Source organism: Providencia sp. JGM181, assembly GCF_018257375.1.
GTDB classification, from domain to species: Bacteria; Pseudomonadota; Gammaproteobacteria; order Enterobacterales; family Enterobacteriaceae; genus Providencia; species Providencia lanzhouensis.
Genome location: NZ_JAERJY010000009.1, coordinates 1 through 40,670 on the forward strand (window position 1 = coordinate 1; position 40,670 = coordinate 40,670).

Annotated in this window: 37 protein-coding genes; 16 read left to right on the plus strand and 21 right to left on the minus strand. The window is 43.2% G+C overall.

The genetic code is table 11. The features are described 5' to 3' along the window. The first annotated feature begins 322 nt into the window (after positions 1-322). Positions 323-1,243, plus strand: a complete 921-nt coding sequence (locus JK188_RS02810; protein ID WP_249215397.1) for a hypothetical protein — start codon at positions 323-325, stop codon at positions 1,241-1,243. Between the two features lie 32 nt (positions 1,244-1,275). On the opposite strand, the gene cobO is transcribed toward JK188_RS02810, so the two are convergent. Together cobO and JK188_RS02820 are read right to left on the minus strand one after the other, a co-directional pair. After that, positions 1,276-1,866, minus strand: coding sequence for a cob(I)yrinic acid a,c-diamide adenosyltransferase (gene cobO, locus JK188_RS02815; protein WP_211885693.1), 591 nt, complete (start codon positions 1,864-1,866; stop codon positions 1,276-1,278). Between the two features lie 23 nt (positions 1,867-1,889). Next, the gene (locus JK188_RS02820; RefSeq protein ID WP_211885684.1) at positions 1,890-2,651 is read right to left on the minus strand and encodes a YciK family oxidoreductase; all 762 of its coding nucleotides are present in this window, start codon (positions 2,649-2,651) and stop codon (positions 1,890-1,892) included. A 178-nt stretch (positions 2,652-2,829) separates the two neighbouring features. Here JK188_RS02820 and sohB point away from each other — a divergent pair, with 178 nt between their 5' ends. Then, positions 2,830-3,876 (plus strand): protease SohB, encoded by a 1,047-nt coding sequence (gene sohB, locus JK188_RS02825; RefSeq protein WP_211885683.1) that lies wholly within the window; start codon positions 2,830-2,832, stop codon positions 3,874-3,876. Positions 3,877-3,971: 95 nt separating this feature from the next. Here the strand turns inward: sohB and JK188_RS02830 are convergent, their stop codons facing one another. Beyond that, complete coding sequence (locus JK188_RS02830; protein WP_036956549.1) at positions 3,972-4,229, minus strand: DUF2498 family protein; 258 nt, start codon at positions 4,227-4,229, stop codon at positions 3,972-3,974. Positions 4,230-4,516: 287 nt separating this feature from the next. On the opposite strand from JK188_RS02830, the gene topA reads away from it, so the two are divergent. From topA to JK188_RS02845, 3 genes are all read left to right on the plus strand, one after another. Then, positions 4,517-7,135 (plus strand): type I DNA topoisomerase, encoded by a 2,619-nt coding sequence (gene topA / locus JK188_RS02835; protein WP_211885682.1) that lies wholly within the window; start codon positions 4,517-4,519, stop codon positions 7,133-7,135. Positions 7,136-7,525: 390 nt separating this feature from the next. After that, positions 7,526-8,059: a superoxide dismutase family protein gene (gene sodC / locus JK188_RS02840; RefSeq protein WP_211885680.1), complete on the plus strand. Its 534-nt coding sequence runs from the start codon at positions 7,526-7,528 to the stop codon at positions 8,057-8,059. A gap of 407 nt (positions 8,060-8,466) precedes the next feature. Beyond that, the gene (locus tag JK188_RS02845) at positions 8,467-8,943 is read left to right on the plus strand and encodes a hypothetical protein (RefSeq protein WP_211885679.1); all 477 of its coding nucleotides are present in this window, start codon (positions 8,467-8,469) and stop codon (positions 8,941-8,943) included. Between the two features lie 183 nt (positions 8,944-9,126). Here the strand turns inward: JK188_RS02845 and JK188_RS02850 are convergent, their stop codons facing one another. Then, positions 9,127-11,160 (minus strand): M13 family metallopeptidase, encoded by a 2,034-nt coding sequence (locus JK188_RS02850; RefSeq protein ID WP_132495995.1) that lies wholly within the window; start codon positions 11,158-11,160, stop codon positions 9,127-9,129. Positions 11,161-11,449: 289 nt separating this feature from the next. On the opposite strand from JK188_RS02850, the gene cysB reads away from it, so the two are divergent. The 3 genes from cysB to JK188_RS02865 all read left to right on the plus strand — a co-directional run bounded on the left by cysB (position 11,450) and on the right by JK188_RS02865 (position 15,825). Continuing rightward, entirely contained in the window at positions 11,450-12,424 is a 975-nt protein-coding gene (gene cysB / locus JK188_RS02855; protein ID WP_036956553.1) for an HTH-type transcriptional regulator CysB, read from the plus strand. 92 nt (positions 12,425-12,516) lie between these two features. After that, entirely contained in the window at positions 12,517-15,189 is a 2,673-nt protein-coding gene (gene acnA / locus JK188_RS02860) for an aconitate hydratase AcnA (protein WP_211885678.1), read from the plus strand. 186 nt (positions 15,190-15,375) lie between these two features. Beyond that, entirely contained in the window at positions 15,376-15,825 is a 450-nt protein-coding gene (locus JK188_RS02865; protein WP_211885677.1) for a hypothetical protein, read from the plus strand. A 93-nt stretch (positions 15,826-15,918) separates the two neighbouring features. Here the strand turns inward: JK188_RS02865 and hemB are convergent, their stop codons facing one another. Together hemB and ribA are read right to left on the minus strand one after the other, a co-directional pair. Beyond that, on the minus strand, positions 15,919-16,896 hold the full coding sequence (gene hemB / locus JK188_RS02870; RefSeq protein WP_132495992.1) for a porphobilinogen synthase: 978 nt from the start codon (positions 16,894-16,896) through the stop codon (positions 15,919-15,921). Positions 16,897-17,143: 247 nt separating this feature from the next. Further along, the gene (ribA, locus tag JK188_RS02875) at positions 17,144-17,740 is read right to left on the minus strand and encodes a GTP cyclohydrolase II (protein WP_036956569.1); all 597 of its coding nucleotides are present in this window, start codon (positions 17,738-17,740) and stop codon (positions 17,144-17,146) included. A 229-nt stretch (positions 17,741-17,969) separates the two neighbouring features. On the opposite strand from ribA, the gene JK188_RS02880 reads away from it, so the two are divergent. The 5 genes from JK188_RS02880 (at position 17,970) to yciH (ending at position 21,437) form a co-directional block, all read left to right on the plus strand. Continuing rightward, complete coding sequence (locus JK188_RS02880; RefSeq protein ID WP_211885676.1) at positions 17,970-18,680, plus strand: phosphatase PAP2 family protein; 711 nt, start codon at positions 17,970-17,972, stop codon at positions 18,678-18,680. A gap of 154 nt (positions 18,681-18,834) precedes the next feature. Continuing rightward, on the plus strand, positions 18,835-19,152 hold the full coding sequence (locus tag JK188_RS02885; RefSeq protein WP_211885673.1) for a LapA family protein: 318 nt from the start codon (positions 18,835-18,837) through the stop codon (positions 19,150-19,152). A 6-nt stretch (positions 19,153-19,158) separates the two neighbouring features. After that, positions 19,159-20,331, plus strand: a complete 1,173-nt coding sequence (lapB, locus tag JK188_RS02890; protein WP_211885672.1) for a lipopolysaccharide assembly protein LapB — start codon at positions 19,159-19,161, stop codon at positions 20,329-20,331. A gap of 45 nt (positions 20,332-20,376) precedes the next feature. Continuing rightward, positions 20,377-21,114, plus strand: a complete 738-nt coding sequence (gene pyrF / locus JK188_RS02895; RefSeq protein ID WP_132495989.1) for an orotidine-5'-phosphate decarboxylase — start codon at positions 20,377-20,379, stop codon at positions 21,112-21,114. Further along, positions 21,111-21,437, plus strand: coding sequence for a stress response translation initiation inhibitor YciH (gene yciH / locus JK188_RS02900; RefSeq protein ID WP_211885671.1), 327 nt, complete (start codon positions 21,111-21,113; stop codon positions 21,435-21,437). Before pyrF ends, yciH begins: the two co-directional genes overlap by 4 nt. An 80-nt stretch (positions 21,438-21,517) precedes the next feature. Here the strand turns inward: yciH and osmB are convergent, their stop codons facing one another. From osmB to JK188_RS02950, 10 genes are all read right to left on the minus strand, one after another. After that, entirely contained in the window at positions 21,518-21,724 is a 207-nt protein-coding gene (gene osmB / locus JK188_RS02905; protein WP_006659769.1) for an osmotically-inducible lipoprotein OsmB, read from the minus strand. Positions 21,725-21,954: 230 nt separating this feature from the next. Continuing rightward, positions 21,955-23,898: an exoribonuclease II gene (locus JK188_RS02910; RefSeq protein ID WP_187129136.1), complete on the minus strand. Its 1,944-nt coding sequence runs from the start codon at positions 23,896-23,898 to the stop codon at positions 21,955-21,957. 121 nt (positions 23,899-24,019) lie between these two features. Next, positions 24,020-24,661, minus strand: a complete 642-nt coding sequence (gene nth, locus JK188_RS02915; protein ID WP_036956562.1) for an endonuclease III — start codon at positions 24,659-24,661, stop codon at positions 24,020-24,022. Positions 24,662-24,680: 19 nt separating this feature from the next. Next, positions 24,681-25,397 (minus strand): electron transport complex subunit E, encoded by a 717-nt coding sequence (locus JK188_RS02920; RefSeq protein WP_211885669.1) that lies wholly within the window; start codon positions 25,395-25,397, stop codon positions 24,681-24,683. After that, positions 25,397-26,026, minus strand: coding sequence for an electron transport complex subunit RsxG (rsxG, locus tag JK188_RS02925; protein ID WP_211885668.1), 630 nt, complete (start codon positions 26,024-26,026; stop codon positions 25,397-25,399). The genes JK188_RS02920 and rsxG overlap by 1 nt, the downstream gene beginning before the upstream one ends. A gap of 9 nt (positions 26,027-26,035) precedes the next feature. Further along, entirely contained in the window at positions 26,036-27,115 is a 1,080-nt protein-coding gene (gene rsxD, locus JK188_RS02930) for an electron transport complex subunit RsxD (RefSeq protein ID WP_211885667.1), read from the minus strand. Between the two features lie 11 nt (positions 27,116-27,126). Next, positions 27,127-29,040 (minus strand): electron transport complex subunit RsxC, encoded by a 1,914-nt coding sequence (gene rsxC / locus JK188_RS02935; protein WP_211888625.1) that lies wholly within the window; start codon positions 29,038-29,040, stop codon positions 27,127-27,129. Continuing rightward, a complete protein-coding gene (rsxB, locus tag JK188_RS02940) occupies positions 29,033-29,635 on the minus strand; it encodes an electron transport complex subunit RsxB (RefSeq protein WP_036952312.1) in 603 nt (200 codons plus the stop codon). The genes rsxC and rsxB overlap by 8 nt, the downstream gene beginning before the upstream one ends. Continuing rightward, complete coding sequence (rsxA, locus tag JK188_RS02945) at positions 29,635-30,216, minus strand: electron transport complex subunit RsxA (protein WP_036952315.1); 582 nt, start codon at positions 30,214-30,216, stop codon at positions 29,635-29,637. The genes rsxB and rsxA overlap by 1 nt, the downstream gene beginning before the upstream one ends. 87 nt (positions 30,217-30,303) lie before the next feature. Next, positions 30,304-30,744 carry a DUF2569 domain-containing protein gene (locus tag JK188_RS02950; protein ID WP_211885655.1) on the minus strand — a complete coding sequence of 147 codons (441 nt, stop codon included), beginning with the start codon at positions 30,742-30,744 and terminating at the stop codon, positions 30,304-30,306. A gap of 129 nt (positions 30,745-30,873) precedes the next feature. On the opposite strand from JK188_RS02950, the gene JK188_RS02955 reads away from it, so the two are divergent. Beyond that, positions 30,874-31,917, plus strand: coding sequence for an oxidoreductase (locus JK188_RS02955; RefSeq protein ID WP_211885653.1), 1,044 nt, complete (start codon positions 30,874-30,876; stop codon positions 31,915-31,917). Between the two features lie 222 nt (positions 31,918-32,139). Then, entirely contained in the window at positions 32,140-33,117 is a 978-nt protein-coding gene (locus JK188_RS02960) for a bile acid:sodium symporter family protein (protein ID WP_211885651.1), read from the plus strand. Between the two features lie 178 nt (positions 33,118-33,295). Here the strand turns inward: JK188_RS02960 and add are convergent, their stop codons facing one another. The 3 genes from add to manA form a co-directional block, all read right to left on the minus strand. Continuing rightward, positions 33,296-34,297, minus strand: a complete 1,002-nt coding sequence (gene add / locus JK188_RS02965; RefSeq protein WP_211885650.1) for an adenosine deaminase — start codon at positions 34,295-34,297, stop codon at positions 33,296-33,298. 149 nt (positions 34,298-34,446) lie between these two features. Further along, the gene (locus JK188_RS02970; protein WP_211885649.1) at positions 34,447-36,087 is read right to left on the minus strand and encodes a YdgA family protein; all 1,641 of its coding nucleotides are present in this window, start codon (positions 36,085-36,087) and stop codon (positions 34,447-34,449) included. Positions 36,088-36,195: 108 nt separating this feature from the next. Next, the gene (manA, locus tag JK188_RS02975) at positions 36,196-37,371 is read right to left on the minus strand and encodes a mannose-6-phosphate isomerase (RefSeq protein WP_211886416.1); all 1,176 of its coding nucleotides are present in this window, start codon (positions 37,369-37,371) and stop codon (positions 36,196-36,198) included. A gap of 178 nt (positions 37,372-37,549) precedes the next feature. Here manA and fumC point away from each other — a divergent pair, with 178 nt between their 5' ends. Continuing rightward, the gene (gene fumC / locus JK188_RS02980) at positions 37,550-38,947 is read left to right on the plus strand and encodes a class II fumarate hydratase (protein ID WP_211885648.1); all 1,398 of its coding nucleotides are present in this window, start codon (positions 37,550-37,552) and stop codon (positions 38,945-38,947) included. A gap of 59 nt (positions 38,948-39,006) precedes the next feature. Here fumC and tus read toward each other — a convergent pair whose 3' ends face one another. Beyond that, positions 39,007-39,912, minus strand: coding sequence for a DNA replication terminus site-binding protein (gene tus, locus JK188_RS02985; RefSeq protein WP_211885647.1), 906 nt, complete (start codon positions 39,910-39,912; stop codon positions 39,007-39,009). A 154-nt stretch (positions 39,913-40,066) separates the two neighbouring features. Beyond that, positions 40,067-40,639 carry a lytic polysaccharide monooxygenase gene (locus tag JK188_RS02990; protein WP_211885646.1) on the minus strand — a complete coding sequence of 191 codons (573 nt, stop codon included), beginning with the start codon at positions 40,637-40,639 and terminating at the stop codon, positions 40,067-40,069. Positions 40,640-40,670 lie beyond the last annotated feature (31 nt).

A 40,670-nucleotide genomic window follows, 5' to 3' on the forward strand; every position in this document is an offset into this window, starting at 1 on the left:
GTTTGGTCATTTCAATAATTCATTCAACTTTGATTTTTCTAAAAATCGATTCATTCTGAATTTTATTTTCGAATAATATGAATAAGCCATCCTAATCTTAAATTATTATTTACTTGGCATCTTTTTTTGACTAGAAAATGATAAAGTTAAAAAAGCTGTGTTATTTCACTTATTACTTTTATTTCTTTGTTATTTTGATATTTAAAACTTAAAATACGCCAATATAGAGTTTATAAGGTATCTGTCACATTATGAGGCTTTTATATTGTACAACTCATCTATCTAAACTATTTTTATCATAATGAAATAATAAAAGGTTTTAATGTTTATGTTATGTGCAAAGTCGGCGAAATATGCAGCACTATTGAGTTTTGGCATAACAAGTTGTGATGTTTATCAACCACATACTTCTGAAAGTGGGCGATTCTTTTTTAGTAATGACTCGTCGGAAAATTATTCTTTCTTTATTGATAATAAGCTGATGGTGATCCCGAAAGCGTCAGTGGGTAGCTTGTATTTAAAGCAAGGCTTACATTCCATGACAACCGAAGAAGGTCAGCACATTTATTTTATGATTTACCCAGGTAATAAAGGAGGGATATTAAATCCCCAAAAGCAACTTTATTATTCTTACAGCTTTGTATACGGTAATAATGGAATTCCTTCTGTTCATAATCAAACAATACAGGAATTAACTATTGGTGATTATCAAGTGAAAGGAAGAGTTGAGAGTAGTGATGATATCATTATTGATAATAACGTATTCAACTGTGATTACCCGATAGGGACACGGATCCCTGAACAGTTAAATTCGCTAACGACTGTCAGCAAAATAAAAACAAAATGTTTTTCTTTTTCAGAACTCATTACGGCGATTTCGTCGGATGATAAACAAATGACGCAACTGGTTGTGCGTCAAAATGAGCCAGTGCAAAACAATACGGTAAGTTTAACATTTGACTATCCAGTCACACTCCCTGCTTTTGAAGATCAGCAAATTCAGCAGTATGCGGTGAAGGTGAATACGCTGATTCAAGCGTATCGAGGATCCGCTGACCCAGAAAAAAAACAGAACTTTTATAATCAATACCATGTAGCCGTATCGAATATGGCGGAGCGCTATAGCCAATGGGAGACAGGGGATAATTGCCTTGAGGAGCGACAAAAATATTTGCAATTCTTATCACAAACTGCCGCCATTTTTAGTGCTGGGGTTTTAAAACTAAATGTAGCACCAAAATAGCCTGTGGCTGCTAACTAGCATGTTGCCAAAGGCTACCAATCAATCCCTTTTTGCGCTTTGATCCCTGCATCAAAGGCATGTTTAACAGGGCGCATTTCTGTCACCGTATCGGCAAACTCCAATAGGTCACGGTGGCACCCTCGACCCGTAATAATGACGGATTGATTTTCAGGACGGCAACTTAATGCATTCATTACTTCAGCAAGAGGAAGATAATGGTAACTGACCATGTAGGTCAGCTCGTCGAGGATCACCAAGTCATATTGAGGGTCTTGCAATAATTCCACTGCATGTTGCCAAGTTTCTAGGCAAGCTTGTGTATCAGTCTGCTTGTTTTGTGTTTCCCAAGTAAACCCGGTGGACATCACATAAAAGGGGACGCCGTGAGGCTCTAAAAGATTGCGTTCGCCATTATCCCAGCCACCTTTAATAAACTGGACAACCGCGACTTTTTTGCCATGACCGACAGCACGACAAGCGGTGCCAAATGCTGCCGTCGTTTTTCCTTTTCCATTGCCAGTAAAGACAATCAGGATCCCGCGCTCCAGCTGGGCTGCTTCAATTCGCTCATCTACTTTTTGCTTTAAACGTTGTTGGCGTTCTTCGTGTCGGTCTTGGCTCATAGCTTGCTCCGTTTCGGTCGAGTTTAAGCTTTAATCGGTTTTAAATTGGGCTGAGCGTCTACGCTGGTTCCTGTTTGCTCGGTGCTATCATCACCCATTAAGTATAGATAAGTCGGCATGATATCGGCAGGTGTTTTTAGGGTCATAGGATCTTCACCGGGTGCCGCACCTGCACGCATAGCGGTACGAGTGCGCCCAGGGTTAATACAGTTAATACGTAATCCAGTGCCTTGATACTCATCGGCTAAGACTTGCATTAAACCTTCAGTCGCAAATTTTGAAACGGCATAAACGCCCCAATTAGCGCGTCCTTGTTTACCGACACTTGAACTGGTGAAAATCAGCGATGCGTGTGGGGCTTTTTCTAATAAAGGAAGTAATGCTTGTGTGAGCATAAAGCCCGCATTGACGTTAACTTGCATGACGTCATGCCAGAGCTGAGTCGGTTGTTCACTGATTGGTGCGATATTTCCTAGCAAACCTGCGCTATGTAATACGCCATCCAAGTAAGGGTGTTGTTTGGCAATATCGTCAGCGATAGCTTGGCAAGTTGCCTCAGTCGCTGTCAGTAAATCAATCACATAGGTTTCTACGGATGCACCGGTAGAATTAATAATTTGTTGTTTAACCGCCTCTAATTTTTGCGAGTTACGGCCTAATAAAATGATGGAGGCGCCAAAGCGTGCATACGTTAATGCTGCTTCTTGACCAATCCCATCAGTAGCACCGGTAATTAAGATAGTTTTACCATTTAAAAGATCTTGTCTAGGCTGATAATGAAGCATAATTTTTCCTATCGTCATGAGTCGCGTTGAGGGTTATCATCGCGTAGATTGCACGGGAGGGCAATTTACCACATTTGTTTCATGTCTGTGGTTATTGATAACAGTTTTTTTACTGGTTGTTTGTGAACAATCATGCGATCATTTTTTTATTAGCGTTAAATATTAGAAGGATCAACTTGTGGAGTATTTCTCTTTGTACGGACTGTTTTTAGCAAAAGTGGTCACCATTGTGGTCGCCATTGCTGTGATTGCAGTATTTGTATTTGGCGTAGGTATGAGACGTCAAGGAAGTAAAGGCGCGTTAAAAATTACTGACTTAGGCGAAAGTTATCGTGAACGCCAACGTCAAATGCAGCAGATCAAAATGAATGATTCTGAGCAAAAAGCGTGGTCAAAGGCATTTAAAAAGCAGGAAAAAGCCAAGTCTAAAAATGAAAAAGCTGGGGCGAAAATGGGGCAAACTGCCGTCAAAAAGCCTTGCTTATATGTCTTAGACTTTAAAGGCAGTATGGATGCTCGTGAAGTTAGCTCTTTACGTGAGGAAATCAGTGCAATTCTTGCAGTTGCAGATCAGCAAGATGAAGTTTTATTACGTTTAGAAAGCCCAGGTGGTTTAGTCCATGGCTATGGCTTAGCAGCTTCTCAGTTGATGCGATTGAAAGAGAAAAATATTCCGCTAACAATTGCAGTTGATAAAGTAGCGGCAAGTGGCGGCTATATGATGGCGTGTATCGCGAATAAAATCGTTGCGGCACCGTTTTCTATTATAGGTTCTATTGGTGTTGTCGCTCAGGTTCCCAATATTCACCGCTTACTGAAAAAGCACGATGTGGATGTGGAGCTGCACACCGCAGGGGAATATAAACGTACACTGACCATGCTTGGCGAAAATACAGAGCAGGGGCGTAAGAAATTTGTTGAAGATCTGAATTCAACTCACGAACTGTTTAAAGATTTTGTTCATCAAAATCGCCCATCCCTTGATATTGCCGCGGTGGCAACGGGTGAGTATTGGTATGGAACACAAGCATTAGAGAAAGGGCTGGTTGACCAAATTGGTGTTAGTGATGATTTGATCATCGATGCAATCGAAACCAAAGAGATTATCAGCATCCGTTTTGTGATGAGCAAGAAAATGGTTGAGCGTTTTACCAGTAGCGCGGCAGAGAGTGCGGATAAGCTCTTATTACGCTGGTGGCAGCGTGGTCAAAAGCCGCTTTTATAAAAAAGCCAATAATGTTCACTGAATATTCATGACACAATATTTAAGTTGGACTACCCTTAAAAATACCGGCGATAAAAGCCGGTATTTTTTTATGTCTATTCTGATTCTTGCAGTCGGTACTTATCAGAAAAGAGGTGCGCCAAATGCTTATACATATTAAAAGCCGCTGGACTTTTTAAGGATGGTATTCCGTTTTCATCAAGGAAGAACTCGCCTTTAAAAACTAAAACACCACGATGTTGCTCGACATTATCCACGAACATGCCATCAAGGTACTCATCGTGGTTTTTGATGATTTCGTTGGCTTTTTCAAGTAGTTCTTGCTTTGAAATAGTTTGAATCTCATTGTTCATAGAATGCCTCTCTTGAAAAAATAATTGGTTGCTTCTAGCATTTTATCAGGTACAGTGTGTGTTTTTCAATGCGGCTAAACTGCATTATGTGGTTAAAATCAGTCAACTAGAGCAATTTGTATGCTTTACAAAATAATGTGACTGATGGATAAAATTCGTTTCGTTACAAATTATTGTGCGAAAAAATATTGATATATTGTGATTCTGTCGCAATATAAAAAAGAGATTCTCATTTTGCGCATTTGAATAGAAAAATGCGCCTTCGTTGATAGTAGGTAAAGGTAAATATGGGTAAAGCTCTTGTTATAGTGGAGTCCCCGGCAAAAGCCAAAACGATCAATAAGTATCTTGGCAGTGGCTACGTTGTAAAAAGCAGCGTTGGCCACATTCGTGATCTGCCGAAAAGCGGCTCTGGTTCACAATCCGGCTCACCAAAGAGTACAGGCTCATCTACCGATAAAGCAAAGACCGACAAAACAAAGAAAGTTAAAAAGGATCCGCAAGAAGCGTTAGTTAAACGCATGGGGATCGACCCTTATCATGGTTGGAAGGCGAATTATCAAATTCTACCGGGTAAGGAAAAAGTGGTTTCTGAATTAAAAGCGTTAGCCGAAGATGCTGACCACGTCTACCTCGCGACGGACCTTGACCGCGAAGGGGAAGCTATTGCGTGGCATTTACGTGAAGTGATCGGTGGTGATGATTCTCGTTTTAGCCGAGTGGTGTTTAACGAAATCACTAAAAATGCAATTACTCAAGCATTTGAAAGCCCGGGCGAATTGAATATCGACCGTGTTAATGCTCAACAAGCTCGTCGCTTTATGGACCGTGTCGTGGGTTATATGGTCTCTCCATTATTATGGAAAAAAGTGGCGCGCGGATTATCTGCTGGACGCGTACAGTCCGTCGCAGTCAGACTTATCGTTGAGCGTGAACGTGAAATTAAAGCGTTTGTTCCTGAAGAGTATTGGGAACTCCATGCGGATCTAGCGGATAAAAACGCCGTTAACTTACGTTTAGAAGTGACTTCCCAAGCAGGAAAAGCTTTTAAACCTGTCAATAAAGTCCAAACGGAAGCTGCGGTTAAATTACTGGAAAATGCACGCTATCAAGTGATTGATCGTGAAGATAAACCAACGTCCAGTAAACCAAGCGCACCGTTTATCACGTCGACACTCCAACAAGCGGCGAGCACTCGCTTAAGCTTTGGTGTGAAGAAAACCATGATGATGGCTCAGCGCTTATATGAAGCGGGTTACATCACTTATATGCGTACGGACTCAACGAACTTGAGCCAAGATGCAGTGAACATGGTTCGTGGTTATATTTCCGATAACTTTGGCGCTCAGTATCTGCCAAAAGATGCCAACGTTTATACCAGTAAAGATAACTCCCAAGAAGCGCACGAAGCTATTCGCCCATCCAGTGTTGATGTACTGCCTGATTCACTGAAAGACATGGAAAACGACGCTAAGCGCCTCTACCAGTTAATTTGGAATCAATTTGTTGCGTGTCAAATGACACCAGCGAAATACGACTCCACCACATTAACGGTGAAAGCGGGAGATTTCGAATTAAAAGCCAAAGGTCGTACGTTACGTTTTGATGGTTGGACAAGAGTCATGCCAGCACTGCGTAAAAATGACGAAGATAAAACATTACCTGCGATTCAAGTGGGTGCTGAATTATCACTGCTGGAATTACTACCAAGCCAGCACTTTACTAAGCCACCAGCGCGTTTTAGTGAAGCTTCTTTGGTTAAAGAATTAGAAAAACGTGGCATTGGTCGCCCATCAACGTATGCGGCAATCATTTCAACGATTCAAGATCGTGGCTACGTAAAAGTGGAAAACCGCCGTTTCTATGCGGAAAAAATGGGTGAAATCGTTACAGACCGTTTAGAGGAAAACTTCAGCGATCTGATGAACTATGACTTCACCGCTCGCATGGAAAACCAGCTGGACCACGTTGCGAATCATGAAGCAGAGTGGAAAGCGGTATTGGATGAATTTTTCTCCGATTTCAGTAAGCAGCTTGATGTTGCAGAAAAAGATCCGGAAGAAGGCGGCATGCGTACAAACCCAATGGTGATCACCTCGATTATCTGTCCTGACTGTGAACGTCATATGGGGATTCGTACTGCATCCACTGGGGTATTCTTAGGCTGCTCGGGCTATGCACTGCCACCAAAAGAGCGCTGCAAGAAAACCATCAATCTGATCCCTGAAGATGAAGTATTAAACATCCTCGAAGGTGACGATGCAGAAACTAACGCCTTAAGAGCGAAACGTCGTTGTCCAAAATGTGGCACAGCGATGGACAGCTATCTGATTGATAATGGTCGTAAATTACATGTGTGTGGTAACAACCCTGCATGTGAAGGCTATGAAATCGAAGAAGGCGAGTTCCGTATCAAAGGTTACGATGGTCCGGTGATTGAGTGTGATAAATGTGGTTCTGAAATGCACCTGAAAATGGGACGTTTTGGTAAGTACATGGGTTGCACCAACGAAGAGTGTAAAAATACCCGTAAGATCTTAAAAAGCGGTGAAATTGCACCACCGAAAGAAGACCCAGTACCACTACCAGAATTACCGTGTGAAAAATCGGATGCTTATTTTGTGTTACGTGATGGCGCAGCTGGCGTATTCCTTGCTGCAAACACTTTCCCGAAATCAAGGGAAACACGTGCGCCATTAGTGGCAGAGCTGCAACGATTTAAAGACAGATTACCGGAAAAACTGGCGTACTTAGCGGAAGCACCGGCACAAGACGAAGAAGGCAACCCAACAGTGGTTCGCTTTAGCCGCAAGACAAAACAGCAATATGTTTCGTCCGAGAAAGATGGCAAGGCGACGGGGTGGAGTGCGTTTTATGTGGATGGTGCCTGGAAAGCCAAAGAATAATTTTTTATTCTTCATACTTTGCACCATAGCGGCGTTGGCTGCACTCGCTAACCCTAGTCACATACTTGTGTATGCTCCTAGGGATTAGCTCGATTGCCGCCTTGCTACAGCACAAATTATTTTGAATAAATCTATTGATTATATTCAGGATGACTCTGGTGCTAACCGCCGCCTGTTCTAACGCGAATTATTTAGAATAACGGTTTGGAATTTTGTAACGAAGTTCAAAGCCGAAACCGCAATCATTATAAAAGAGCCCTTAGGGCTCTTTTTTTTGTTCATAATTGGATAGCTCTCACATAACAAAAGCAGTAATCGCCCATTTTTATTCATTTATTATGCTAACGTTTAGCTTAAGGATAATAATCACGATGAATGACTGGAGGCAGTATGAAGTTCAAATTATGTTTGTTAGCGGCACTATTCACAACTGGCGCAGCGTATGCGGCACAAACTACGGTAGAGCTGAAAGAAGCGACAGCTAAAGGCGAGGGTAAGGCCATTGGTGAAGTGGTGATTTCTGAAACTGAATACGGATTACTCTTCACGCCAAAACTATCTGGTTTGCAAGCGGGTGGCGTGCATGGTTTCCATGTGCATGAAAACCCAAGCTGCGAACCGGGAGAAAAAGACGGTAAAACCGTTCCGGCACTCAAAGCGGGCGGACATTTAGACCCAGCCAAAACAGGGGTTCACAAAGGACCTTATGACAAAACAGGCCATCTCGGAGATTTACCGGGCTTAGTGGTAGATAGCCAAGGTAATGCCACCTACAGCGTGCTAGCGCCAAAATTAAAATCCCTGAAAGATGTTCAAAACCGCGCGCTGATGGTGCATGTGGGTGGGGATAATTATTCCGATCATCCAGAGGCTTTAGGCGGTGGCGGCGCAAGGATGGCTTGCGGCATCATTCCTTCGTCATAATTCGCACCGTAGCTGTGTTGGCTACACTCGCTAACCCTAGTCACATACTTGTGTATGTTCCCCGAGATATCCGCCTTGTTCTAACGCGATTTATTTAGAAGAACGGCAATGTAATAAAAAGGCGCATTTGGCGCCTTCATCAAATATTTACTGCTTATAATCTTAATTCGAATTAAAGATTGTCTGAAAGTTCTAGTTAAATTTTATAAAACAATATATTCATTACTCCCTCCCATGGTACAACTAGGTTGGCTGTAATTATTGAATATGAAATTGACTTAATTAATTGATATTTATAATTTTTTATTGAAACTGATTGGGCGGGTTTATTTTTAATTCAATGATTATATAAGTATCCTTGCAGTATTTAATGATGAGATATTTGGATGGCATGTAGTTGACACAGGATGGTGCACGAAAAATTACAAGGTTTTGATATATACAGGTATATTGATGTTGAATATACTTTTTCCGAAGATACAACTAGACAGGTTACGTTTAGGTTAGTCTTTTATAAAGAAGAGTGTAATCAATTTTTGGTTGATCTTTATGGTGATGGGCTAACTGCGCTCGTTGTTAGCGTGGTAAGTTTTTATAATATTGATGCGGAAGATAACGAAAAATGTGACTCTTTATTCGATAAACCGCCAGATGCAGCGGCTTTGACCATGGTTGAGACTCGTTACTTCTACACAACCCTGATTGACATCATTTTTAAAATAGCTGAAACTGAAAACATAAAAATATTAACTTTTCAGGCTTATAGTGAAGAACTGAAAAAGGTTTATGACAGATTAGTAAAGCGATATAGCAAAGCGATGAACTTAACAACTCATACTAAAGGAGCTTGTTATGTTATACGAATGGAAGATATAAAATTATGAACGTAAATATTGACTATGATGCAATTAAAGCTGAGAAAAATGAAATGATTCAACGTTTTTTGCAGGCTAAAAAGAAAGCGGAACAAGCTGGACAAGTTGTTGCAAAACCTATCTAACCTTCTTCATCGATAAAAAAGCCTCTTACACAGAGGCTTTTCAACGCTATTTTACCGACTTAACCAATCACCAAATCTTAATTCGTTTCTCCGGTGCGAGGTAAAGGGCATTATCCTTATCAACACCGAAGGTGGTGTACCAATCATCGATATTACGGACGACGCCATTAGCGCGGAACTGATTTGGACTGTGTGGATCGGTGAGGATTTTGTTGCGCTCGGATTCTTTATTTGACAACTCTTGCCAGGTTCTGGCCCATGAAATAAAGAAACGCTGTAAGCCAGTCATACCATCAATAATCGGTGGCTCGCCATTTGGGTAGTTCTCTTTAGCAAATTGCTTATAAGCGCTTAGTGCGATATTTAAGCCGCCTAAATCGCCAATATTCTCACCGAGGGTTAACTCGCCATTCACTTTCTGTCCATCGACGGCAAAGCCATTATATTGATCCACCAACTTGGCGGTTTTCTCTTTAAAATGCGCTTTGGCACTGTCGCTCCACCAATTACGTAACTGGCCTGTACCATCATATAAGCTGCCTTGGTCATCAAAACCGTGACCCATTTCATGACCAATTACTGCACCAATCGCACCGTAATTATATGCAGGATCCACATTTGGGTCGAAGAATGGTGCTTGCAAAATAGCCGCAGGGAATACAATTTCATTTTGTACTGGATTGAAATATGCATTGATGGTTTGTGGTGTCATGCCCCATTCCCATTTGCGAACAGGTTGGCCAATTTTGCTCATGGCATCATTATATGACCAGGCTTCCACTTGCTTAAAGTTATCCATCAATGTGTTCGGTTTCAAATTAATGGTACTAAAATCATTCCATTTATCAGGGTAGCCAACTTTGACCGTAAACTGCTCTAGCTTTTTCAGTGCTTCTTGGCGAGTTTGCTCATCCATCCAATCATTATCTTTCAGACGCGCATTAAAGGTACCGCGTACATAACTGACCAAATCTTGTATTTTCTCTTTAGATTGTGGATTGAAATATTTCTCCACATAAATCTGTCCGAGAGGCTCACCTTGCAGTGAATTGACCGTTTGAAGAGCACGCTCTTGACGAGTCCGCTGTTTTTCAACGCCATTGAGTTTTTTCGAGTAAAAATCAAAGCGTGCGTCAGATAAGCTTTTATTTAAATAACTCGCATGGTCGTTCACGTACTGGAACGTTAGGTAATCTTTCAGGACTGAAACCGGGGTCTTGGCAAAAATCTGTGCCGTTTTTTCTACCGCCGTATCGTTCTCAACCACCACTTTCGCCAGTTGCTGATCCGTTAATTTCCAGTGCTGAATAAAGCTATCCCATGCAAAGCCATCGGTAAATTTTTTCATTTCAGCGAGGGTCATAGGATGATAGTTTTTGATGGTGTCACGGCGAGCTTCTGGGCTCCAATGCACTTCAGCAATGGATTTTTCAAGGTCGAAGATCTGTTGTGCCTTTTTCTTAACGTCTTTTTCGCCTGCTAATTTCAAGATTGTCGCAATATACGCGATATAGTTTTTGCGGATCTCTTTCATTTGCGGGGTATCGTCAAGGTAGTAATTACGATTAGGTAATCCAAGCCCACCTTGGCCAAGATACAGAATATAGGTATCTGGCGCCTTGGCGTCTAAATCCACCCAATAAGAGAGCACGGAAGTATAGCCCGGCAGGGTCATCAGACGGCTAATATCATTATGATCTTTGGCTTTTGCAATAGCCGCTAAGTCGGATTTGATTGGCGTTAAACCCGCTTTTTCAATGCTGGCTTCATCCAAATAACTCAAATATAAGTTACGAATATTTTTCTGATTATGATCCAAGCTGCTCTCAGGGGCTTGCTTTAATTCATCGATAATAGCTTGAGTCTGCTTCTCGGTACTTAAATACAAATCCACAAAAGAGTTAATTCGTGGCATACCTGTTGGGATTTTCGCCTTATTAATCCAATCATGGTTAACATATTGGTAAAAGTCATTACCCGGCACGATGGTGTCTGATAACACGATTTTTTGCTGACCGTAAGATAGCTCTTTCGCTAATAAGTGAGGCGCAAAGGATAGGGTTGATAAACCGACCATCATGGCTAAAACTTTTATACGCATCTAGATAACCTCTCTGTAGTCTAAATAGGATGCTCACCGCAAAAATGGAAATAAAATTCGCATGCTAATTATTCAAGCATAGTCGAAGAAAAAAATAATCTGACTTTGCAATACCTTACTTGGGTGCCGCCTTTTTTTCACAACAAGATGAAATAATATCATCATACTGTTTATTCTCATTAGTTTGATGTTATATTGGTTATATATAAATTAAACAATATTACTTTTTGTTATATGTAATGTTTTTTAGCTATAGCAGAAATGATTTCCTGTAAGAGGTGGAGCGAGTATGAAGTTACAGCAACTGCGATATATTGTTGAAGTGGTTAATCACGACCTGAATGTTTCATCAACAGCAGAAGGGTTATTTACTTCCCAACCGGGGATCAGTAAACAAGTCAGAATGTTGGAAGATGAGCTAGGCATTCAAATTTTTGCGCGTAGTGGTAAGCATTTGACTCACGTGACCCCAGCTGGTGAGGAAGTTGTGCGCATTTCCCGTGAAGTGCTCTCCAAAATTGAGGCCATCCGCTCTGTCGCCGGTGAGCATACCATTCCTGATCGCGGTAGCTTAAAAATTGCCACGACGCATACCCAAGCTCGCTATGCCTTACCGCCTGTAATCAAAACCTTTATTGAGCGTTATCCCCATGTTTCCTTGCATATGCAGCAAGGATCTCCAACCCAAATCGCTGAAGAAGTTTGCAAAGGGAATAGTGATTTTGCTATCGCGACAGAAGCGCTCCATCTGTACAGTGACCTTATCATGTTGCCGTGCTACCACTGGAATCGTTGTGTAGTAGTACCGAAAGGGCACCCACTGACCGAGAAAAAGAACGTTACGATTGAAGATATTGCAGAATATCAAATTGTGACTTACACCCACGGGTTTACTGGGCGTTCAGAGTTGGATGTCGCATTCCAAAAAGTGGGCTTAGAGCCCAAAATTATTTTTACCGCGACAGATGCGGATGTGATCAAGACCTATGTGAAGCTCGGTTTAGGGATTGGCATTATCGCCAGCATGGCTGTGGATCCTGAGGTGGATAAAGATCTCGTGGTTATCGATATGCGCGATAAATTTAGTTACAGCACCACGAAAATCGGTTTTAAACGTACCAGTTTCCTGCGCAGCTATATGTATGATTTTATTTGGCGTTTTGCCCCACATCTCACGCGTGATGTGGTGGATAAAGCCATTGCCTTGCGTAACAACGAAGATATCGAAGAATTTTTCAAAGAAATTGAGCTTCCTATTCTTTAATTGGCACAAAATCTATAGAGGAAATGATTATGAGGACTATGATTAATAATACTGCGTAAAAAATAAGGTGATAAAAACGCCAAGGAGGAGTTATGTCGTTGAGTTTAAAAACAAACAGTGCAGCAACACTGAATGTCGGTAACAAACAGTATAATTACTTCAGTCTTGCCCTTGCAGAGAAACAATTAGGCAGCGGGGCAAGACTTCCTAAATCCCTCAAAGTTCTACTCGAAAACCTACTGCGTCATGTCGACGGAAAATCTGTCGTTGACGCTGATCTCCAAGCCATCATTGATTGGCAAAAAAACGCTCATGCGGATAGAGAAATTGCTTATCGCCCCGCGCGGGTGCTGATGCAAGACTTTACCGGTGTTCCTGCGGTTGTCGACCTCGCCGCTATGCGTGAAGCGGTTAAATCCCTTGGTGGCAACGTCAACCAAGTTAACCCATTATCTCCCGTTGATTTAGTCATTGACCACTCAGTGATGGTCGATGAGTTTGGTAATTCCCAAGCGTTTGATGACAACGTCGAAATCGAAATGAAGCGTAACCACGAACGCTACCTATTTTTACGTTGGGGACAAAAAGCGTTTAACCGCTTTAGGGTAGTACCGCCGGGAACGGGAATTTGCCACCAAGTTAACCTTGAATACCTCGGCAAAGCAATTTGGCATGAAGAGATTGATGGCAAATTAGTTGCTTACCCTGATACGTTGGTTGGAACTGACTCCCACACCACCATGATCAACGGTCTGGGGGTATTAGGCTGGGGTGTTGGCGGAATTGAAGCGGAAGCCGCAATGCTGGGGCAACCTGTTTCCATGCTGATCCCCGATGTGGTGGGCTTCAAGCTAACCGGTAAATTAGCAGAAGGGATCACCGCGACAGACTTGGTGTTAACCGTTACTCAAATGCTACGTAAGCATGGTGTGGTGGGTAAATTTGTTGAATTCTATGGGGATGGATTAGCTGACCTGCCATTAGCCGACCGCGCGACCATTGCCAATATGTCACCAGAATATGGGGCAACCTGCGGCTTCTTCCCGATAGACGAAATTACCCTTGCGTATATGAAACTGACAGGGCGTGAAGATGATGAAATTGCGCTGGTGGAAGCCTATAGCAAACAACAAGGTTTATGGCGCCATCCAGGGGATGAACCGATTTTCACCAGTACCTTAGCGCTGGATATGGGCGCGGTAGAGTCCAGCCTTGCAGGACCTAAACGCCCACAAGACCGTGTTGAACTGAGCCAAGTTCCGAAAGCATTCCAAGGCGCAGTGGATTTAGAGCTGAATAAGCAAGATAAACATGCGCATCCTCGCGTGAATTTTCAAGGACAGGAATTTGACCTTACCGATGGCGCGGTCGTGATCGCCGCTATCACATCCTGTACTAACACCTCTAACCCTAGCGTATTAATGGCGGCAGGGTTACTGGCGAAAAAAGCGATAGAAAAAGGACTTTCTCGTCAGCCATGGGTTAAGTCTTCTCTCGCACCTGGTTCGAAGGTCGTGACTGATTACCTCGCGTTAGCAGGATTAACCCCTTATCTGGACAAACTGGGCTTTAACCTTGTGGGGTATGGTTGTACTACCTGTATTGGTAACTCTGGTCCGTTACCTGCACCGATTGAAGAGGCAATTAAACAACATGATCTGACGGTTGGGGCGGTGCTTTCAGGTAACCGTAACTTCGAAGGGCGTATTCATCCGTTGGTAAAAACCAACTGGCTGGCATCACCACCACTCGTCGTTGCCTATGCACTGGCGGGCAATATGCACGTTAATTTAAAAACCGACCCATTAGGGGTGGATCAACAGGGTCAGCCTGTCTACTTGAAAGATATCTGGCCATCCAGTGCGGAAATTGCCAGTGCGGTGGAGAAAGTCAAAACTGACATGTTCCATAAAGAATATAACGCGGTCTTTGAAGGGGACGAAGCTTGGCGTGCGCTGGATGTTGAAAGCTCCTCAACCTACCATTGGCAAGGGGATTCAACCTATATTCGCCATCCACCATTCTTTGAAAACATGCCTGCGCAACCTAAGCCTGTCGCCGATATTCACGAGGCAAACATTCTCGCTATTCTCGGGGATTCGGTGACCACTGACCATATTTCTCCGGCGGGGAATATTAAGAAAGAAAGTCCAGCAGGGCGTTATCTCCAAGAACACGGTGTGGCGATTGCAGATTTTAACTCTTATGGTTCTCGCCGTGGTAACCATGAAGTCATGATGCGCGGTACGTTTGCCAATATTCGTATTCGTAATGAAATGGTACCGGGGGTGGAAGGCGGCTATACCTTACATATTCCAACAGGCAAACAGATGGCTATCTTTGATGCGGCGATGTTGTATCAGCAACAAAAACGTCCGTTAGCCATTATTGCGGGTAAAGAATATGGTTCAGGCTCTAGCCGTGACTGGGCGGCAAAAGGCACCAATTTACTGGGTGTTCGTGTGGTGATCGCCGAATCCTATGAACGTATTCACCGCTCTAACTTAATTGGGATGGGGGTTATTCCATTAGAATTTACAGGTGGAGAAACCCGTAAAACCCTGGATTTAAAAGGCGATGAGCGTATTGATGTTACTGGTTTACAGTCTCTGACTCCAAGCCAAAGTATCACCGTAAAAATTACGTATGGTGATGGCAAAGTGAAAGAGGTGAATACTCGTTGCCGCATCGATACTGCGACGGAAATGGAATATTATCGACACGGCGGGATCTTGCATTATGTGATCCGCCAAATGCTCAATTAATCTCCGTTTATGGCGCCTACAAGATTTCTTGTGGGCGTTTTTTCTTTATTAACGCTTAATATTGTTATTTCTCAAGTTTTTTAGCCAGTTTCTCAGTTATTGTGATAGTCAGTATTCAGAAAAAGCTCAGTAGTTTGATGGAATGAAGTGACCGCATTTATCGAAAATAGCGTAAAGGAAATCAATATGGCAAATATCAATGAAACTGATTTTTTCAAGGGTGCATTATGGGCGGCAGACATTCTATTAAGCACTTCACATTGTGCGGGTGCGAATGACGAAGTTCGTGACATTTTAGAACATATTCCAAATCTCTATTCGGTTGTCATGAGAACCCCAGAAACCGAAGTCCATGATTTAAGATTATATGCAGATAAAGAGTTTCCATTAGGCTTGAATGCCGATTACACCGCAATTTCTATTGCACCACTCAAAGATTTCTTTGATATTTTGCCTGTCACCGATCACGAACTTGATTGTGAAGCCATGGATATCGAAACGTGGGGCGTCGTTGCTGACCTTGCAAATGGTAAAAAAGATCTTCTGATTGCAGGGCTACTGACCCCAGAAACAGCACAAATGTATGCAGACCGGCTATCCGAGCAGCTAGAATTCCAACAGAAAAAGGCGAGTTAATCTTCATATCGTTGAATAAATGAGCGGAAATGAACAAAAACGCCGATACTGTATTTATATCCAGTATCGGCGTTTTATTATCTTAAAGAGAGACTACAGGATCTTATTTTCAGCTAATTGCAGTGCGAAATAAGTAAAGATTAAATCTGCACCAGCGCGTTTAATGGCCCCTAAGCTTTCTAACGTGACGCGAGTTTCATCAATGGCGCCTGCTTGCGCGGCAAATTTGATCATGGCGTATTCACCACTGACTTGATACGCACCAATAGGCAATTGGGTACACTCACGCAGGTCACGGATAATATCTAAGTAAGCACCCGCGGGTTTTACCATCAGCGCATCTGCGCCTTCTTGCATATCAATCAGCGACTCGTGCAGCGCTTCACGGCGGTTCATTGGGTTCATTTGATAAGTCTTACGGTCACCTTTTAAACATGAACCTGCTGCATCACGGAATGGGCCGTATAGAGCTGATGCGAATTTCGTGGAGTAAGACATAATCGCTGTATCGGTAAATCCTGCTTCATCAAGTGCATGGCGGATTGCGGCAACTTGCCCATCCATTGCAGCAGAAGGAGCGATAAAGTCAGCACCGGCACGCGCAGCAGCAACGGCCTGCAGACCTAAATTATGGATAGTTTGGTCGTTATCAACCACGTCACCGTGCATCACACCACAGTGACCGTGAGATGTGTATTCGCAGAAACAGGTATCTGACATCACAATCATTTCTGGGACGGTCTCTTTACAGATACGAGACATACGCGCTACCAGACCATTGTCTTGCCATGCATCGCTACCATTTTCATCTAAGTGATGAGACACACCGAAGGTCATGACCGACTTAATGCCCGCTTTTGCAATACGCTCAATTTCATAGGCTAAGCGTTTTTCTGGAATACGCACAACGCCTGGCATACTCGCAATCGGTGCGTAATCATCTAAGCCTTCTTCGACGAAAATAGGCAAACACAAGTCATTGATGGAGAGGTGGGTTTCTTGGAATAGGTCGCGGAATTGTTCACTTTTACGCAGTCTTCTCATGCGCTGGATGGAATGCAGGTTATTCACACTATCTCCTTGGTAGACGAAAAATAGACATTTCCCATTCGGATTATTATGTGGGAATGTTCAACTCTTATTTTTCGATGTATTTAATAATGAATGGGATTAAGTTGCGAACAGTATAAACCTTATAAAAAGAATGTGAATATATCACTCGTCAATTGTTATAGATTCGATTGTTATGATGAAAATGGGAATTAAGGCAAGAATAATAGGAAGAACAAGGGATGCTCTTCCTGATTGAGAAGGATAATTATTGGTGCTTAAATAACATATGACCCATTTTTTGTGCTTTCACATCTAAATAATGTTCATTGCTAGGATTTCGTCCAACAATTAATGGCACACGTTCAACGACGTTGATACCCGCTTCACGCATAATATCAATTTTTTTCGGGTTATTAGTCAGTAAGCGAACTTCATTAATGCCTAATAATTTATACATATCAGAACACAGGGTAAAATCACGTTCGTCGGCTTTAAATCCTAATTTTAGGTTAGCTTCAACGGTATCTAATCCTTGGTCTTGTAATGCATAAGCACGGATTTTGTTCAGTAACCCAATATTACGACCTTCTTGGCGGTGATACAGCAGTACCCCTCGGCCTTCTTCACTAATTTGCTTGAGTGCAGCTTCTAATTGAAAACCACAGTCACAACGTAAACTAAATAATGCATCGCCAGTTAAGCATTCGGAATGAATTCGACTGAGTACTGGCGTTGCGCCTGTAATATCACCAAAAATCAGCGCAACGTGGTCACGACCTGTTGCGATTTCTTCAAACCCTACCATTAGGAATTCACCGAAAGGTGTAGGTAGTTTGGCTTCGGCAATACGTTTTAGCTGCATATTTTCTTTCATTAGTTAAAGTAACTCTTGCTGAATTAAACACGTAAATCGATATAGTACTAAAGTTATATGGTCACTAAAGTTAAATATATCGATGCTATATGACGTTTGCATATAGAGTCCGGCATTCTTTGCACACAGCCGACGCTATACTACTATAACAGAGATATTTGCAGGCTATGTAAAATTTGTTAATTAGGAAATAATTAAAACGTAAGGAATATTCTAGATGAGAAAGAGTGCCTACCTTATCGCAATAAGTGTCATTTTTTTGCTGTTACCGCCGATAGTTATGATAGCCACAGGCTGGCAGTGGACTCCTGAGCATCAGCCGTCGATGAAATGGTTACTTTGGTTGACGGATAGCGCGGGATTGCCTTATAGCTATGTGACGTTTGTATTTTTAACTCTCTTAACGTTAATCGTCTTTCGTCATAAGCGGAATCAATGGCTAAAGCTGCTGGTGGTTATAGCGTTATGTATTCTCGGTGCGCAAGGGGTGAAGTCCTTAATGAAAAGCACCTTCCAAGAACCGCGTCCCTATGTGGTGTGGCTGGAAAAAACGTATCAAATTCCCCATCAGGAATTTTATGATTTAAAACGCGGGGAGCGAGCGGATTTAATTAAGAATACCGTGAAGTCAGACTCGCTTATTCCTAAATGGCAGCGTAAACATTGGCAGGCAGAAACGGGCTACTCATTTCCTTCAGGTCATATGTTTTTTGCGGCGGGATGGGCATTGCTATTAATTGCGCTGTTTTGGCAACAACGTCAATATGCATTGGGAATCATCATATTATGCTGGGCGCAGGGCATCGGATTAAGCCGTATGCTACTAGGAATGCATTGGCCCCTTGATATTATTGCCTCCACGTTGATGAGTGCGCTTTTCGCGTTGTTAGGTTACTGGATATATCAATCTCGATTCTTAGAGAAATGAATTTAACGCTAATCGGATTATCATGATGAAAAAGGGCGGTTTTTAGAGCGAATACTCTTGGCAGGCGAATAATTTACTTTGTCTGAATGCGCTGAAAATGCTACCTTATCAGAGATATGTTTTGGAACGATAAGAACTGATAACGGGAAAAAATGTGAAATATTTTCTGATTTTATTACTAGCGGTCGCCGTTTTTATTGTGTCGATTACGCTAGGTTCAAGCAATGATCAGGTTATTACATTTAACTACCTGATTGCAAAAGGGGATTTTTCTTTATCTTCCTTACTTGCAACCTTGTTTGGTGTCGGTTTTGTGCTGGGGTGGCTGGTGTGTGCGATGTTCTATTTGCGTACCATTGTTAGCCTTAAGAATGCACGTCGTAAAATTAGACGTTTAGAATCACAATTGGGTGCTGGAGAGAAAACTATTTCTGACTCAACCGAATTAGTGACAGCTCAGAACAAGGAATAATCCTCAATGTTCGAGTTGCTTTTTCTGTTGCTACCTGTTGCCGCTGCATATGGTTGGTACATGGGGCGCAGAAGTGCTCAGCAAGATAAGCAGCAGCATGCAAATCGCTTGTCCCGTGACTACGTGACAGGCGTGAACTTCCTATTATCTAATCAACAGGATAAAGCCGTTGATTTATTCCTCGAAATGCTCAAAACGGAAGATAGCTCCGCCTTTGAGGCTCACCTAACTCTCGGTAACTTATTCCGTTCTCGTGGCGAAGTTGAACGCGCGATTCGAATTCACCAATCGCTGGTGGAAAGTGCAGCACTGTCTTTTGAACAACGTTTATTGGCCACTCAACAGCTTGGTCGTGATTATATGACCGCTGGTGTGTATGACCGCGCTGAAAACATGTTCCAGCAATTAACCGATGAAGTGGACTTTAAACAGAGTGCGCTGCAATCTTTGTTATCGATTTATCAGTTAACCAGTGATTGGGGCAAAGCCATTGAAACGGCAACCAAGCTGGTGAAATTAGGCGCTGAAGAGCTACGGGAACAAATCGCCCACTTCTACTGTGAGTTAGCGACTCAAGAATTGGCGAGTGATGATATCGACGAGGCCTTAAGCCTATTAAATAAAGGCGAGCAAGCGGATAAAAACTGCGCACGCGTTTCGATTATGAAAGGGCGTATTTTTATCGAGCAAGGCAATTATGATAAAGCGATTTCTGCCTTAGTGCAGGTTTATCATCAAGATAGAGAACTGGTTTCTGAAACACTGCCAATGCTGTACGAATGCTATCGACACACTGGGCTGGCGGAAGGCTGGGAAAGCTATTTACGTCAATGTGTTGATGGAAATACAGGTGCCATTGCCGAGCTTTATCTCGCCGATATTATCGTTGAAAAACAGAATCATGAAGCGGCTGCTAGCTATATCAATGACCAAATTCAGCGCCATCCAACCATGCGCTTATTCTACCGTTTGATGGATTACCATCTGGCGGAAGCGGAAGAAGGTCGAGCCAAAGAGAGCTTGATTTTGTTGCGTAAAATGGTGGGTGAGCAAATTCGTACTAAGCCGGATTACCGTTGCCACAAATGTGGTTTTACCTCCCGTTCGCTCTATTGGCACTGTCCATCTTGTCGCTCTTGGGACACCATCAAGCCAATTCGCGGGCTGGATGGTCAGTGACAGCGTCACTTATAATTTCTGACAATACTCAATAAAGGCTATGAAATGATCTCCTCAACTGAGAACCTCGTTCGCGTAAACACTGACTCGCCTATCATTGTGGCTCTAGACTATGAAACTGCGGATGCCGCACTTGCATTTGTGGATAGGATTGACCCGCGCGACTGTCGCTTGAAAGTGGGCAAAGAGATGTTCACATTTAATGGTCCTCAATTTGTTAAGTCACTCCATGACCGTGGTTTTGATGTTTTTTTGGATCTTAAATTCCATGATATTCCGAATACGGTTGCTCGTGCGGTTTCCGCAGCGGCAGAAATGGGCGTTTGGATGGTGAATGTTCACGCTAGCGGCGGCGCACGAATGATGGAAGCGGCACGCCAAGCTCTTGAAAGCTACGGTAAAGACGCTCCTTTATTAACAGCTGTCACCGTATTAACCAGTATGGATGCCTCAGATTTAGCGGGTGTTGGTATTAACTTAACGCCAGCAGAGCATGCTGAGCGTTTAGCGCTGTTAACTAAGCAGTGTGGTCTTGATGGTGTTGTGTGCTCAGCACACGAAGCAAAAGCGCTAAAAGCAGTATGCGGGCAAGAATTCAAGTTAGTCACGCCAGGTATTCGTCCTGTAGGCAGCGAAGTAGGTGACCAGCGTCGTATTATGACCCCACAACAAGCGATTGAAGCAGGTGTCGATTATATGGTAATTGGGCGCCCGATCACCCGTAGTGAAGACCCAGCGCTGACCCTACAACAAATTAACCAATCCATTAAGGATATCGCATGAGTGACGCTAACAGCCGTCTCGTCTATAGCACAGATATAGGACGCATTGAGGAAGAAAAACCGAAAGCCGAGCGTCCAAAAGGCGATGGTATCGTGCGTATTCGCCGTGAAACATCCGGTCGTAAAGGCAAGGGGGTTTGCGTTGTGACGGGCTTAGATCTGGATGATGCGGAATTGATAAAGCTGGCCGCTGAGTTAAAGAAAAAATGCGGTTGCGGCGGTGCAGTAAAAGACGGTGATATCGAAATCCAAGGTGATAAGCGTGACTTGCTGAAACAATTACTGGAAGTCAAAGGCTACCAAGTTAAATTAGCAGGTGGTTAATTAGCAGTATTTAAGAAATAACCATCCTAATAAAAATGGGGGAAATATTCCCCCATTTGTCATTAAAGTGTGTGTTAAATTTACTTCTTCACTTGATGTCCAATAATCCCGCCGATAGCCGCGCCGCCTACTGTGCCCAGTGCGCTTCCATCCGTTAATATTGCGCCTCCAACAGCACCGACAGTCGCTCCAATCGCTGTGTTTTTATTCTGTTTTGACATATTTGAACAAGCACTGAGACCCAGCGCCACCGTTGCGATAATGACAAAAGAGAGGATGCGTTTCATGATGTTTACTCCAACTTATTTTTTATAATGATAATTACGTATCAGCATATAGCCGAATTAAAATATCATGAAAAAAGAATAGGCGGATCGGAATAATCAGAAATAAATGTCAAGAAATGTTAGATGTTTAACATTAAATGCTAACTCATTCATATTGAATGTATTTTGACCATATAAAAAAAAACCATTACTCATAAGTAATGGCTTTTTTGATACGAAATGGAGAATGACTACGCGGCTGGGCGAGCCACGATATTACGGGTTTCCATACGCACTTCGGCGATATTGACATCAATAATATCGTTTAATTGATAGGCTTTTTCGCCTTTGATTAGCACACTGCCAGTCTCTTGGCTGCATTGAATTTCATCACGAACACTGTGAAGGAATGGGGCAGGAATAAAGGCAACGGCGCCATTATCCACTAAACGCACACGCACACCACCGCGAGTAATATCGATAATTTCCGCAGGGAATTTAGTATCAGTGCCTTCAAACGGTTTCAGATAGCGGGAATATAGCCAATCACCCACATCACGCTCAGCCATACGGTTAGCACGGCGGCGTTCTGCCAGCTTAAGAGACAGCTCTTCAGTTGGTTTTTCTGGTGTTGGTGCGCCCGCAATAATCGATTTCAGCAAGCGGTGGTTGACGATATCGGTGTATTTACGAATTGGCGATGTCCATGTGGCATACGCGTCAAAGCCTAGACCAAAGTGAGGACCCGGATCCGCTTTCACCTCCGCAAAGGTTTGGAAGCGACGAATACGGCTGTCTAAGAATTGAGTCGGCTGTGAATCCAAGAGGCGGCGTAATTGACGGAAGCCTTCAAGGGTTAATAGCTCTTCGCCTTTTGCTTCGATGCCATTATCTTTCAAGGTCTGAACCACTTGCTCGATTTGCAGAGGCTCAAAGCCCATATGGACGTTAAACACACCGAAACCTAATTTGTTTTTCAGCACGTTAGCCGCACATAAGTTAGCGGTGATCATCGCTTCTTCAACAATGCGATTTGCGGTACGACGGCTTTCTGAGACGATATCCACCACGTTGCCATTTTCGTCTAAAACAAAACGGTAATCCGGTCTATCTTTGAAGACTAAGGCGTTATCATGGCGCCACTGTAAGCGCTTATCAGCCATCTCTTTTAATAGCAGGATTTGCTGAGTATCAGCGTCAGATTGTGGTTTCCAAGAACCCGTTTCTTCTAACCAATCAGAAACTTCGTCATAAACTAACTTAGTTTTAGATTCAACCCACGCACTGAAGAACTCAATATTGCTATCAATGGCACCGTCTTGCAGGATCTGCGTAACGCAAACTAGAGCAGGGCGACGAGCATTCGGGCGCAGTGAACATAAATCATCAGACAGCTGGCGAGGCAACATTGGAATGTTGAAGCCTGGCAGGTAGTTAGTGAATGAACGGGCTAATGCCAGTTTATCCAGCTCACTGCCTTCTTTGATATAACTGGTTGGGTCGGCAATCGCGATATACAGTTTCAGGTTGCCTTCAGCTGTTTTCTCGATATACAGCGCATCATCCATATCTTCAGTGCTTGCACTGTCGATGGTGACAAAGTGAAGGTCAGTTAAATCAAGACGTTCTAAGCCTTCATCATCACGCTCACTTTCCACCATTGCAGGTTCAGCGCGATCTAATTGGTGACGGCGTAACGTAACCCACCACGGTGCGAAATGGTCATCACCGAAGGTAATATATTCTGTAATTTCTGCGTAGAAACCTTTGTCGCCTTTTAATGGATGGCGACGCATTTCTGCGACAACCCAGTCACCTTGCTTAAATTCATGAGTGATACCATTGATTGGGCGACAGGAGATAGCATCTTTTAGCAGTGGGTGATCAGGAATAACGAACAGGCGATTGTCGTTATCTTTCTTCTGAATTTTACCAACAAAACGGTTAAGGAATGGCTCGATAAGCTCTTCAGGCTCGGCAAATTCACGGTCTTTATCCGTATGAACAGCGGCAGAAATTCTATCCCCGTGCATCACTTTTTTCATTTGCGGCGGTGGAATGAAATAGCTTTTTTGTCCATCGACTTCTAAAAAGCCAAAACCTTTTTCAGTGCTTTTTACCAGACCTTCGACGCGAGGTGTTTTGGCATGCAACGTTTGTTTGAGTTGCGCTAATAATGGGTTGTCTTGAAACATACTTACCGTTTATTTTATGTTGAGTTTGGCTCTATTGTTGCGTAAGACAAAGTCTTAGAGCAAGAAAAAAATGCGAATGACTTTATAACTGTGTGGAAATTCGCATCTTGGGCTAAGTTGATTAATTTTCAGGGTAAATTTTATCTTTAAACTCGCAAAGATCTTCAATGATGCAAGATCCGCAGCGCGGTTTGCGGGCGATACAGGTATAACGACCATGGAGAATAAACCAGTGGTGGCAGTCGACTTTAAATTCAGCAGGAACCACTTTTAATAGTTTTTCCTCGACTTCCACAACATCTTTGCCGGGAGCAAACTTGGTGCGATTACACACGCGGAAGATATGGGTATCAACGGCAATGGTCGGCCAGCCAAAGGCGGTATTGAGCACAACGTTTGCCGTTTTACGCCCAACACCCGGCAAGGCTTCTAATGCCTCGCGGTTTTCAGGGACTTGGCTATGATGCTTTTCAATCAGGATCTGGCAGGTTTTATAGACGCTTTCGGCTTTGGTATTAAATAATCCAATGGTTTTAATATACTCTTTGATGCCATCAACGCCGAGAGCGACCATTTGCTCTGGCGTATTGGCGACTGGATAAAGTTTTGCCGTCGCTTTGTTGACGCTGACATCGGTGGCTTGCGCAGACAGCAGCACCGAAATCAGTAATTCAAAAGGGGAGCTAAATTCTAGCTCCGTTGTCGGATGAGGATTGTTATCGCGCAGGCGAGTGAGAATTTCGATTCGTTTAGTTTTATTCATTGCTCACAAAGCTTCAAATTTAAGAAATATGAGTGCCACAACCTTGTTCTTTTTGGTATTCACGAGCAGGTTGTTGACCTGATTTTAGCGCCGCGCGCTTTTTCATTTTTTCATCAATAAGGTATTTACCGGCTAGCATCAAGGCTAAGCCAATAAACGCGCCCGGTGGCAGCATAGCGAGTAAAAAGGGTGAGTCAAGGTGTAAGACTTCCACACGTAACGATTTTGCCCATGAACCTAGCAGTAGGTCAGCGCCATCGAACAAGGTGCCGTTACCAAGAATTTCACGCATAGCACCTAGTACAAACAGTGCGGCTGTTGCTCCTAATCCCATCGCCAAGCCATCGATGGCAGATAAAGGAACTGTGTTGCGAGATGCATAAGCTTCAGCGCGTCCAATGACGATACAGTTTGTGACAATCAGCGGAATAAAGATCCCCAGAGACTCATACAAACCAAACGCATAGGCGTTGATCAGCATTTGTACGGCGCTCACCACGGAGGCGATAATCATCACATAAATAGGAATACGGATTTCAGCAGGAACCCAGCGACGAAATGCGGATACTGCTACGTTAGTGCAGACGAGAACGAGGGTCGTTGCTAGCCCCAAGCCTAATGCGTTAGTCGCTGTTGATGATACCGCTAATAATGGGCATAACCCCAGTAGTTGTACCAATGCAGAGTTATTCTTCCATAACCCTTGTGCAAATAATTCTTTAGTTTCGCTACTCATTATTCATCCCCACAAATTGGGTAATTCGCTAATTCTTCAGGTACCGTTTGGATAAATGCCGCGGTACGTTTTGTGGCATTGACAACCGCACGAGGCGTGATTGTGGCGCCTGTAAATTGATCAAAATCACCACCATCTTTTTTCACTGCCCAATGAGGGTCTTGCGCAGACTCTAACTTTTTGCCCGTAAAATGGGTGATCCAATCAGAAATGCGGGTTTCAATTTTATCCCCAAGCCCTGGTGTTTCATGGTGTTCTGTGACGCGTACACCCAAAACATTGCCTTTAAAATCTGCACCAACTAACAGATGAATTGCGCCGGAATATCCATCGGGAGCCGTGCTTTCTAAAGCCGCAGCAACAGGCTGACCATCCTTACGGGCAATATACAGATGTCGAGGAAGTTTATTTCCCAGTATAGTTTCATTGGTGACCAGATAGCACTCTTTGGCGAGCTCATTGTCATATAAGGATTCAGGCACCACTTGGTCGAGTAATTTCTTCTGCACGATAGCGGCTTGTTCTGCAATGATATCTTTCGTTAGCGTATATACAGCGGCGCTCAGTGCAGTTGTACCTGCCGCGAACAGAGCCAAGATTGTGCCATGACGGCGCATTGTATTTAACATGCTGGCTCCTTACTTATGTCCATACGCACGAGGCTGCGTATAGTGGTCGATTAATGGTACGGTGATATTGGCAAGCAAGACAGCAAAGGCCACGGCATCAGGATAGCCGCCATAAACGCGGATCACCCACACTAAGAAGCCGATTAACACACCAAAAATAATTCGTCCTTTTGGCGTTGTCGATGCGGTGACTGGGTCGGTTGCAATAAAGAATGCCCCCAACATTGTCGCACCGGACAGCAATTGGATTAATGGCGGAGAATAGCGGCTATCGTCAATTAACCAGCTAATCACAGCGAGTAGGGCTAAGGTACCAATAAATGCCACGGGAATGTGCCAGCTAATAATGCGGCGGCTTAACATAATTAATCCGCCTGCCAGATAGGCAAGGTTCACCCACTGCCAACCGATACCGGCTAAAGAGCCTTGCAGGATTGGTTGCTGTAGTACATCGGAAATGGAATGGGTGAGTAAGCCCGTTTTAAAGCTATCTAACGGAGTCGCTTGGCTCATACCATCAATACCGGTACGTAATTGATCCAGTGTTATTCCCGTCGAGGTATGCCCGCTAAAGATCACCATCAAGCTATCAAAACCAGAAATATGTAGCTGTTGCAATTCTTGAGGAGGCAACCAGTTCGTCATTTGCACTGGGAATGAAATCAGCAACACCACATAACCGACCATAGCAGGGTTAAATGGATTCTGTCCCAAGCCACCGTAGCATTGCTTAGCAATAATAATGGCAAATACAGTGCCTAACACAATCAGCCACCAAGGTGATAGTGGCGGTAAGCTCACACCCAGTAATAACGCGGTAACAATCGCGGAATTATCTTTCAAAACAGGCAGCACAGGTTGCTGGCGTAAGCGGATGGAGATGGCTTCTGTTACTGCGGCAGTGACCATCGCAATGGCGATTTGGTATAAGGTTCCAACACCAAAAAAATAGGTTTGCACTGCAATGCCGGGGATAGCGGCAAGCAGAACCCAAAACATGACTTGACTGGTACTTTGGTTATCATGAGTAAATGGGGCGCTAGCAATTTTTAAACGGCGTGCTTTGCTATCAAGCGGTCTAAATTTCATCTGTTTATCACTTACTCTGTGGTGGTTTGTTCGTTTGATTGTTGTTCTGTAGGTCGCTGTTCAGCGGCTTTTTTTGCCTTAACTCGGGCAATCGCAGCGGCGACGGCAGCTTTGCGCGGGTCGACTTCCTCAGTGGCTTCAGCAGGCGCTTCAACAACAGGCTCTGAAGTTTGTTGCGCAGCCGCTTTTTTCGCTTTCGCTCGAGCAATTGCAGCAGCGACGGCAGCTTTGCGTGGGTCATCACCCTCAGCGCCATCTGCAATAACTAAGTTATCAGATTGAGTTTGGTCCGCGACTTTTTGTGCTTGCTTCGCACGAGCTTGGGCTTTACGCGCTTCTCTTGCTGCAATAACGGCACTATTATCCGGCAATTCGCCCGAAATAATTTTTATTGGTTCAGAGGTTGAGGCTTTCTTCGCTTTAACACGAGCCAGCGCCGCATTAACCGCGTCTTTATCCGCGGTATCCACTTGAACAGCTGCTTTTTTATGGCGCTCTTCACGGGCCAGTTTTTCACGTTCCATTCGCTGTTGTTTGGCTTCAAAGCGCAGTTTTGCTTCCGCGGAACGACGTTCCTCTTGGTCTATCTCGCGAATTTCAGCTTTTTCTTGGCGATAATATTGCACCAACGGAATATTACTTGGGCAAACATAAGCGCAAGCGCCACACTCAATGCAGTCAAACAGATTATGCTTTTGCGCTTTTTCGTGTTCGTTGCCTTTACTGAACCAATATAATTGCTGGGGCAGTAATCCCGCAGGGCAGGCATCAACACATAAACCGCAACGAATGCAGGCTTCTTCGACTGGCTTTTCACCCATTTCTTCTTGGGTAGGAACCAATAAACAGTTACAGATTTTCACCACTGGCACATTCAGATCCGGCAGCGTAAAGCCCATTAATGGGCCGCCCATAATCACCATTTGCTCACTTTCAGGTTCAAAACCAGATTGTTGAAGCAGGTGCTTAACTGGGGTGCCTAAACGCGCCCAGAAGTTACCAGGCTGTTTAATCGCTTCGCCCGTCACTGTTACGACACGTTCAATCAGTGGTTGTCCATCAATCACTGCGCGTTTAATGGCAACAGCGGTACCGACGTTTTGCATTAGCACGCCGATTTGAGATGAACGAGCGCCAGAAGGGACTTCCTTTCCGGTTAAGATTTTTGTGAGCTGTTTCGCGCCACCTGATGGATATTTAGTTGGGATCACGCGTACAAAAATCTGTGTATCTATAGGCGTCAGTGCACGTTTTAATGCCTTGATAGCTTCAGGTTTATTATCCTCAATACCAATCAGCACTTGGTCTGGATTGAGCAAATGTTGTAAAACGCGGCAACCTTCGATGACCTCTTGGGCGTGTTCCTGCATTAATCGGTCATCTGCGGTGATGTACGGCTCGCACTCAGCAGCATTGATAATCAATGTTTTAATGGCATCTTTCCCGCCCGCTAGCTTGGATGCTGTCGGGAAGCCTGCACCACCAAGACCGGCGATACCCGCTTGTTCAATCTTATTGAGTAAATCGGCACGTGAAAGTTGTTGGAAATTAGGCTCGGGTTGCAAAGGTGCCCAAGTATCTAAACCATCCGATTTAATTTTGACACACAGCTCTTTTAACCCTGAAGGGTGCGCAGTCACCATGGGTTCAATGGCAACAATGGTTCCTGATGTTGAGGCGTGAACCGGTACGGTACGACCGGAACCTTTGGTGAGCGGCTGCCCTTTAAGGACGGTGTCACCAACCTTAACAATCAGTTCACCCTCAGGTCCTAAATGCTGTTGTAGCGGAATAATCAATTCGTCAGGGACGGAAGCCACTCGCATAGGCGTTTGGCTGGATTGCAGTTTCATCTCTGGCGGGTGAATGCCACCATCGAAGTCCCAAACATTATCTTTTTTCAACCACTTAAATAAATTAAGCATGGGAACCCTCTTTAACTGAAGAAAGAGGTACATCCGTAATGTTTTTAACAGGAATGGTGTTTAAATCCCATTTCCAGTTAGCGGTTGTGGTTTTAACCGGTACCATTTCAATACAATCCGTAGGGCAAGGGGCTACACACAGGTCACAGCCTGTACACAAATCTTCAATCACGGTATGCATAGCGCGAGTGGCGCCCACAATGGCATCCACAGGGCAAGCTTGAATACATTTGGTGCAACCAATACAGTTTTCTTCATCGATGACCGCCACTTTACGAACGGGATTTTGTGCCTCTTCATCGCCATCAATCGGCTGAGGATCTACGTTCATCAATTCGGCTATTTTGAGCATCACTTGCTCGCCGCCAGGGGCACATTTGTTAATCATCTCACCGTTATTGGCAACGGCTTCTGCGTAGGGACGGCACCCCGGATAACTGCATTGACCACACTGACTTTGCGGTAAAATCGCATCCAGTTTTTCAACAATCGGGTCTTCTTCAACTTTAAAACGTAATGAGGCATAGCCTAAGATCAGACCAAAGATCAGCCCGAAAACGGCTAATATGCCAATCGCAATCCACAAAGACATCATTAGAATTTCACCAAACCACTAAAGCCCATAAATGCGAGGGACATTAACCCTGCTGTGATCAGGCCAATTGACGAACCTTTAAAAGGCGCTGGGACATTTGCGACAGCCAAACGCTCGCGAATAGCCGCGAAAAGTACCATCACAAAAGAGAATCCGACGGCGGCGCTAAAGCCATAGACCGCAGATTGCAAGAAATTATGGGATTGGTTGATATTTAATAAGGCCACCCCAAGAACCGCGCAGTTAGTGGTGATCAGCGGTAAAAAGATCCCCAATAAGCGGTATAACGTTGGGCTGGTTTTTCTCACAACCATTTCGGTAAATTGCACAACGACAGCAATCACAAGGATAAAGCTCAGTGTGCGCAGATAGACTAAATCCAGCGGGATTAAGATCAACGTATCGATTAGCCACGAAGAAATAGAGGCGAGAGTCATCACGAACGTTGTCGCAAACCCCATCCCAATGGCAGTTTCTAGTTTTTTTGATACACCCATAAATGGGCATAATCCCAAGAATTTAACGAGGACAAAGTTGTTGACTAACACTGTCCCAATAAAAAGTAGAAGATAGTCGGTCATGTCATAGCCTGAAGAGAGAAAAAAGCCCAAAAACTGACCGCAGTCAGTTTAACGGAGGCTATGATATCAAAGCTATTTTTGTGATGCTTATCGATCTTGTGTGAAAGTCATTTTCACGCGTTTAGAAACTTTCATATACGGGACGAAAAAAGCAGCCCCTAAGAGTGGCCATGCAAGGATTTGCAAGGCTGTCTGGTCATCAATCGGGGAAAAGGCGAAGGTTTTTAGCCCGATTAACATTAATGCTAATAACCAGATAGTAAAACGACGGGGGAATTGGCGAGAACGTTTAAACATCAATTGCGCTACATGCACGCTAAACAGTGACATAGCGAGGCTGATAGCGAATGATAAATACCACTGAGGAGTAATGAAACTACTCCAGCTTTCAACGGTAGTCACTATCTCATAAAACTTAATGCAGTACATCACAGTCATGCTGCAAGCAGCAAATAATGTCAGCAGTAAATAGCTAGCGGGGACTAATAGCCAGCCAGTAATGCGGTCTGCGTTATAAACAGAAGTCATAAATAAGGGATCCGTTATCACTAAATAGTACAGATAAATAATAATCCTATCATAGATTTATTTGCTAATTGATTCATTCTGATGGTACTTTTTTAAAATAGCAAAATATGCCACTAATGTGAGGTCAACATGTCCAAGCCAATTAAAGTTGGGATTGTCGGGTACGGTTATGCCAGCAAAACTTTCCATGCCCCATTTTTAGCCATGTTAGAGGAGTTTGAACTAACCACAATCTCCAGTAGCGATGCGAGCAAAGTTCATGCCGACCATCCTAATGTTAAGGTGGTGGGGACACCCGAAGAGCTGTTCGCGGATGCTGAAATTGAACTGGTGGTGATCCCAACCCCGAATGACACTCACTACCCATTAGCCTGTAAAGCGCTAGCGGCGGGTAAGCATGTGGTGGTTGATAAACCATTTACGCTCGACGTTAAAGAAGCCGAAGATTTACAACAACGCGCTGAAAAAGCAGGTAAATTGTTGTCGGTATATCATAATCGTCGCTGGGATTCTGGTTATCGTACCGTGAAAAAAATCCTGCAAGATGGCTGTTTAGGTGAGATTAAATATTATGAATCTCATTTTGACCGTTTTCGTCCCGTGGTTAGGCAACGCTGGCGTGAGGCCAATATTCCCGGAGCAGGGATTTGGTACGATTTAGGACCACACGTTATTGACCAAGTTCTACAATATTTTGGCAAGCCAAAAGCGATTACGGTGGATCTTGGTATTATTCGTCCAGGTGCGGAAGCGGTGGATTATTTCCATGCAATGCTGGATTACGCAGATAAAAAAGTGGTTCTACACTCAACGACGCTTGCCGCTGCACCAATGCCAATCTATACCATTCATGGGATGAAGGGCAGCTACGTGAAATATGGTCTGGATACTCAAGAAGATGCGTTAAAAAGCGGCGCGATTCCGCAAGGAGAGCATTGGGGGGAAGATCCGAATCATGGAGTTGTGACCCTGTCACAAGGTGATGAAATGGTGACGAAGCCGTGGAACAATGAAAAAGGCAACTATGGCGGCTATTATGAAGCTATTCATGACGCTATCCGTCTCGGTAAGCCAAATCCAGTAACGCCAAGTGAAGCCATCGAGATTATGAAACTGATTGAAGCCGGTATTCAATCAGCGAAAGAAAAACGTACCATCGAAAATATTTTCTAAGGTTCAACGTTGAAGATAAAGCCAGAGTGAAACCTGGCTTTAGACGATTTTCAGACCTAATTGGTTTGAAAATCGCTATTTTTGGTTGCAATAATCAACGAGGAAAATCAATTCATTGATTTTCGCCTGATAACACAAAGAGGGAAAAACCACGCTTTTATCCCTCTTTGTTAGCAACATATTGCCAGAGTGAAACCTGGCTTTTTATTTGTGGAAAATCGAATGAATTTATTAGCAAAACTTAAAATAGACTCTTTTCTGTTGATCATGATTGGCGTAGTTGTTATCGCCAGTATTTTTCCTTGTGAAGGGGAAGTCAAAACCGTTTTTCAGCACTTAACTACAGCGGCAATTGCGCTACTGTTCTTTATGCATGGAGCTAAGTTATCCAGAGAATCTATTGTTGCAGGGATGGGGCACTGGCGGCTTCATTTACTGGTATTTGCTAGCACTTTTATTCTCTTTCCCATTATTGGTATTGCGTTACGTTTCATGGTGCCTCATTGGATGTCACCGACGGTGTATATGGGATTCCTTTATTTATGCGCATTGCCGGCAACCGTGCAGTCAGCAATTGCATTTACCTCGGTAGCAGGGGGTAACGTTGCTGCCGCGATTTGTAGCGCTTCGGCATCCAGTATTTTAGGGGTTTTCCTTTCACCTGTTTTGGTGGGAGTACTAATGGATACCGACGGCAGCCAAGCCATGGATACGCTAAATGCAATTGGCTCAATTATGCTGCAATTAATGGTGCCGTTTATTGTCGGACATTTGTGCCGTCCGTTAATTGCTAACTGGATTAATCGCCATAAACGATTGGTGAATACCACCGACCGATCATCAATTCTTCTGGTGGTTTACGTGGCGTTCAGTGAAGCGGTAGTGGAGGGGATCTGGCAAACTATCGATGCTTATTCATTGTTTATCATTACATTAGTTTCTTGCGTTGTGTTAGTCGTGGTGATGGTGATTAACGTGCTGTCAGCGCGCCTTCTTGGATTTAGCAAAGAAGATGAAATTACCATCCTGTTCTGTGGCTCGAAAAAGAGTTTAGCGAACGGGGTGCCGATGGCGAACGTCTTATTCCCAGCGGCAACAGTGGGGATTATTTTGCTGCCATTAATGATTTTCCATCAAATTCAATTAATGGTGTGTGCGGTGATAGCCCAGAAATATGCCAAACGATTAGAAAAACAGTAATTAACACGATGAGGCAGCGATGGCTGCCTTTATTAATATGCTAATTTAGTTACAACATACCAATAGGTTTAATACTATAAAATAAATTAGCAGCAGAGATTATTTGAAACATTGAAAGGTTAAATAGGGCAGTAAGGGGATCTGCCCTAGGATTGGTTATAGGCGGTTATAACGGGGATTATCGGCTGGCTGCTTTACGCATTAACGCAGCTTTTTCGCTGTCAGAAAGGAATGCCATGGTTAAACCATTACGTTGAGCCTGTTCAATTTCAGCCTGTGTTAGGCCCGCTTGCGGTGCAGCCACATTATATTCGTAAGGTAGCTCGATACCTTGAACAGCAGGGTCATCGGTATTAATGGATGCTAATACACCGTGAGATAAAAACGTTTTCAATGGGTGCTGAGCCAGTGAAGGGACGGTGCTGGTTTGAATATTTGAAGTTAAACAGCTTTCAATACCAATGTTATTCTTGGCTAAAAACTCAATCAGTTCAGGGTCTTCAATGGCTTTTACACCATGACCAATACGCTGAGCGCCTAAATGCTTGATCGCATGCCAAATACTGGCTGCACCCGCGGCTTCTCCTGCATGAACAGTGATATTGAGCCCTGTATTACGCGCTTTGGTAAAATGTTCTTCAAATAGGGCGCCAGGGAATCCTAACTCATCACCCGCTAAATCGAGAGCGCACAGTTTATCTCTATGAGCAAGAAGACCGTCTAATTCTATGGCACAGGCTTGCTGTCCAAATGTACGGCTTAGAATGCCAATCAGGTTAACTTGAATATTATATTGGCGACAACCCGCAGCAATGCCATCAATAACTGCGCCCACAACACCTTCAACAGGAAGTTGGTGTTTCATGGCCATATAGTAAGGGGAGAAACGCAACTCTGCATAGTCGATGCCTGCGTTGAACGCATCTTCCACGTTTTCATATGCGACGCGCTTACAAGCATCTAAATCTGCGAGGACAGCAACACCCCAATCCAATTTAGTCAGAAAGCCCACTAAATCGGCTTCTTGTCCCATAATTTGAACGTGAGGGCGTAATGCTTCAATTTCATCGGCGGGAAGCTGAATATGATGTTGTTGTGCAAGGGAAAGGATGGTTTCTGGGCGAATATTGCCATCAAGGTGGCGGTGTAAATCCGTGAGTGGGAGTTGTTTGTTTATCACAATAAATGATCCTTATAGATATATTACCTCCATTTTGTCTGTAATTGAGTAAAAATCAATGAAAAAGAGGGTGATAAAAAGAAAAACGCCAGTCTGTGTGACTGGCGTTTACTTGATTTATCTTAAGGGAAAATTATCTTAAGAATCAATTACTGTGCAGCTGGCGCTTCTGCTGGTTGTTCTGCTTCAATTGCAGGTTCTGCAACTTCTGCACCATCAGCTGGTTGAGCTTCTTCTTCGTAACCCATTTCATCTTCTGCGCCCGGCATCATTTTCATCTTAGTTAAGAATTCAGCTAAGGTATATTTGTCATCGTTGAAGGTCAGGTCGTTACCAGAGAATTTAACAGTCATGGTTAAATCGTTTTCGCTGTCGATCATCCAAGGGTGTTTTTTCTCTTTCGCTTTTTCTGCACGTTGTTCATCAGTCATGAACATTTCTTCGAACGGGTTAGAGAACATATCCGCAGTCAGCATTTGTTGAACGCCTGCGAACTCTTCAGAAACTTGTTCTTGAACCGCTTTCTTGTCTTCTGCTGATACTGCTACGCCACCATCTAAGATCATCGCTTGAGTCATTGACTCAATGATCATTGGCTTGTTCAGTTTCATGCTGAAGTCGAAAGAAGTGATCAGTTGTTTGAACGCTTCATCCACTTTGTTTTGCATTGCTAACGCAGTGATTTCGTCTTGATTCCACTTGTTGAATGTGATGCTCAGGTCGATAGAACTTTGACCAGCGTCGTTTTTCCAGTAGAACGGGCTCACAGTGAATACAGGCTTGCTTTTCATCAGCTCAGGCAGAGTCGTGGTCATCATCTGCATTGCGATTTTTTCGCTAACTTCACCTGGGTTGCCTGTTGCTAAGCCATCAGCCAGTGCTTGGTTGTATTGCTCAACAAATTTGCCTAATGCTTTCGCATCTAATTTCTCGATAGCAACCGTCAGCTCACCAGAACCTAAGTTTTGCTCTAACGCTTTTACATCGCTGATTTTGTAAGAGATGTTACCTTTAACATCATCACCGTTGATAGAAGTATCACTTGAAACGTCTAAGTTTTTGAACGAGAACTTAGTTTCAGGGATACTAACATCAGTATCTGCGATCACGAAAGATTGAGTACCAGTATAGAAGCCGTGTTGAGATTTCGTTACGTTAGAAACCAGTTTCAGGCCTTTCATGGTGATAGAGCCTTCTTCCTTGGTGCTGCTAATGACTAAGCTATCAGTCACTAAAGATGCATCAACGGTGCTTAAGTCAGAACCCGTTGCGATATCAAATTTAGCGCCACTGAAAGAGAATTTACCGTCATCTTTAGTGTACTCAAGTGGGATCAACTCAATGTTAGAATCCACGTTTTTGCTGTAGCCGATAACTGCAGAACCATGCATGAATGGCTTGCCTTTAGTCGCTTCAAACAGCTCTTTAGTCACTTTGGTGTTCGCTAATTCAACATTCACTGCGCCCAATTTTGGCATCAGGTTGAATTTAGCGACTTGAGATAATGGCAGTGGACCGTGTGAGATATCCGCTTTAAAGACGATGTTTTCGTCAGCAGAAGTGGTTGAAGTAATGACGATGTCAGCTTGAGAAGAGAACACACCACGTTTGTAGTTCTCTAATTTAAAGACAACATCAGCACTTGGATCGTTAGCGGTGATAAACGCATTGGAATTCGTAATCACTTTATTCAGTTCAGCTTCGACTTTTGAACCTGTGTACCATGATGCGCCAGTCCATACTGCGCCCAGAGCAACGATAACACCTACCGCAACTAATGACTTTTTCATTATCAACATCCATCCTTTCAGTACGTACAAAACGTACTTATGTAAAAATAATATAAGTTTTATTACCCGTTTGGCTGTGTGTACCAACGGCTAAATACAGAATACGACCTAAAAATTAAATACTCGGGCTAATTGACCATTTCCTTTAATAGAAATGTTATCCTCATAAGCAGGTAAGAAAACAGATTCACCAGAATTTATGTTTATTTCTTGATTACCTGATCGCAATACTAACTTACCTTCAATACAAAACAAAATTGAAGCAACATGGTTAGTTATGGATAACCCAGAGCAGTCAATAGAATATATATTAAATGAAAAATCTTCTACTGGGATCTTATATTTCCAGACATTTCCAGATTTTTCGGGAATGTTGAACAAATCTTCAGCTTTAATTGATTTAAAATCAATATTATCAACCAGTTCTTTAACATCGATATGTTTACTGGTCAATCCAGCCCGTAAAACGTTATCTGAATTAGCCATCACTTCTAACCCGACACCTTCTAAATAGGCGTGAGGGGTTCTAGCGGCTAAGAACATGGCGTCACCTGGTTGTAATTCAACGATATTTAGCATTAAAGGTGTAAATAAACCATTATCGTCTGGATATAAGTTCACCATTTGTTTAATTGAATTCCAAGGCTCACCTTGTTTACTATTTAATGCGGCTTTTAATACCCCTATAGCAAGATCTTTTTGTTCGCCTGTCAAATTAAGAATCTGTGCAAATAATTTTTTAAGTCGTTCTTCACTTGGCGTTTGAACGAAAAGTTGAATTTCAGGGTGTGCGGCTGCAATAAAGCTAAATAATTCGACAATCTCATCTATAGGACGAAATGCATTCATTGCTTTAAAAGGCGTTAATGCATAAATCAGCTCTGGTTTATGATTATCATCTTTATAATTACGTATAGGAGAATCTAAAGGGATCCCTTGCGCATTTTCTTTAGCAAATCCTATTTCTGCATCATGTTTATTTGGATGAACCTGAACGGATAGAGGCTGAGCTGCACACAACACTTTAAATAAATAAGGTAATCGACCAAAGCGCTCGGCAATATGCTTGCTCAGTATTTTCTCTGGGTTTTCTTTAATGAAGTCATTTAACGAGATTTTCTGATGCGTTAAGGGGGATATGACCTTAGAACTGGCTTTGGGGTGAGCGCCCATCCAAAGTTCAGCCATAGGTAAATTATCCGGATTAGGATAACCATACAATTCATTGAGGGCAGTTTTACTTCCCCAATCATAGTGTTGGATTTGGTTTATCATTTTTAGCATATCAAAACTCTCTTTTTGCAAAAATCAACTAATTTCCTTTTTACTACAGCACAATAAGCTCGACCAAGTCTCATAAATGAAATTCAATTTGTGGCATTATACTGCTCGGTTATTTGCTTACCTGCAAGCAGATGATTCTAAAATTAATTATTCTGAATATGTACCTAAGGAGCTAGTAATGGCAGCCACTCGCATTGAAAAAGACTCAATGGGACCAATTGAAGTACCTGCTGACCACTTGTGGGGCGCGCAAACGCAGCGTTCTTTAGAACATTTCCGTATCTCTGTAGAGAAAATGCCTGTTGCTCTGATCCACGCATTAGCTGTCACTAAAAAAGCGGCTGCAAGCGTGAACATGGATTTAGGTTTACTGCCAAAAAATCGCGGTGATGCGATTATCGCTGCGGCAGACGAAGTCCTTGCTGGCAAGCATCCAACAGAATTCCCTCTCGCTATCTGGCAAACTGGTTCTGGTACTCAAAGTAACATGAACATGAATGAGGTTCTTGCTAACCGTGGTAGCGAAATCCTCGGCGGACAGCGCGGTAACGACCGTCTGATCCACCCAAATGACGATGTTAACAAGAGCCAAAGCTCTAACGACGTCTTCCCAACAGCAATGCACGTGGCGGCCGTTGTCGCGATGCGTGAACATTTGCTGCCAGAACTGAAAGTTCTGCATAAAACCCTCGATGCGAAAGCAAAAGAATTCAAAGACATTGTTAAGATCGGTCGTACGCATTTACAAGATGCAACGCCATTAACATTGGGTCAGGAAATTTCAGGTTGGGCGGCGATGTTAGCTCACAATGAAAAACACATTGAAAATGCAGTGCCGCATGTTTGCGAGCTTGCATTAGGTGGTACTGCGGTCGGTACAGGGTTAAACACTCACCCTGAATATGCGGTTCGTGTTGCGAAGAAAATTGCTGAATTAACGGGCCAACCGTTTGTGACCTCACCGAACAAATTTGAAGCATTAGCAACCTGTGATGCATTAGTCCACGCACACGGAGCATTAAAAGGCTTAGCAGCTTCTTTAATGAAGATTGCTAACGATGTTAGATGGTTAGCATCAGGTCCTCGTTGTGGTATCGGCGAAATCTCGATCCCTGAAAACGAACCAGGCAGCTCAATCATGCCAGGCAAAGTGAACCCAACTCAGTGTGAAGCATTAACCATGCTATGCGCTCAAGTGATGGGTAACGATGTTGCAGTTAACATTGGTGGGGCTTCAGGTAACTTTGAATTGAACGTATTCCGTCCAATGGTTATCGATAATTTCTTACAGTCTATCCGCTTATTAGCAGATGGTATGCGTAGCTTCAACGAACACTGTGCGGAAGGTATCGAACCAAACCGTGAGCGTATCGAGAAATTACTGCACGAATCTCTGATGCTGGTAACTGCGTTAAATACCCATATCGGTTATGACAAAGCAGCTGAAATTGCGAAAAAAGCGCATAAAGAAGGCTTGACGCTGAAAGAGTCTGCACTGAAATTGAACTACTTAACTGAAGCTCAATTTGATGAGTGGGTTCGTCCAGAAGATATGGTTGGTAGCATGAAATCGTAATTATCTTTATCTAAGATAACGTTTTTAGCCCCTGTACTAGAAATAGGCAGGGGCTTTTTTCATCGCTCTATATACAGATTTAGGCGCGGTATCAGTAATTCAACAGGTTTGGCTTTTGGGCGATTACGCAGTGCGATGCTGTCTTGATGATAATCCGCCAGCTCACCCAGTTTTATGTCACCCAACGTTTTATCGACAGCAAAAACCAATATCGGCGTCGCACATGGATATTGCGTCTGTTTCTGAGTTTCTTTGTCCCAAACTCGGGCTATAGGTTGAACTTTTACCGGACGCTGTGTTTTTAGAATGCAATCATGGGGAAGGGAGCGAATTAACTGGATCTCAGTTTCTAACTGCAACTGCCAATGTTCGCGCTGTAAATGAGCCGGTGTTCTTCCGCTTTCTAAACTGGCTTGTAAACGGTTGAGCATCTCTTCTTGAGTCACTTTGTTAATCACTTTCTTATTTGCCCACCCAAAACGAATAGTGTCGGGGTCGACAACAGAGGTGAGGGTTCGATAGGTATTCAGCGTAAGTAGCCCATGCAAGCTTTCTCTTATAAATTCAAACCGATGAGCTTCATCAATATTGGTCACTATTTGCTTTATATCTATTTTTAACTGGTTGATATCGGAGATTAACTGCTGAAATTGTTTATATTCTGCATAAGAGGGCGCTAAACAAATCGCTCCAGGTAAACGTATTGCCGTTTTATTGCTAACCAATTCTGATTTTTTATGAATAAACAAAAGCTTAAATAATTCTATTGTTTGGGCTATTGCATCGTTTCCCGTATGTTTATCCACAAAGATAGAATTGACTTCATTGTTTTCTTCCCCTTTAAGGGTTTCAGGTAAACTAAATACGGCCGCATTGACGTCTTTTTGCGCCTGAAGCAATTGGCATAGCAGATTAATATTCGACTCTAATAGATTGAATGAGCTAATTAACTGTTGTTTGGACATTTGAGGTATACAACCTTATATTTAGTTACAACATTCTTTATGTTTGTAAAACAAAACTAGCATTAACATCTCAGTTTATCAACAGGCTTAATCAGGAAGTTAAGGGATAGCGAGGTAGGGTATTATACTATCCCATCATGGTTTTTTCTTGCTGTTATTGCTTATAATCTATTTCTATATCAATGGCTTGATAGAATGCATTGGCCGTATCATTTATGGTCCAAACCCCCAAAACAATATGGTAGCCTTGGTAATCTTGGGGGAGCCTGCAATTGTGTTGCACTAAACTCGCTGGCGTCTCTATTTTTTCGTACTTGCAAAATGGCGTTAATTCAAATTGCGCTCGGGTTAATGGTTCACTTGGGTTCCAATCTTTCCGTGTAATAAAATATTCCCATTTCGTTGTTTTGTGGATCGCCGTTAATCGCCAGAAAAAATCAAAATCAGGCGTTTCTATTAACATACGAGTCCAACGAGAAGGATGCTGAACATCGATAGGCGAGAATGCGGGCACACCTGCACTGGCAATTTTACCGTCAGCCGGCCCTTTTTGAGGAAAACCTTTCAACCCTTCAACAGACTGAGGTTCATACTGGATAGCGCCACAGTTTTTATTGGTTTGTAATTTACACAGGTAAGCTCGGCTTGCGGGATACTCGATATAGCCATGAGGCAGGGCAAAGTAGCTATAGCAGAGTAATAAAGGAAATAATAATAATTTTTTCATTGAAGATCCTCATCATTGATTAATTTATATA

Excerpts from the sequence above, each read along its gene's own strand:
- JK188_RS02810 (WP_249215397.1), top strand. The coding sequence starts at position 323 with ATGTTTATGTTATGTGCAAAGTCGGCGAAATATGCAGCACTATTGAGT.
- cobO (WP_211885693.1), bottom strand. The coding sequence starts at position 1,866 with ATGAGCCAAGACCGACACGAAGAACGCCAACAACGTTTAAAGCAAAAA.
- JK188_RS02820 (WP_211885684.1), bottom strand. The coding sequence starts at position 2,651 with ATGCTTCATTATCAGCCTAGACAAGATCTTTTAAATGGTAAAACTATC.
- JK188_RS02830 (WP_036956549.1), bottom strand. The coding sequence starts at position 4,229 with ATGAACAATGAGATTCAAACTATTTCAAAGCAAGAACTACTTGAAAAA.
- topA (WP_211885682.1), top strand. The coding sequence starts at position 4,517 with ATGGGTAAAGCTCTTGTTATAGTGGAGTCCCCGGCAAAAGCCAAAACG.
- sodC (WP_211885680.1), top strand. The coding sequence starts at position 7,526 with ATGAAGTTCAAATTATGTTTGTTAGCGGCACTATTCACAACTGGCGCA.
- JK188_RS02845 (WP_211885679.1), top strand. The coding sequence starts at position 8,467 with ATGGTGCACGAAAAATTACAAGGTTTTGATATATACAGGTATATTGAT.
- JK188_RS02850 (WP_132495995.1), bottom strand. The coding sequence starts at position 11,160 with ATGCGTATAAAAGTTTTAGCCATGATGGTCGGTTTATCAACCCTATCC.
- cysB (WP_036956553.1), top strand. The coding sequence starts at position 11,450 with ATGAAGTTACAGCAACTGCGATATATTGTTGAAGTGGTTAATCACGAC.
- acnA (WP_211885678.1), top strand. The coding sequence starts at position 12,517 with ATGTCGTTGAGTTTAAAAACAAACAGTGCAGCAACACTGAATGTCGGT.
- JK188_RS02865 (WP_211885677.1), top strand. The coding sequence starts at position 15,376 with ATGGCAAATATCAATGAAACTGATTTTTTCAAGGGTGCATTATGGGCG.
- ribA (WP_036956569.1), bottom strand. The coding sequence starts at position 17,740 with ATGCAGCTAAAACGTATTGCCGAAGCCAAACTACCTACACCTTTCGGT.
- JK188_RS02880 (WP_211885676.1), top strand. The coding sequence starts at position 17,970 with ATGAGAAAGAGTGCCTACCTTATCGCAATAAGTGTCATTTTTTTGCTG.
- lapB (WP_211885672.1), top strand. The coding sequence starts at position 19,159 with ATGTTCGAGTTGCTTTTTCTGTTGCTACCTGTTGCCGCTGCATATGGT.
- pyrF (WP_132495989.1), top strand. The coding sequence starts at position 20,377 with ATGATCTCCTCAACTGAGAACCTCGTTCGCGTAAACACTGACTCGCCT.
- yciH (WP_211885671.1), top strand. The coding sequence starts at position 21,111 with ATGAGTGACGCTAACAGCCGTCTCGTCTATAGCACAGATATAGGACGC.
- osmB (WP_006659769.1), bottom strand. The coding sequence starts at position 21,724 with ATGAAACGCATCCTCTCTTTTGTCATTATCGCAACGGTGGCGCTGGGT.
- JK188_RS02910 (WP_187129136.1), bottom strand. The coding sequence starts at position 23,898 with ATGTTTCAAGACAACCCATTATTAGCGCAACTCAAACAAACGTTGCAT.
- nth (WP_036956562.1), bottom strand. The coding sequence starts at position 24,661 with ATGAATAAAACTAAACGAATCGAAATTCTCACTCGCCTGCGCGATAAC.
- JK188_RS02920 (WP_211885669.1), bottom strand. The coding sequence starts at position 25,397 with ATGAGTAGCGAAACTAAAGAATTATTTGCACAAGGGTTATGGAAGAAT.
- rsxG (WP_211885668.1), bottom strand. The coding sequence starts at position 26,026 with ATGTTAAATACAATGCGCCGTCATGGCACAATCTTGGCTCTGTTCGCG.
- rsxD (WP_211885667.1), bottom strand. The coding sequence starts at position 27,115 with ATGAAATTTAGACCGCTTGATAGCAAAGCACGCCGTTTAAAAATTGCT.
- rsxC (WP_211888625.1), bottom strand. The coding sequence starts at position 29,040 with ATGCTTAATTTATTTAAGTGGTTGAAAAAAGATAATGTTTGGGACTTC.
- rsxB (WP_036952312.1), bottom strand. The coding sequence starts at position 29,635 with ATGATGTCTTTGTGGATTGCGATTGGCATATTAGCCGTTTTCGGGCTG.
- rsxA (WP_036952315.1), bottom strand. The coding sequence starts at position 30,216 with ATGACCGACTATCTTCTACTTTTTATTGGGACAGTGTTAGTCAACAAC.
- JK188_RS02950 (WP_211885655.1), bottom strand. The coding sequence starts at position 30,744 with ATGACTTCTGTTTATAACGCAGACCGCATTACTGGCTGGCTATTAGTC.
- JK188_RS02955 (WP_211885653.1), top strand. The coding sequence starts at position 30,874 with ATGTCCAAGCCAATTAAAGTTGGGATTGTCGGGTACGGTTATGCCAGC.
- JK188_RS02960 (WP_211885651.1), top strand. The coding sequence starts at position 32,140 with ATGAATTTATTAGCAAAACTTAAAATAGACTCTTTTCTGTTGATCATG.
- JK188_RS02970 (WP_211885649.1), bottom strand. The coding sequence starts at position 36,087 with ATGAAAAAGTCATTAGTTGCGGTAGGTGTTATCGTTGCTCTGGGCGCA.
- manA (WP_211886416.1), bottom strand. The coding sequence starts at position 37,371 with ATGCTAAAAATGATAAACCAAATCCAACACTATGATTGGGGAAGTAAA.
- fumC (WP_211885648.1), top strand. The coding sequence starts at position 37,550 with ATGGCAGCCACTCGCATTGAAAAAGACTCAATGGGACCAATTGAAGTA.
- tus (WP_211885647.1), bottom strand. The coding sequence starts at position 39,912 with ATGTCCAAACAACAGTTAATTAGCTCATTCAATCTATTAGAGTCGAAT.
- JK188_RS02990 (WP_211885646.1), bottom strand. The coding sequence starts at position 40,639 with ATGAAAAAATTATTATTATTTCCTTTATTACTCTGCTATAGCTACTTT.